Source organism: Arthrobacter sp. C152, from assembly GCF_054890965.1.
Window position 1 is genome coordinate 169764 of the sequence record NZ_JBTZSU010000003.1, and the last position, 56225, is coordinate 225988.

The window sequence follows — 56225 nt, forward strand, 5'->3', positions numbered from 1 at the left end:
GAGGTGGAGGGAATGTCCGACGCCGACCTGGCCGCCGCGGCGCGCACGGCCACCATCTTTGCCCGCGTCTCCCCGGAGCAAAAGGCCCGCATCATCACTCTGCTGCGGGAAAGCGGCGGCGCGGTGGGCTTCATGGGCGACGGCGTCAACGACGCCCTGGCACTGCACCAGGCGGACATCGGCATCTCCGTCGATACCGCAACGGACGTGGCGAAGGACGCGGCCGACGTCGTCCTCCTCGACAAGGACCTCGGCGTCCTGGCGGACGGGGTGATGGAGGGGCGGCGGATCTTCGCCAACACCATCAAGTACGTGCTGATGGGCACCTCCAGCAACTTCGGCAACATGTTCAGCGCCGCGGTTGCATCAGTGGTGCTGAGCTTCCTGCCCATGCTCCCCGGCCAGATCCTGCTGAACAACCTCCTGTACGACACCGGCCAGCTGGCCATCCCCGGTGACCGCGTGGACAGGGAACAGCTGCGGGCGCCCTCGCACTGGAACATCGCGTTCATCCGGCGGTTCATGCTGCTCTTCGGACCCATCAGTTCGCTGTTCGACTTCGCCACGTTCGCCCTGATGCTGTTCGTGTTCACCGCCGCGCCGGGGGAGTTCCGGGCCGGCTGGTTCATCGAATCCATCGCCACCCAGACGCTCATCATCTTCGCCATCCGCACCCGGCGCGTCCCGTTCCTGCGCAGCCGCCCATCGGCCGGGCTGCTCGCGGCGTCACTGGGCGTGGTGGCGCTGGGGGTGTTCCTGCCCCTCTCGCCGCTGGCCGGCCTGCTGGGCTTCGACCCGCTGCCGGTGCCGTTCTTCCTGGCCCTGCTGGGCATGGTGGTGGTCTACCTGGTCCTGGTGGAGCTGGCGAAGCAGTGGTTCTTCGCCCGCGCCCCGCAGCAGCTGCCCGCGGTGCCGCCGCCGGTCCAGCGCCGGCACGCCACCCACCACATCTCCCGCCGGGCGTTCCGCTTCAGCAGCCCGGCCCGGGTGCGCGGGGCGAAGGCGCTGCAGGTCAGGCGGGCGCGCCGGGTCCGGCGGGGCGGCGCGAAGTTGGGGGCAACCCGGCCGTAATCGCGGGGTACGCCCGCGATCCGGGTTGTTAGCATGGGAGTGAGAGACGCTGGGGGCTGTCACTTATACCGGATCAGGGCGAAGCAGCCCGCCCTGAATGATGCGGATTCTGAGGTGTTTTCTCGATGTGGCGTGAACCGATCAGGCGGCGGACCAGGGAGCTCCTGCGTGAGTTCGTAGACCGGGCAGATGACCTGGTCAGGGCGCAGGAACACGTGGAGGGGCTGCTTGGCGCGGTCGTGTCCATGGCGGAGGACCTGAGCCTGGAGGCGGTCCTGGACCGGGTGGTCCAATCGGCGTGCGAACTTGTCGGGGCGCGGTACGGGGCGCTGGGCGTCATCGGCGAGGACCAGAACCTCAGCCACTTCATTACCGTCGGCGTGGACGAGGACGGCGCCCGGCTCATCGGTGACCTTCCCACCGGCCACGGTGTCCTGGGGCATCTGATCCGCGAACCCAAACCGCTGCGCCTCCATGACCTGGGCGAGCACCCGATCGCCGTCGGATTCCCCGCGGAGCACCCGCCGATGCGGACCTTCCTGGGCGTCCCCGTCCGGGTACGGGATGAAGTGTTCGGGAACCTGTACCTGACGGAGAAAGTCGACGGCCAGGATTTCACGGCGGAGGATGAGGATTTCGCGGTGGCCCTCGCCAGCGCGGCGGGCGTGGCCATCCAGAACGCGCGGTTGTACGAAGACAGCAACCGCCGCCAACAGTGGCTGGAAGCGGGAATCGAAGTCAGCGACCGGTTGAAGGCCCAGCCGGGGTCCGATACCGAAAACCTGGACATGATCGCGGAACGGGCGCTGCACGCCTCCGGTTCGGCGTTGGCCGTGATCGCGTCCGTTGCCGGGGACGGCAGCCTGAGGTGCCGGACGTCGCTGGGAGAGCAGTCGGTGCCGGCCGGGCAGGAGCTGCCCGGGGGAGCCGCCCTGGCCGATGTGCTGGCGGCCGGCGGGTCCCGGATCTTCACGGACCCGCGCAAGGTCTTCGACCCGGAAACGGCGGAAAAGCTGGGGCCCGTCCTCGTGGCCGCCCTGGGCAGCGACAGTGACGGCCAGCGGGACAGCCTGCTGATCCTGGCCCGCCCCGGCGGCGGACCCCGCTACACGGACGTTGATGTTGAACAGAGCGCGGTGTTCGCTTCCCGGATCGGCCTGACCCTTGACCTGCTGAAGGCAAACCAGCTGCGGGAAGAACACGCGTTGTTCATTGACCGGGAACGGATCGCCACGGACCTGCACGACCTGGTCATCCAGCGGTTGTTCGCTGCCGGACTCAGCATCCAGAGCCTGCGCCGGTACACGTCGGACCCGGCGGCCCATGAACGCCGCATCGCCAATATCACCACGGAGCTGGACGATTGCATCCACCAGCTCCGCAACACCATCTACTCGCTGCAGGCCCGGGAACCGGACGGGGAGCTTCTCAGCGGCCGGGTCCTGCGGGCTGTCCAGGACGCTGCCAACGCTGCCGGCTTCCTCCCGAGGATCCAGCTCTCGGGTCCCGTTGATGACGCCGTCGGCGACGAGGTGGCCGAGCAGCTGCTGCCGGTGCTCTACGAGAGCGTCAGCAACGCCGTCCGGCATTCCGGGTCGGAGGACATCCAGGTCCTGCTCGCGGTGCACCAGGGCGAAGTGGTGCTCACCGTCCGCGACCACGGGCGGGGATTCAAGGATCCCGGTCGGGTGAGCGGGCTGGACAACATGAAGAGCCGCGCAGCCCGGCTCGGCGGCACCTGCGAGGTGGACAGCTCGCCGGGACACGGCACGACCGTGACCTGGACGGCGCCCACCCCTTAGTCCGCCGAACCCTGCCTGTCTTACGCGGACAGGTCCTGCCTCAGTGCAGCAGTTCCCAGGCGCGGGGAATCGGGGCGGGATTCAGATGGCCGCGGCGCCGGAAGCCCAGCTTGTGGAGCACTGAGGACACGCAACCGGCAACGGCCGCTTCGGCGAGCATCATTTCCTGCCCGATCTGCCTGTTGGTCAGGCCCGCGGCCATGAAGGCGAGGACCGCGCGCTCCGTCCGCGTCATGGCCTCCAGCCAGGGAGCGGCTGCCGACGCGTGGAGGCTTTGGGCGACCCGTTCCCTGACACCGGCCCCCATGACGGGGGTACCCGCGGCGGCGCTGCGGATGCGCGCGAGCAGTTCGTCGGTGTCTCCGACCCGTTTGAGCACATACCCCGAAGCCCCGGCCAGGACCGCCGCCCGCACCGCCTGTTGTTCATCCCAGCCCGTCAGGATCAGGCATTTCACGTCCGGGGCGGTTGAGCGGACCTCGCGGCAAACCTCGATGCCCGTACCGTCCGGGAGGCGGTCGTCAAGGACGGCAAGGTCGGGTTTCAGGCTGGAAATCAGGCTCGTGGCTTCCGCCGCCGACCCGCTTTCGCCGACGATGTCAAAGCCGTCGTGCTCAAGCATTTCCCTTAATCCCTGCCGCACCAGTTTGTGGTCATTGAGGATGAAGATCCGTGCCGGGGGCGAAGGGGACCGGTCCTGACCCTGGGGTGTTGCTGGTGTATCCATGAAGACGCTCTCATCGGCTCGCCTTCCCGGCCACCTCGTCTAATGCGGCTGCCCCATCCGGAAGGAACTCCCTACATCATCCAGCAATGTGCCACGTGCTGTCAGGGCCGAAAGTCCGGGGCGGGTTCGGATTCCGGTCAGGCAGCCCTCGGTTCGGGGTGAGCAGGAAGATTTCCAGGGACTGCAGTGCAGCGTCCGCGTCGTCGAAGGCCGGGTTGCGGTGCGGGTCCCCCGCAACCCGGGGGAAGGCGGGGGCTTTGTGCCCTGTTTCCGGATCGGGCGCCGGTCCTAGCCTGATTTAAGCAGCGCGGCACACGGCCGCCTGCCGGATCCGGGAGGCACACGGTGAAATCGGCAAACGCAAGCATCATCGCAGGCATAGTCCTCATGGCGCTGGGTGTGCTGTTGCTGCTGGACCGGCTCGGTGTCATGGACAGTGCCGCGTTCGTGGCACCGGTGGTATTCGCCGCCGTCGGGGTGCTGTTCCTGTCCCTCTTCGCCCGGCGCCGGGAGAACTGGTGGGCGGCCATTCCCGGTTCCGTGTTCCTGGGCCTCGCCGCGGTCATCACCGCCACGCAGCTGACCGATGGCGCCTGGGGCGCAGCCTTCCTGTTCCTCTTCATGGGCGCAGGATTCGCCGCGGTGTACCTGCGTGAGCGCACCAACTGGTGGGCCCTGATTCCGTCCGGCGTCATGTTTACCCTGGCCCTCATCGTGGCCCTCCCGCAGGCCCTGCAGGGCACACCCACGGCCGCCGTCCTCTTCCTGGGCCTGGCGGCCACGTTCGGGGCGCTGTCCCTGGTCCCGGTAAGGGACTCCGGCCAGGCCGGCCGCGCCGGCCAGCCCGGACAGCCCGGTGAGCCCGGACAGCCCGGTGAGCCCGCCGGGGACGTGCGGATGAGGTGGCCGCTGCTCCCGGCCGGGATCCTCGCGGTCATGGGCCTGATCTTCGTCGCCCAGTCCACGGCCCTGTTCATCCCCATGGACTTCGCCGTGCCCGCCGTCATGATCCTGGCGGGGATCACGCTGATGGTCTACGCCTACCTCACCCACCGCGACGGGCGGCAGAAAGCGCACGGCCCGGGCCACCAGCTGTAGGGCCGGCCAGCTTGGCAGACGGGCTGCCGCCGGGTGCCGGGCGGGTCACCTGGCAGCCAAATGGCCCGCCACGTACTCCGCGTCCGGCCCCACGCCGGCGAGGGTGGCGGAGATGTGCCGCGTCAGCCAGGGAAGCCCGACGGCGTACAGGCCCGGGTGCTCCGTGACCCCGGCCACGTGGCGGGGGTAGTTCCACTGGTCCAGGACCGGAAGGTCGAGCATGCTGAAGTCCAGCGCGTAGCCCGTGCACCAGATCACCGACGTGATGCCTTCCGCGTGAAGGTCCAGCCGGGCCCCGGACGTGGAGGGCAGCCAGTCATCCGCCGGAGGCTCTTCGGCTTCGGGGGCGTCGATCCCGGCCGCCCTGATCAGCGCGTCGGCCAGCACCTTGAGCCGCTGCCCGAACCCCGCCTCCACCATGGCCAGGCGCTGGGGGAGGTCGTCCGTGAAGACCACGGTGCCGCCGTCCGTTCCCTCGAACCTGCCATGCAGCCGGACGCCGCGCCGGCCCAGCCCGCGCAGGTGCACGCTGTGGCCGCCGCCGTTCCCGGACACCAGCGGGTTGCACATGAAGCGGCCGGCGGGGGAGGGCAGTTGGTCCACCTGCAGGGCGTTGATGCCGTACTCCGGTCCCCGGACGTTCACCTGCATGATCCAGTGGAAGATGTCCTGCCCGCGGTACCGCCGCGGTGCTTCGGGGCAGCTGGAGACGGACAGATGGACGGTGCGGCCGGCGTCGAGCAGGTCCTCGGCGATCTGCCCGCCCGACTGTCCGGTTCCCACCACCAGGACCGCGCCCTCCGGCAGTTGCACCGGGTTGCGGTAGGCGTCGCTGTGCAGCTGCAGCACATCAGGGGGGATGCCGACGGCGGACGGCGGGACCCGCGGGTTCTGGAACCCGCCGCTGGCCAGCACCACGTTCCGGGCCGTCCAGGTGCCCCGGCCCGTCTCCAGCGTGAAGCCCGCACCGGTGGGGGAGATGCGGGCGACGGCGGTGTCCAGTTCCACCGGCGCCGCGATGTCCCGTGCGTAGCGCCGGAAGTACTCGATGGTGGCGCTGCGCGGCTGGAACCCGTCCGGGTCCGCCCCGCGGTAGGGCGCCCCGGGCAGGTCCACCGAGAAGTTGGGGGTGTTCAGGTAGAACGAGTCCCACCGGTCCTGCCAGGCGCCACCGAGCGCGGGGCGGCGTTCCAGGAGCCGGTGCTCCACCCCGTGCTGCGTGAGCCAGTAGCTGGTGGCCAGGCCTGCCTGCCCGGCGCCGACCACCACCGTGTGGGTCTCCTGGCGGCCGGCCACGCCTACTTCGCCGCCGCCCGGTTTTCCGTTGGGGGAGCGCCGGCCCTGGCGGGGCGCGTCTTCGGCTCCTTCGCCGGCAGCGTGGCAACGTAGTCCAGCGCCTTCCCGGCCCATGCCCTGGCACGGGAGTCGTCGCCGTCGCCCTCTTCATTCCACACCTCGGGCAGGCCCGTGTACCCGCCCATGGGCCGCTCGGCGGGACCGAACGGCACGGTCCGTTCCGAGGACTCGAGCAGTTCCTTGTCCGCCGCGGACAGTTTCACGCCGATGGTGGACCCGAAGAGGCCGGCGAACATGTTCCCGTTGACGAACGCCCCGAGGTTGCCGAACATCGGTTTCACCACCACGTCCGGGCGGTCCGGAACCACGCGCCGGAAGCGCTCCTTCTCTTCCTCGGTGGCCTTGGGCATCTCCATGGCGTCATCTCCCGGTGGGGTTGGGTCGGCAGGACCTGGATGCAGGATATGCCCATTCGCGGTTGCGGTCGAGGGTGTGCCGGGGGCGCCGGTGGACTGCAAGAAAGATGCTCCTGAACAGGTCAAACGCCGGGAAGGAGTGCTATATATAGCTCAAGGCAACTAATTTTTGGCTGCCGTGCCGCGGGTAACGGATCCGGGTCCCGCCCGGAGGGTGGAGGCGAACGTGCTGAACAGGCCGGCCCCAAACCCCGCCGCCGGCAGGAAGTTCCTGGCCGCCGTCGCCCTGGCCGCGCTCGCCGCCCTCACCGCGTGCGGCGGCAGCACCAGTGAATCGGTGTCGACGGCGGTGAAGGACAGCTCCTCGGCCGTCGCCACCGCGCGCCTCGCCCTGCACCAGGACCTGGACGGCAAGCTGACGCGGGCCGCCACGTCCACCGCCGTCGATGACGGGCTCAAGGAAGTCCAGACCAGCCGCGACACGGTCCTGAAGCTCTCTGCCGCCACGCAGGAGGACCGCGACACGCAAACGCAGGCCCTGGACGTGCTGGAGCGGTGCGCGGCAGGTTTCGCCACCGCCCGTACCGCACTGTCCGCCACGGACGGCGGCGCCCCCTCCCTGGCGGACGGGGACCAGGCGCTCGCAGCCGCCCAGGACGCCCTGAAGCAGCTCGAAGACAAGGTGGGGTCGAAGTGAAGCGGATCCTCGGCGTCGCACTTGGCATCCTCACCGCCATCGGCGGGTTCGTGGACATCGGGGACCTGGTGACCAACGCCGTCGTCGGTTCCCGCTTTGGCCTGTCCCTGGTGTGGGTGGTGCTGCTCGGCGTGGTGGGCATCTGCCTGTTCGCCAACATGTCCGGCCGGGTGGCCGCCGCCTCCGGACGGGCCACGTTCGAGGTGATCCGGGAACGGCTGGGGGCCCGCGCCGGCCTGGCCAACCTCTCGGCGTCGTTCCTGATCAACCTCATGACCGTCACGGCGGAGATCGGCGGCGTGGCCCTGGCCCTGCAGCTGGCCAGCAGCGTGAACTATCTCCTCTGGATCCCCTTGGCGGCCGTGGCGGTGTGGCTGGTGATCTGGCGGGTCAAGTTCTCCATCATGGAAAACGTCACCGGCCTGCTGGGGCTGACGCTGATTGTGTTCGCCGTGGCACTGTTCCTGCTCAAGCCGGACTGGGGAATGCTCGCCGGGCAGGCCCTGCAGCCCGCAGTGCCCGGGGAGGAGACGGTGTGGACCTACAGCTACTACGCCATCGCCCTGTTCGGCGCCGCCATGACACCGTACGAAGTGTTCTTTTTCTCCTCCGGCGCCGTGGAGGAAGGCTGGAGCATCAAGGACCTGATCCAGTCCCGGATCAACGTGCTCGTGGGCTTCCCGCTCGGCGGCCTGCTGTCGGTCGCGATCGCCGGGTGCGCCGCCGTCGTGCTGCTGCCCGCGGGCATCGCAGTGACCTCGCTGTCGCAGGTGGTCCTGCCCGTGGCGGAAGGGGCGGGCAAGCTGGGACTGGCGTTCGTGCTCCTGGGGGTGGTTGCCGCGACGTTCGGCGCCGCCCTGGAGACCACCCTCTCCAGCGGCTACACCCTGGCCCAGTATTTCGGCTGGTCCTGGGGCAAGTTCCGCCGTCCCGCCCAGGCCGCACGGTTCCACCTGGCCATGATCGTCTGCCTGCTGGTGGGCATGGCGGTCCTGGCCACGGGTGTGGACCCCATCCTCGTGACCGAATACTCCGTCGTGTTTTCCGCCATTGCGCTGCCGCTGACCTACCTGCCCATCCTCATCGTGGCCAACGATCCGCAATACATGGGCCAACACGTCAACGGCAGGGCGGTGAATGTGCTGGGCATGGCCTACCTGGTGATCATCCTGGTGGCGTCCGTGGCGGCAATACCCCTCATGATCGTGACAGGAGCAGGCTCATGACCGCCCCAGCCCCGCTGGCCGCCGTTCCGCCCCTTGCCGGGCGCACCCTGGACGCCCAGCTGCACCTGATGGACCGGCAGGTTCTGGATAACGACGGCGTGCCGGTCACCACCGTGGACGACCTCGAACTGGGCGGGGCCGCCCCGGACCAGGAGATCCCGCCGGGCACGCCGGCCCCGGTCCTCACGGCCCTGCTGACCGGTCCCGTACTGGGCACGCGCATCTTTGGCGGCAGGCCGCCGTCGTCCCGGCTGATCCGCATTCCCTGGCACGACGTGGCCGAGGTGGACGTGGTCCTGAAACTGGGCGTCAGCGGCGGGCACCTGGACGCCGGCTGGGTGGAACGCTGGATCCGCGACAAAATTATTGCCCGCATCCCGGGAGGCCGCCGTGATCCTCGGTGACCTGCTGGGTACCGCCGTGCATGATGCCGACGGCGGGCGGCTGGGCCGGGTGGCCGACGCCCGGTTCGTCCTCGATGGTGCCCCGCACCAGCTGCTGTCGGAGCCGCGGCTGCTGGGGCTGGTGGTCAGCCCGCACAGCGTGGCGTCCTTCCTCGGCTATGAGCGGACCGGGCTCACCCAGCCCTGGCCGCTGGCCGGCCTGCTGCGCTGGCGGCACCGCGGCTCGTTCCTGGTGATGTGGGAGGACATCGCCATGATCGGTTCCCGGTCCGTCCGGCTCCGCCCCGGATTCACGCGGTACAGCACGGCGCTGGACGACGGCGGACAGGAGTAGCCTGCCGGGAGGTGTGGTACTGGGCGGCGGCAATCTCCTGTAGTGTGGAGCCTGTTGTTGTGTTTATGCAGTTGGTAGTTCAGGCAGTACGCGCGGTCGAAAGTCCGTGTTCTTCTGAAGTAGCGGTTTTTGAACACCCCACGCCGGAGGGCCCGAAAGTCGGGACTTTGCCTCCACCTTCACGAAGGACAAAATAATGGCTACTGGTACCGTCAAATGGTTTAACGCTGAAAAGGGCTTCGGCTTCATCTCCCCGGACGACTCCTCGCAGGACGTTTTCGCGCACTACTCCGCGATCAACTCCTCCGGCTTCCGCTCCCTCGAAGAGAACCAGAAGGTTTCCTTCGACACCGAGCAGGGCCCCAAGGGTCCCCAGGCCACCAACATCCAGGCTCTCTAATCTCGTAGAGTTCCGGGACCGTTAGGTTTCCCAAAGCAGGGCTTGCCGATTTTCGGCAGGCCCTGTTTTTGCTTAAGCGGCCCCGGACCGCATAACCGGGGCCGGGAACCGCTCGTGCGGTCCAGGGCCGCACTTCTGCAATTGCCGTCTCGACAAAATTCAGTTGAAGGAGCAATCTAAAGGTGCGTCCGCCTTTACGCGTCCTGACACCCCGCGCAAGCGACGGCGTGTGGAATTGAATCCAGCCCTGCGCGGCACCAGTTGGGGTGGTGCAGGTCCGGCATGTGTATGCCGGTTCCGGCTGCCAGCGTCCCGATGCGTGGCGGCCGGTATCTTTACTCCGAAACAATTCGTGGCCGCTTCGGCCCATCAGGCAATGAACGGTCACAGCCGTGCACCGGCCCGTGCGGCCGCGTGCGTCCGAGAAAGTATTGCTATGAAGCGATATCGGGGAATCGATAAGAGATTCAATAAACTCGCATTTGTTGTTGCATTTGCAGCAGCGCTCCTCACCTCCACGGCCGTGGCGGGCCCGGCGGTGGCCTCTGACGGGGGCCACCGGACCTGGACGGTACTGGCAGGCTCCGAGTCCCGCGACCAGGAGATCCAGGGGATGGCCTTCCTCCCGTCCGAGATCTTCATCAACGAGCGGGACACCATCACGTGGAAGGCCAATTCCGCTGAACCCCATACAGTGACATTCCTGGCCGCCGGCCAGTCGCTGCAACCGTTCAACCCGTTCAATGACGACGAGCTGCTGAAGCGCGGCGGGGACCGGTATGACGGACATTCCTATTACAACTCCGGACTCCTGGCCAATGTTGACATTCCGGGGTTCCCCGAGGCGACGAGTTACAGCCTGAAGTTCCCGCGGGAGGGCGACTTCACCTACTACTGCCTGCTCCATGGGATGGTGATGAAGGGTACCGTCCACGTCCGTGAGCAGGGCACGGCGTACCCCTACAGCCAGGCTGATTACGACAAGGCGTCAAGGGCGCAGGAGCGCTCCATCCTCCGGGACGGGCACCAGCTCGATGCCTCCCTGGCCAGCGAGGCCAGCAACCACAGGGTGATCGCGGGCGGTGACGACGGCGTCGCGATGGTCATGCGGTTCATCCGGGACTCGGTCACGGTGCACGTGGGTGACACGGTCGTCTTTGCCAATACAGGCATGGGCGCCCCGCACACTGTCACGTTCGGCACGGAGCCGGCGAACTTCTTTGCCCCCTCCGGAGACCCCTCGCATTTCAGCGGCGGAGACCTCAACTCGGGAATCCTCGAGCCTGGCGATGAGTTCGCTGTGACATTCAAGGCCACCGGAACCTTCAAGTACATCTGCGCACTCCATGACTACATGGGCATGGTGGGCGAGGTGCACGTCGTAGACTAAACGGCGAAACGCGCCCGCGGTCCGGCCTCAGTCGACAGGCCGGACCGCGGGCGTCCGCGTTAATGCAGCCCCATGGCCTCCCGGACCTCGTCCAGGATGTGGTGCATGGCCCGTTCCGCCGCCGCGGTATCGCCACCGGCCACCGCGGCGGCCACATCCTCGTGCGCCTGCAGGGCCTCGTTGCGCGGCTTGAACGGCATGAGCCCCTGCTGCGTGCGGCTGGTCAGCACCTCGGCCACCATGCCCTCGAGCGCGCGGAACATCTCGTTGCCGCAGCTTCGCAGCAACAGCTGGTGGAAGGCGATGTCCGCGGCCAGGAACGCCTGCAGGTCACCCGCTTCGCCCAGGCGCCGGAGGTCTGCCGCTAGGGACACGAGCTGCGCGCGTTCGGCAGCGCTGGCCCGGCGTGCCGCACCGGCCGCGGCAATGGGTTCGACGGCGATGCGCAGCTCCGTGAGGCTGCTGTACTGCAGTTCCCGCCGGTCAGAGGCAAGCCGCCACCGCACCAGTTTGGGGTCGAAGACGTTCCACAGCGCCGGATCCTGCACCACGATGCCCACCCGCCGCCGCGAATAGACGAGGTTCATCGACTCCAGGACCTTCATGGTGTCCCGGGCGACGGTGCGGGAAATCCCGTACTCGTGCTGCAGCCCCTCAAGGGTGAGCCGGCTGCCCGGTGCAAGGCCGCCCGAGGCAATGGCTATCCCCACGGCTTCAAGGACCCGGCCCTGCATCGCAGGCAACAACCCCTCGCCGTGCACTTCATCGCCGTCCTGGACTGTCGCCGTCGACATTCTCTCCCCGTTCCGTTACGCGCCGGTGCGCCCTCCCAGACTACCCGCTGTTACGTCAAAGGTATGACTTGTGACACCAAAAGATAGTATTTATTTGCCAAAAAGGTGCTACCTTATTGCGTGGCCCACATCGACACCGGGCCCACAGCGAGCTTCTTCGAAAGCCAACGACGTCTTCTCCGGAGGTATGACATGCAGTATCCAGCCACGCATCTTGTGGTCATGGGCGTTGCCGGTTCCGGCAAATCCACCCTGGCGGCGGCCCTTTCCCACCAGTTGGGCTGGGCCTGCGCGGAGGCGGATGAGTTCCACCCCGCCGCCAACATCGCCAAGATGTCCCAGGGCATTCCCCTCGAGGATGAGGACCGGTGGCCGTGGCTGCAGGAGATCCGCGACTGGATGACCGCCAAGGCAGCAGAGGGCCAGAGCACGGTGCTCACCTGCTCTGCCCTGAAGCAAAGCTACCGGGAACTGCTGGCGGGCGCCGAAGGCCGGGTGCTCTTCCTCCACCTCGACGGCGGCGCCGACCTGATCGGCCAGCGCATGCAGGGCCGCGAGGGCCACTTCATGCCGCCAACCCTGCTGCCCAGCCAGCTGGCCACCCTCGAGCCGCTCACCGCGCAGGAGCTCGGCGCCGGCAGCCTGCGCCTCGATATCTCGCGCACACCGGACGAGCTGGTTGCCGCCGTCGTCCGGGCCCTCAATCTCCCCATCCGCTGATTCCCCACCCGCCAGGCGCCCCGGGCGTCCTGGCCCCCTGATCCCCAACCCTGTTTCAAAGGAGAACCATGACCATCGAAGGATGGACCCAGACGCTGGGCGCAGGACCGCTGCTGCTCATCGCCGCGGCAGCGATTCTTGTGCTGCTGTTCCTCATCATCCGGCTGCGGGTGCATGCCCTCATCGCGCTGATCCTCATCAGCCTCGCCACCGCCTTCGCCACCGGCATCCCCGCCAACAAAGTGGTGCCGGTCCTGGTGGACGGCTTCGGCACCACCCTCGGCACCGTGGCGCTCCTGGTGGGTCTGGGCGCAATGCTCGGCCGCATCGTGGAAACCAGCGGCGGCGCCAAGGTCCTGGCCGACTACCTGATCGGCGTGTTCGGTGAAAAGCGCGCCCCCTTCGCGCTGGGCCTCGCCTCGCTGATTTTCGGCTTCCCCATCTTCTTCGACGCCGGCCTGGTGGTCATGCTGCCGGTGGTCTTCGCCGTCGCCCACCGGCTGGGCGGGGGAGTGCTGCGGTACGGCCTGCCCGCCGCCGGCGCTTTCTCCGTGATGCACATCTTCCTGCCGCCGCACCCCGGCCCGGTCTCCGCCGCCGCCTTCTTTGACGCGAACGTGGGCCTGGTCCTGATCGCCGGTCTGCTCACCGCCATCCCCACCTGGTACGTCACCGCCTACCTCTACGGCCTGTACACCGGCAAGAAGCTCGTCCTGCCTGTTCCCGAACTCCTCGGCCACGCGAGTGCCGAGGCTGAGGCGCACCCGCCGAAGTTCCGCACCATCATCGGGCTGCTCCTGCTGCCGCTGGTCCTGATCTTCCTCAACACGGGCCTGAACACCCTGGCGTCCTCCGGCGCGCTGGACGAAGCCGTCAAGAAGGAAGAGTGGTTCCAGGTCCTCCGCACCATCGGCGAAACCCCGGTGGCGCTGCTGATCGCTGTCCTCGCAGCACTGTTCGTGCTGGGCACCCGCCGTGGCCGCGACGCCGTCACCATGGAGAAGCTGCTCGAATCCTCCCTGGGGCCTGTCTGCTCCGTCATCCTCATCACCGGTGCCGGCGGCATGTTCGGCGGTGTGCTGCGGACCTCCGGCATCGGCAAGGCGTTGGCTGACGTGCTCGGCAATGTGGGCATCCCGCTGATCCTGGCCGGCTTCCTGATCTCCGCCATCCTGCGCATCGCCCAGGGTTCGGCCACCGTCGCCCTGACCACCACCGCAGGCCTCATCGCTCCCGCCGTTGCCGCGGGCGGATTGAACGGCATGCAGGTCGCGGCCATGGTCATCGCCGTCGCCGCCGGTTCCGTGGTGGTTTCCCACGTCAACGACTCCGGCTTCTGGCTGGTGGGGCGTTTCTTCGGGATGGACGTCAAGACCACCCTGAAAACCTGGACCGTGATGGAAACGTTACTCGGCGTCATGGGCTTCGCCATCGCCGGCATCATCTTCCTGGTGGCCGGCCTGGCGGGCTGACGCTGCCTACTTAGGGGAGAGCGGCGCGGCTGGTGGGAACACCGGCCGCCCCGCCGTCGTTGTCCCCAAAGTCACCGCAACCCAACCAAAGGAAACCCCGTGACCCCTCGCACCATCGTGATCACCGGCGCCAGCGACGGCATCGGAGCAGCAGCCGCACGGACGCTTGCGCAGGCGGGGGAGCAGGTGGTCGTCGTCGGCCGGTCCGCAGAGAAGACCCGCGCGTTGGCCACGGAGCTCGGCGCGGACCACCACGTGGCCGACTTCGCCGAACTCGTGCAGGTCCGCAACCTCGCGGCGAAACTGAAGGCAAACTATCCGCGGATCGACGTGCTGGCCAACAACGCCGGCGGCATGATGGGCAAACGGACCATCACCGTGGACGGCAACGAGCTGACTTTCCAGGTCAACCACCTGGCGCCCTTCCTGCTGACCAGCCTCCTGATGGACACGCTCGCCGCCAGCCAGGCGAAGATCATCAACACCGCCAGCCACGCCAACTTCCACGGCAAGCTGGACCTCTCCGACCTCAACGCCGAACACAGCTACAGGACCTACCGCGCCTACGGCACCGGCAAGCTCGCCAACATCCTCTTCACGTCCGAGCTGCACCGCCGCTTCCACGACCAGGGAATCACGACGGCGGCCTTCCACCCGGGCGTGGTCCGCACCAACTTCGCGGCCGACTCCACCAGCCCCTTCCGGCATGCCTACAAAACGCTGCTCAACCGCTTCATGCTCAGCCCGGACCAGGGCGCCGACACCATGCTCTGGCTCATCAACGGCACCCCCGGCTCGGACTGGATCTCCGGCGCCTACTACGCCAAGCGCTCCCTGCCCAAGGCCAACGCCCAGGCCTACGACGCCGAACTGGCAAGGGGCCTGTGGGAGAAGAGCGAACAGCTGGTCGCCGCCCTCGTCTAGCCTGGCTCCGAAGCTACCTTTCGCAGGCCACGCCGTCGTGGTCGTTGTCCAGGCCGTAGATATCCCGTCCAATGACCTGGATCGGCCCCTGCACGTACGCGGGCCCATTGCCGCTGCCGCCGGCGCAATCGACATCCGAGGCGATGGGAACGCAGCCGGAGTAGTTCGGATCGCAGCCCTGGGCGGTGCCTGGCACGGGCTGGGCAACGGGTGCCGGGATAGGAGCGGCTTTGGCGGCTGCCGCGGCCGCTGCCTGCGCTGCTGCCGCTTCCTGGGCGGCCTTCGCCTGCGCGGCCGCGTCTGCAGCCGCTTTGTCTGCAGCAGCTTTGTCGGCTGCAGCCTTCTCAGCAGCTGCCTTGTCCGCGGCCGCCTTATCGGCCGCAGCTTTGTCGGCCGCCGCCTTCGCGGCCGCGGCTGCGGCAATCTTGTCCGTTACCCGCTTGGACTCGGCGGACTCGAGCCACACCAGCTTCCCCGATTCGTCCCGGGTGCAGACATACGTGGCTCCAGCCGACACCTGCTGGCTGTTCAGGGAGCTGCAGGCAGTGTTGGCGATGGGCGTTGGTGAGGGTGTAGCCGATGTCGTCGTCCCTGCGGCAGCGGTCAGCGATGCCTGGGTCCCGCCGCAACCAGTCAGCAGGAGCACGACGGCGGCCGCCGCCCCGGCGACCAGTGCCTTGTTTGCACCCTTCCGCAGGGAGTCCGGTACAGAGAGCGGCGCGCGTCCAGTGGGGCGAGTTGATCCGGAAATGGAGTGTTTCGTGTTCATTTGTCCCCCAAAGGTGGTGCCTGATGCGAAGTGCACGGTCAGCGTATATTCGCCGGCGGGGGGAGAACCGGTTAAGCGCCAATCTTGATGGATTCCTCGGGAGACCTTGCAGCGGCAGGCTTTGTTCCTGTCCGGCGCCCTTGGTGCGTGACGTAAAGGCGTAACTTATGGGTGCGGCAGCCGCTGCAATCCGGGCGGATTCCTGCGATGGCGGCGCCGCAACAGCCTAAAAGTCACGCATTTCCGCTACGCCTCCTACCCCTGCCGCGCCAGGGCCTCACCAATGATCCGGGCCCCCTCGGGGTACGCCCCCGGGTTCGGGCCCGAGTAGTTGAGCCGGATGAAGGCGCCGGCGGGCTCGGCCGGGAACCACTCGGTGCCGGCGGCGATGATCACTCCGGCGTCCTCGCACTCGCGCGCCAGCCGGGGCAGGTCCGTTGCGTCCGGCAGGCGCAGCCACAGGTTCAGGCCGCCCCTGGGCAGGGCGTCCACGTGCGCCTGCGGGATATGCTCGCGGACGCTGGTGGCGAGCAGGTCGCGGCGGGACCGGAGCTGGTCGCGGAGGCTGCGCAGGTGTGTCTGCCAGCCGGGCTGCGTGACAATGTCCAGGGCGGCAGCCTGCAGGAGTCCGCTGACGTACATCGACTCGGCCGCCCTGTGGGCGAGGATCCGTTCCCTGGCCGGTCCGCGCGCGATGACGGCCGCGATCCGGATGGCCGTGGAGACGCTCTTGGTCAGCGAGCGGATGTAGACCACATGGCCCGCGTCGTCCTGCGTGGCCAGGGGAAGGGGGTCCGACGTGATGCCGAAGTCGTGGGCCCAGTCGTCCTCGACCAGGAATGCTCCGTGCCGCCGGACCACCTCCAGGATCTCCGCGCCGCGGCCGCGCGGCCACTGCGCGCCGGTGGGGTTCGCGTAGTTGGGCTGGGCATAAAAGGCACGGGCGCCGGAGTCCGCGAAGGCCCGGTCCACATCGGCCGGGTCTGGCCCCTCCGGGCCGCTGGGCACCGGCACGATCCGCACGCCCGTCTGGGCTGCCGCGAGGATCGCGCCCCAGTATGAGGGCGATTCCATCAGCAGCGGCTGCCCGGCTCCCACCAGGGCGCGGAAGATGGAACTGAGGCCGCTCTGGCTGCCGGGCAGCACGATCACGTCGTTGGGCGTCGGGGGAGTGACTCCCACGGGCGTTGCCTGCCCCAGCTCCTGCGCGAACCACTGCTGCAGTTCGGGCATCCCGGCGGCGGGGGGACGCGACAGTGCGGCGTCCCCGCGCGCGGCCCGGGCCAGTGCCGACCGTACCAGCCGCTCGGGAAGCAGTTCCCGGTCCGGGTATCCGGAGTGGAACCCGATGGCGTCAGAGGGCACGGTGCGCATGGTGCTTGACGACGGCGGCAGGGCGGACGACGGCGACCGCAGGGCTGCCGTCTGCCAGCCGTAGTCGGAGGGCCGTGCCGTCCGGACGGCACGGACGAACGTTCCCACGCCGGGGCGGCTTTCGATCAGTCCCTGGGCGGTGAGTGTTTGCAGGGCCCTCTGCACCGTTACCGGGCTTGCCTGGTGTTCGGCCACGAGGGAGCGGGTGGACGGCAGCCGGGCGCCGGGCGCCGCACTGGAAATCCACTGCCTGAGTGCCAGGACGATCCGCATACTGCTATCGTTGTTCATGAAAGTACATAGTAGCGCTACTGCAATTTTTCGCCCAGTGGTACCACCCCGGACTGCGGCCGGCATCTGGTGGGGACTGCTCGGCGTGGCCGCCTTCTCCTTCACCGTTCCCCTTACCCGGGTTGCGGTGGAAGGCCTGTCGCCGCTGTTCATCGGCTCCGCGCGGGCCGTCGTCGCCGCCGTCCTGGCCGCCGGAGCCCTCGCCGCCACCCGGCAGCGGCTGCCCCGGCCCCGCACCTGGGCGAGGCTGGCCCTGGTGGCCGGGGGCGTCGTCGCCGGCTTCCCGCTACTGACCTCTTACGCCCTGACCGCAGTCCCGGCCGGGCACGGAGCCGTGGTCATCGCCCTGCTGCCCGCGGCCACCGCCACCGCCGCCGTGCTGCGAACCCGCGAGCAGCCGCCGCCCGCCTTTTGGGCCGTCATGGTCGTCGGGTCGCTGGCAGCCCTCACGTTCGCGTTCCTCCAGTCCGGCGGGATCGGGCACCTGCACCGGGCCGACCTGCTGCTGCTCGGAGCCGTGGCATGCGCGGCCCTCGGATACGCAGAAGGGGGCCTGCTGGCCCGTGAACTCGGCTCCTGGCAGACGATCGCCTGGGCCCTGGTCCTTGCCCTGCCGCCGATGCTGGTCCTGATGCTGATTGCCGCGGCCGGCCAGCCGCCGTCGGCCACACCTGTACAGTGGGGCGCCTTCGCCTACCTCGCGGTGGTGAGCATGTTCCTGGGCTTTTTCGCCTGGTACCGCGGCCTGGCCATCGGACCCATCGCCCGCGTCAGCCAGATCCAGCTCATCCAGCCGGTCCTCAGCATCGGCTGGGCGGCGCTCCTGCTGGGCGAGGCCGTCACCTGGACCACCATCATCGGCGGCCTGGCCATCATCCTCTGCGCCGCGGCTGCTGTCCGCGTCCGCCTCAACCCAACGCCCTGACCACCCAGAAAGGACTCCCATGTACATCCCCGCCCATTTCGCCGCCGGTACCGACGCCATCCGGCACCTCCTCACCCGGCCCGGCGCCGCCAACCTGGTCACCGCAACGGACCAGGGACTGCTCGCCACCCTCCTGCCGTTCGCCTATGACCCCGCGGTGGGGGAGCACGGGGCGCTGCAGGCCCACATGGCGCGCAACAATCCGCACTGGTCCGCGGCCGCACACGGCGAGTCACTGGCCATCATCCAGGGTCCGGACGCCTATATCTCGCCATCCTGGTACCCCGCCAAGGCCGAGCACGGCCGCGTGGTCCCCACCTGGAACTACAGCACCGCCCACGTCTACGGCAGGTTGGTGGTCCATGACGACGCCGGCTGGCTGGCCGGGCATGTCCGGCGCCTGAGCGACCTGCATGAGGACGGCCGGGCGCACCCCTGGAGCGTGGACGATGCACCCGCGAAGTTCATCGCGGGTCAGCTGCGGGCCATCGTGGGCGTGGAGCTGGTGATCAGCCGCATCGAAGCGAAGGAAAAGCTGAGCCAGAACCGCTCCGCCGCCGACGCCGCCGGAGTCGTTGCGGGGCTGCGGGCCGGTGGGCAGGAAGCCAGCGCGGCCGCCGTCGAACGCGTCCGGCGTTGAGGCAGGAGGTCAGGCGGTCCGCTCGAGCAGGATCATCACCTCGTAGTGCGTGGTCTGCGGGAACATGTCCAGCACGCGGGCCCGCCGCGCGGTGTAGGAGGGGAGCGCAGCCAGGTCGCGGGCCAGGGACTGGGCGTTGCAGCTCGAGTAGACAACGTGCTGCACGTCCGAGGACTCCAGCCAGCCGCACAGCTCCTTGCCGATCCCGCGCCGCGGCGGGTTCACGATCACCAGGTCCGGGGACTGCGTCGCGGCGAGGGCGAACGCGGTGGCGTCCCCGGCCTCGAAATCCATGCCATCAAGTCCCGCTTCGTCACTGCTGAGCCGGGCGGAAGCGATGGCTTCGCTGCTGGCCTCGATGCCGGTGACGGTCCGGTCCGGTCCTGCGCTGTGCAGGGCGAAGCCGCCCACGCCGCAGTACAGGTCCCAGACGGACTCCGGAGCGAGTTCGTTGACCCACTCGCGCCCCTGCCGGTACAGTGCGGCGGCCATGTCGGTGTTGGTCTGGAAGAAGCTCTGCGGGCGGAGGTGCAGGTTGATGCCGTTGACCCGCATCTGGAGGGTGGACTGCTCCGTGAGCAGGATCTCCCGGTCGCCTTCCAGCACGGCTTTGTGTTCCGGGAGCAGGTTGACAGAGACCACCTTCACCTGCGGCAGGGCGGCCAGCAGGTCCGGGAGGTTCTTCCGGATGCGCGGCAGCAGCTGTTCCGAGCGCAGCACAAGGCGGAGCATGATGTCGCCGTCCGGCGACTCGGTGATAATGACGTGCTTGAGTTCGCCGCTGCGCTTGGGCACATCGTAGGGGGTGAGGCGGTTCCTGCGGATGAAGCCGGCCAGCACGGGGAAGACGGCGCGCAGGCCCGGGGAGCAGACGCCGCATTTGCGCAGGTCAATGCCGTGGCCGTCGGCATCCAGGATGCCGATGGTCGGGTTCTGCGCGGTCCCGCCGATCACCATCTTGGCCTTGTTGCGGAAGCCGGACTCCTGGCTCGCCACCGGCGCCAGCCATTGCAGGTCCCGGTGGTCGGCGAGGAGGGTCTGGCAGTGCAGCTGCTTGCCGGCGAGTTGCTCCCCGTAGGGCCTGCCCATGTGGGTGCAGGAGCGGCAGCGGCCGGCATCGAAGTAGGAACAGTGCATGACCGGACAAGTTTACCCGGTCGCCTTCCGGGCTCCCCTCCCAAGGTGCGACGGCGGCACGCGGCCGGGTGCCGCCGTCGCACCTTATGGCCGGGCACCGAAGTAACGCTGTGCAATATGTGCATGAAGAAATGCCTTTAATGATGGAAAGTTCGGCGCCCGTGCTAGTTTCGCTAGGTCATCGTGCTTTTGTTCGTCTGGAGACACCCGTGGAACCCACACCCCTCACGCTGGATCCCGCCCCGGCCAAGCCCCAGGTGGAGTCCGCACTCCGCCGTTCCATGGGGCCCCGGCACCTGGTGATGATCGCCATGGGCGGCGTCATCGGATCCGGACTGTTCGTCAGTTCCGGCTACACCATTTCGCAGGCCGGTCCGCTTGGGGCCGTGATTGCGTACCTGGTGGGCGCCTTCGTGGTGTACCTGGTGATGGCGTGCCTGGGCGAGCTGGCCATCGCCTACCCCGTGTCCGGCGCCTTCCACATCTACGCCGCCCGTTCCATCGGCCCTGCCACCGGCTTCGCCACCGCCTGGCTCTATTGGCTCTGCTGGGCTGTTGCCATCGGGTCCGAGTTCACCGCCTCCGGACTGCTGATGCAGCGCTGGTTCCCGGGCGTGGACGTGTGGGTCTGGTGCCTCGTCTTCACTGCCGTCCTATTTGGCCTCAATGCCGTGTCCTCCCGGTTCTTCGGCGAATCCGAGTTCTGGTTGGCGATCGTCAAGGTGGCCGCCATCATCGCCCTGATCGTCCTGGGCGGGGCCGCGCTGCTGGGATTCCACCCGCTCGCCAGCGGCGGGTACCCGCACCTCTTCGGAAACTTCGCCACAGAGTCCGGCCTGTTCCCCAACGGTTTCACCGGCGTCCTGGTCACCGTGCTCGCGGTCTTCTACGCCTTCTCCGGCTCCGAACTCATTGGCGTGGTGGCAGGCGAGACCAAGGACCCCGCCACCGCCATTCCCCGGGCGATGCGCTCCACCGTTATCCGGCTGCTCATCTTCTTTGTCGGGGCCATCACGGTCATCGCCGCCACCATTCCGTACAGCGAAGTGGGACTGGACGAAAGCCCGTTCGTGACGGTGTTCTCCGCCGCCGGCCTGCCCTTCGCCGCGGACATCATGAACTTCGTCATCATCACCGCGCTCCTGTCCGCGGGCAACAGCGGCCTGTTCTCCTGCGCCCGGATGCTCTACTCACTGGCCGATGAGGGCCACGCCCCCGCGGCCCTGAAGAAGGTCACGCGCCGCGGCATTCCCCTCACCGCGCTGGCGGTCAGCATGGTTGGCGGCGTGGCGTCGCTGATCAGCAGCGTGGTGGCCGCGGAAACTGTCTACCTGGTGCTGGTGTCCGTGGCAGGCTTTGCCGTGGTGGGGGTCTGGATGTCCATCACTGCCTCGCACTTCTTCCACCGCCGGGCCTTCATCCGCGCCGGCGGTGACGTGGCGGCGCTTCCGTACAGGGCGCCCCTGTTCCCGCTCGTGCCCATCCTGGCGTTCGCGCTCTGCCTGGTCTCCCTCGTCGGCATCGCCCTGGACCCGGCGCAGGCACCGGCCCTGTATTTCGGTGTTCCCTTCGTCGCCGCCTGCTACGCCTACTTCCACGTCCGGCACGGGCGCAAGGCCGTCCCGGCGAAGCAGCCGCCGTCGTCGTCTGTTTCCTGATACCCGGCGCCGACTTCGCCCGCAGCCGCCGTGGAACAATGGGGCGTGGTGTTGGCCGGGAAGGGGTGCATGGGCGTGGATTCTTCATCCGTCGAGGCGTCGTCCCTGGCACAGGGCCTCCGGATCGTGCGGCTGGTGGCCGACCGCGAGAAGCGGGGGCGGCAGTTGCTGGGGGTGTCCCAGCTCGCCGCGGAACTGGGCATGGAACAAAGCCGGGTGTCCCGGCTGGCGCAGGAACTGTGCGACCTCGGGCTCCTGGAACGCGCTGACCGGGGACCCTTCCGCGCCGGCCCGCGCTTCTTCGGCCTCGCTGCCTCGCTCAATACCGGGTGGGTCCGCCAGGGCAGGGCCGAGCTTGAGGGGCTCGTGGCCGCCCTGGGGCTGCGGGCCAGGCTCTCGGTCCGGGACGGCTTCCGCGTGGTCCTGCTCCGGCATTCGAGCAATGACTCGATGCCCGGCAGCTTCGTTGCCCCCGGCATGGTCACGCCCGCCTGGTGCACCGGTGCCGGCAGGGCGCTGCTGTGGGACTTTGACCGGGCCGCGCTGGACAGCCTGCTGGCGGACGTGAACTTCATTGGCATCGGCGGCCCGGGTGCCGCCCACTCCACCAACGGCATCTGGGAGCTCATGGAACGGGACCGGGGCACGGGATTCATTGCCGCTGACGAGGAGTTCGAGCACGGGGTGCTGGAGCTTGCGGTGCCGGTGCGGGCCGCCGAAGGGCCCGTCATTGCCGCGCTCAGTGTGCTCGGGAGCCGTGCCGGGGTATCGCCGGGTCCAGCGGCGGAGGCCCTCCGACGCTCGGCCGAACGTTTGGGCGCCCTGGCGGCTCAGGCCTGGGGCGAATAGCCCAGCCTGGACTCCAGCCACCGGCCCCGCGCGATGAGCGCCGCGGCGCACGATTCCCGGCGCGGCTGCAGCCTGTCCTTGATTCCGACAATCTGGAGTGCCGCGGCCACCTCGCCTTTGAAGTCCCTGACGGGGACGGCCAGGGAGTAGAGCCCGGGCTCGGCTTCCTCATCCACGATCGAATAGCCGCGGATCCTCGCCGCTTCCCGCCGGGCCAGGAACTCCTCAACGCTGTCGGGGGTATTCGGGCCGTGGCGGACGAAGGCGGCATTCGAGAAGACGGTGCTTACTTCTGCTTCCGAGGCTTCCCACAGGACTGCCTGGCCGGCGTCGCTGCAGTACGCGGGGTAGGGCCGGCCCAGCCAGGAGCCCACCAGGTTGCTGCCGGCGGGGACGCTCTCGCCGATGGTCACCGTACTGTCACCCTGCCGCACCCCCAGAAAGCAGGCCTCACCGGTCTCGGCGGACAGGGCGTCCAGGGCGGCGGCGCCGTCGGTCTGCAGCCGGTTGGCGGTGATGAGCTGGGCGTCCGTGAGGAACTGCCAGTCCAGGCCGTAGGTGCGGCCGCTGCGGGCAAGGAAGCCTTCCTGCCCGGCGGTGCGCAGGCTCCGCGAAACCTGGCTGCGGTCCTTTTCCAGGTCCGCCGCGATCTCAGCCACGGAGCCGCCCGGACGACCGGCAGCGTGGCGGGCGCCAACGGCCAGGACGGCCATGAGTCCGCGGCCCATACTGGAGGTCTTCGGCATGGCTTCGAGTCTAGCGAGCCAAGCGTAGGCCCGGCGTTCCGGGTATTCCGCAGGGTCACCGTACGGCCGGATCGCCGGAACGGTGCGGGGACGCCGGAGCGCTCCGGCTTCCCGGGCACTCTTCCGGCGACTCCGCCGCATGGCACCGTTCCAAGCGCGGGCAAGTGGGACGTAACAGTCACTTTGAGCATGAAGAGATGCTTATAGTGATCAGATGCTTCCCACTCTCTCGCTGTCCGCCGTACTTGCCTCAGGTAAAGCCATCATTTCCGACGGCGCCCTCGCCACGGAACTGGAGGCGCGCGGCTGCGACCTGAATGACCCCCTCTGGTCAGCAAAGGTCCTGCTGGAGCAGCCCGGCCTGATCCGGGATGTGCACAGCGACTACTTCGCCGCCGGCGCCACCATCGCCACCACCGCCAGCTACCAGGCCACGCCCCAGGGTTTTGCGGCCCGTGGGATGAGCGGGCCAGAGGCCCTGGAACTTGTGGGGCTGTCCGTGCGCCTGGCGCAGGAAGCACGGAACCTGCACCTCGCCCGCCGGCCGGACGCGGGGCCGCTGCTGGTAGCCGGATCCGTCGGCCCGTACGGCGCGTTCCTCTCTGACGGGTCGGAGTACCGCGGGGACTATGTGCTGACCGACGGGGAGTTCCGGGACTTCCACGCTCCCCGCATCGAGGCCCTGGCGCAGGCCGGCGTCGATGTCCTGGCGTGTGAAACGCTGCCCTCCTTCGCCGAAGCGGAGGCGCTGGTGGCACTCACCGGGGAACTCGGCGTCGACACCTGGCTCTCCTTTTCGCTGCGCGACGGCGGCCACATCAGCGACGGCACTCCACTCGCGGACGTGGCGCGGCTCGTTGACGGGCAGCCCCATGTCGCTGCGGTGGGCGTGAACTGCGTGCCGCTGCACCTCGTCACCCCGGCGCTCTCGGCCCTGGGCCTGCACACGGACAAGCCGCTGCTGGCCTACCCGAACTCCGGCGAGGCCTATGACCCAGGCACCAAGACCTGGCGGGCCGGCGATGCCGGCGCGGCGGATGCACCATCGGGCCTCGCCGACGGGATCCATACCTGGCGGGAGCACGCTGCGCGCATCATCGGAGGCTGCTGCCGGACCAGCCCCGGTGACATCGCCGCCGTCGCCGCCGTCGCACGAGCCCCGCGGCCGCCGGCCGGCTGATTGCGGGCCCGAATACCTTCCGGCTGGGAACACGGCAGTCTCCCGGATGTTAATCCCAGTGGAGAGACGAACCATGGACAACAGAACTTACCTAGCACTCGTAGTACCGGCAAGCACCGCCGAAGCCATCCGCATCGAGCAGGTGGAAGCGAACCGTGAAGGCCTGGAGGCCCTGGTGGGCGGACCGCTTGAATCCGTGATCCGCGGCGACTGGCACGTGTACCTGAACGCCGAGAGTGTCACCAGGCTGCTCCCGGTGAATTTCCGGGCCGGGCAGCTGCTGCATGAATGCGGCCTGGACCTGGACGGGATCCGCGGCACTGCGGTCTTCCTGGGCCGCGGGGAACACGGGACCGAAGCGGACCTCCCGGACCACCTCGCCCGGCTGGCGGAGGAACTTTTCGGGGCGCCGCTGGCCGCCTAAAGGCCGCACGGACAGCCGCGCCCCGAAACGGGATGTCAGCCAACGGCAGCGCAGACGTCCGTCACAGTGCCCGAACCGGTAAACATGCCGCCAACTTCGCGGCCCTTCTTATCCAGCGTCCAGCTCACAGTCCCGGTGGTGAAGTAGAGCCCGGCAGGATGGCCGTTTGCCTTGGGAACCGTGATGAGGTTCGGTCCAGTCGCTGTCACAAACTGGCCGCCATCGGCGAGGTTCTGGACCATCGTCACCCCGGTGACGACATAGCTGGCCGAACCGCCCGGACCTGTGACGGTGACTCCCAGGTCGGGGGCGGTCAGGAACTGGCGGTCGCCGGGGAGGTTGATGACGCCGATCTTCCCGGCGGCCTGCAGCTCGGCTGTGAAGCCAGGGCAGGCCGCTGTGAAGGAAACATCAATCGGCTCGGGGACGGCACCGGCCGCCGAGGCTGCCGGTGTCGACGCGGCCAGCGCGCCTACGGCAAGGCCCGTCGCCGCCAGTCCACGCGTAACGCTGTTCGTCTTCATTGGATTTCCTTTCGCTGTGTGCGGTGGGTGCACCAAGAATCGCGTTTCGCGCTTAAGCCGTCCTTAATTGGCTCTTCGTCCCTCGCCGGATGCGGCGTTGTGGCGAGGTTACTCGCCGCGCAGCCCGTAGGTGCTCAGCACGTTGCCCTTGCTGGTCCGCGACTGGTCCTGCAGCACCAGGCGGGTCAGCGGGTCGCCGTCCTGGAACAGTCGGCGGCCACTGCCGGCAATCACCGGATGGGTCATCAGCGTCAGCGAATCCAGCAAACCGGCGAACAGCAGCTGCCGCACCACGGAGATACTGCCACACACAGCGATCTCGCCGCCGTCGCGCTCCTTCAGCCCGGCCACGAACTCCTCAAGCGGCGCGTCCATCAGCTGCGAGTTTTGCCATTCCAGCGGCCCGGACAGCGAACGCGACGCCACGAACTTTTCCACCGGGTTGATGAAGCCGGCGAAGTCCTCATCCGTGGAGGCCGTGGGCCAGTAGCCCGCCCACTCCTGGTAGCTGACGCGGCCCAGCACCACGGTATCCACGGTGTTGATCATTGTGGTCAGGCCCTGTCCCAGCTCCTCGTCGAAGCTGTCGAACTGGAAGTTGAAGGGATCGGACACCACGCCGTCCACGGAATGGAACAGGCCGGCGGTCACCTTGCGCATGGGAGTCTCCAAGAGTCGAGCGGACAGGGTTTACGGTATGCGCCTACGCTATGCGCGCAGTCCCATTCCGGGAAGGCTTTCGGCACGTTAAATCCCGTGTCCCGGCCCCGGATAAGGCACGACGGCGGGTGCCCACGTTATGTTCATCACTCGCCGTGGCGTCTTGCACAGTTTCGCCCGGGCCGGGCTTCATACTTGTCATTGAACGGCTCTCGCCGTCCCCCGGCCAGGCAGGAGGATCATGGAAACCCTCAAAAAGATCGTGACAAACCAGTACTTTCCCGCCGGAGCCGTCCTTACCGCCGTGCTGCTGTTCTGGGTGGTGGGCATGCTCGGCGGCCTGTCGCTCCTGAACAACAGCCAGCCGCCGCTGACCACCCTGACCTGGATGCTGTTCGTCTACTCGGCCGCGGTGCTCACCCCGCTGGCCGGCCTGTGGGCGGTAGTCGACCTGCTCCGCCGCTGGAGGCGTGACCGCGGTGCCACCTCCGCACCCGCCACCCACGCTGAACCTGCCGCAGCCGCTGCCGTACCGGCGTCGGACCCTGCCCTGCCGGCTCTCGCTGGTGCGCAACCTGCCCAGCCGAAGGCACCGGCCCAGCCGTCCAATGCCGCCCTCACCACTGCGGGACGCCTGCCCGGCCAGAAACGTCCCGGGCAGAAGAAAGCCGGCGGAAACAAAGCCGCGTAGCGCTTACCGGGCCAGCATCACCCGGTTCCGCCCGGCGGCCTTCGCCGCATACAGGGCTGCGTCGGCTTCGCTCAACAGGGTCTCGGCACCCACGGCGTGCCCGGCGCAGAACGCCGAAATCCCGGCGCTGAGCCGCAGCTGCCCGGAAGGATCGCCACTGTGGGGTATGGCAAGGCCCCCTACCGCGCTGAACGCCCGCTCCATGGTGGCCTTTGCCCCGGCGGCGTCCTGGCGGGGAAGCAGCAGGAGGAATTCCTCGCCCCCGAACCTGTAAACCCCGTCGGTCTTGCGCACCTGCGCCGCCAGCGCTGATGCCACCGCCCGCAGAGCCAGGTCCCCTGCCTGGTGGCCGTAAAGGTCGTTGTAGCTCTTGAAGTTGTCCACGTCGCACATCGCCACGCTGTACTCCTCGCCATAGCGGGCGCTGCGGGCGTGCAGTTGCTCCAGGTCCTCGGAGAGCTTCAACCGGTTGTGCAGCCCGGTTAGGGGGTCGGTCCGCGCCTGCTCGGAGAGGACTTTGCGGTAGTGTGCGAGGTCAGCGTGCAGAGTGGTGATCCGCAGCGCCACCAGGAGCCTTGCCTGCAGGACGAACGGGTCCAGCGGCTTGGTGACGTAGTCGTCAGCCCCTGCCTCAAGCCCGGACAGGACGTCGTCCCGCGACCCCTGCGAGGTCAGCAGCACGATGTACGTGTACAGCTCAGCCTCTTCTGCCCGGATGGCACGGCAAAGCTCCATCCCGTCCATCCCGGGCATCATCCGGTCGGTGACCACCACGTCCGGCCGGTGCGCCTGGAACAGCGCCCAGGCCTCGTCGCCATCCGCAGCGGCCATGCAGTCATGCCCCGAGCGTTCGACGGCGGCCCTGGCCACCAGGAGCGACCCCGGATCGTCGTCCGCCACCAGTACTTTCATTGGTCCCCCTCCGTTACGGCCACCAATTCGGCGTCCAACCGTCCCAGCTCAGCTTCAAGAAGCCCGATGAGCCCGGCCGCGTTGCCGGGGTCCCCGCTGCGGCCCAGTTCTTCCAGGTCGGCACAGAGGGAAGCCACTGTGACTGCGCCGATGTTGGCCGCGGACCCCTTCAAGGCATGCGCGGCGTACGTCAGGGCGTGCCGGTCGCCGGCCGGTGCTGCCCGCAGCGCCGCCAGGCGCACCTGGCTGTCCCGCCGGAACGCCTCCACAGTCGCCATCAGCAGCGCGCCGCCATCGCCCTGGCCAAGCTCCCGCAGGACCGCGAGCCGGTCCGGGTCCAGTGCTCTCTGCCGGTCCTCGGCAACCGCCGGGCCGCCCGTGACGGCCAGCGGCTGCGGACGTTGCGCGGGAACCCAGCGGTTGAGCGCCGCTTCCAGGTCCGCCGCATCCACCGGTTTCGACAGGTAATCGTCCATCCCGGCGGCCAGGCACCGTTCCCGGTCACCGTCCAGGGCTCCGGCGGTCATGGCAATGATGGGCAGCCGGGTAGCCCCGCCCCGCCCGCGGATCTCGCGGGTCGCCTCGAAACCGTCCATCACGGGCATATGGCAATCCATCAGGACGGCTGAATACCTCGTTGCGGCCGTGGCAGCGACTGCCTCGGCGCCGTTGAACACCACGTCCACGTCGTAGCCGAACTTGCCCACAGTGGCGCGGGCTACCAGCTGGTTCACTTCGTTGTCCTCCACCACGAGGATCCGGCCGCGGTGCCCACTGTGGGATTCCGGCTGCTCCGCCAGGGCGGGGACCGCACCGCTCCCTGGTCCTGCACTGCTCGTTGCTCCTGTGTCGCTCCGTGGTCGGGGCGCCGCCGCACTCGTGGCCATCAGGCGGACCAGCCGGTTGTAGAACTCCGAGCTGCGCACAGGTTTCATCAGCCACTCGCGCACCCCGGCGGCGGCAATGTCGGCCGCATTCACCTGCATGGTGGACGTGAGCATGATCAACTCCATGTCGGCCAGTTCGGGGTCGGCCTTGATGCGCCGGGCGAGCTCGAGGCCGTCGGTACCAGGCATGCAGAAATCCAGGACCGCGAGGTGGAAGGGTGTACCGTACCGGCGCGCGGCGAGGGCGAGTTCCATCGCAGCGGCAGCGTCCGGTACGGACTCTGGCTGCAGGCGCCAGCCGCGGAGCTGAGATTCGAGCACCAGGCGGTTGGTGGCATTGTCGTCCACCACCAGGGCGCGAAGGCCAGTGAGGAAGCCCGCGGCCGGCACCGGGTCGGTGGACGGCGGCGCCACCGGCAGCGGCAACTGGAACCAGAACGTGCTGCCCCGGCCCGGCGCGCTGTCCAGTCCGATCGCACCATTCATCACGGCAGTCAGGCGGCGGCAGATGGCCAGGCCCAACCCGGTCCCGCCGTAGCGGCGGGTAGTGGAAGCATCCGCCTGGGAGAAGGACTCAAACAGTTTCCCGTGGTGCTCGGCCCCGATGCCAATCCCGGTGTCGCGGACCTCGAAGTGGACTGCCGCGGTGCTTCCCTGGGAAGCGCCGGGGTCCGTCGTCGTGACCCGGATGGACACCTCCCCGGAGGCGGTGAACTTGACGGCGTTCGAGGCGAGGTTGAGCAATATCTGCCGGATCCTGCCGGAGTCGCCCTGCAGCCGGGCAGGGACGTCCGGCTCGCAGTAGGCGATCAGCTCCAGGTTCTTGGTGAGCGCCGGCTCCGCCAGCAGACCGGCAACTTCCTCTACCAGGACCCGGGGGTCGAAGGGGCGGATGTCCAAGTCAACCTTTCCGGCCTCGAGCTTGGAGAAGTCCAGGATGTCGTTGATAAGGGCCAGCAGCGACTCCCCGGCGCCCTTGACCCCTTGGGCATACTGGCGTTGCGTTTCATCAAGCCCGGTTTCAAGAAGCAGCCCGGTCAGGCCCACCACGCCGTTCATCGGGGTGCGGATCTCGTGGCTCATCGTGGCCAGGAATTCGGATTTCAGCCGGCTGGACTCCATCGCCGCTTCCCGGGCCGCCTCGAGTTCCCTGGTGCGGACCGCCACCTCATTTTCAAGCCCGCCGGTCAGGCTGATGTTCTCGAAAACAATCAGCACCTGCCTGACCAGCACGGACACCAGCACCGCGGCACCCGCCACAAGCAGGAACGGATCCAGCTCCTGCAGGTGGGGCCCTGCGAACAGGAGCACGGCCACAAGGAGGGGAACGTATGGAAGCAGCTCCAGCGCCAGTGTGTACCCCTTCCGGTCCGGCCCCGGGTGCTCCGCGTACGGCGCGGTGTTTTGTGCGTCCCGGGGGCCAGGCGCTGCGGCAATCAGGAGGAACGCGGCAATCCAGCCCAAGGCGAGGGGCGACCCGGTGGTTCCGGTCACGCCGTCGAACGTCATGCGCACGTAAACACTGTCTGTCACCGCCAGCACCACCATTCCGCCGCCGAAACACAGCCAGGGCAGGCGCTCGCCCGGCTGGCGGCGCATGGCCAGGACCAGCACCAGGGAGGTGATCACCAGGTCCACTACGGGGTAGGCCATGCCCGTGAGGCGGGTCAGGAGGTCACCCACGGAGTTGAAAGCCGGGCCGAGCGCCGTGTACCAGCTCACCACCAACACCGAACCGGCGATGACGACGGCGTCCATCACGGCCCGGACCAGCGCCACGGGGGTGCCGGCACGCCGTTTGAACGAAAACAGCGCAGCGACGGCGGGCACCGAATAGCCAACGAACAAGGCATCCGCGATGGAAGGGAACGGGTAAACATGGTCGTTAAACAGGCCGGAGAACGCGTAAATTGCCATGCCGGCTGCCCAGACGGACGAAGCCACGGCCATGAGAGCCCACGCCCTGGCATTGGGCCCGCCGCGGGCTGCAGCACGGGCACAGCTGAGCGCGGCCGCCAGGGACGCCGCCAGGATAAGGAAATCGCCGGTAACGAGGGCAACGGGAGTGCCGTTGTTCGCTGCAAAGAACAGTCCCAGAACGGCCAGCAGCAGGGCCGCCGGCACGGCCCGCCGCCGCAGCTGCAATGTGGCGGTGCGGGCAGGACCGCGTTGCAGGAAACCAGACCGAGACATGCTTCCCCCTTTGGTGCGCCCGAAGCCCCGAAAAAGCACGGACGGGGCCCGCCGGGAGACCACGGCGGAGGTGCGCCCATATGATATCGCGCGCACCTCAAGAAAAGGTGGGCTTGTCAGCGGTCCTTAAGCGCGTTCAGCGTCTCTTCCGCGTGGTCCAGGGCCTGCGCGAGCCGGTCTCCGGGCTCCGGCAGCGAGAACAGGAACCCCTGCAGCGAATCGCACTCCAGCGCCGTGAGGTAGTCCGCCTGCGCCGGGGTCTCGATCCCCTCCGCCGTCACGGTCAGGCCCAGGCTGTGGGCCATGTTGATCATGGAGCTGAGGATGGGCAGCCGTTCGTTGCCCGTGCGCACCATCGACACGAACGTCTTATCGATCTTGACGGTGTCCACGGGCAGGTCCTGGAGGCGGCCGAGCGATGAATACCCCGTGCCAAAATCATCCAGCGCCACGCGGGCGCCCGCGTCCCGCAGCGTGCTGAGCTGGCTGATCAAGCTGCCGTCGGCGTCGAAGAAGACGCTTTCCGTCACTTCGAGGACCAGCTGGTAGGGGGCAACTCCGCTCGCGTCCGCAAGCCGCAGGACCGTCCCGGCAAAATCAGGGTCCTGCAACTGGACGCCGGATACATTGACCGCCAGGGACCGCGACGGGTCCTCGCCCAGCCATTCCGCCAGCTGCACCATGCCGGACGCCATCACCTCGGCACCGATCTCGCTGATCAGTCCGGTGCGCTCGGCGAGCGGGATAAAGACCGACGGCGGCACCCGCTCGCCGCCGCGGTCCCACCGGGCCAGCGCCTCCAGCTGGATCACCTGGCCCCTGCGGTGCGAGACGATGGGCTGGAAATCAACGGTGATCTCGCCCCGCTGGACGGCAAGCTGCAGCCCGCTTTCCATATGGGTGCGCTGCACCAGCGCCTGCATCATGTCCGGGTGGAACCGCAGGAACCGGTTCTTCCCGGCCGCCTTCGCCGCGTACATCGCGATGTCCGCGTGCCGGAGCAGTTCCGACGGGCCCACACTGTCCTGGCCCAGGGACGCCAGGCCCAGGCTGAGGCTGGGCCGGAGCACGGTGCCGCCGATGGTCACGGGTACGTGCAGGCAGCGCACTATGCACTCGGCGATGTCTTCCACATCGGGGCAGGCGGTCAGCAGCACCACGAACTCGTCGCCACCCAGCCGCGCCACCACGTCCGCCGTCGGGACGCAGCCGCGGAGCCGCCGGGCCACTTCGATGAGCATGTCGTCGCCTGCCTGGTGGCCGAGGATGTCGTTGACTTCCTTGAAATCGTCGAGGTCCAGGAGCAGCACGTCCACACTCTTCAGCCGCGGCTCCTGGAGTGAGCCCGCCAGGGCGTCGTTGAACACGGCCCTGTTCGCCAGCCCCGTGAGCGGGTCCTGGAAGGCCATGGCCCGCAGCTTTTCGGCCTGGGCAGCGAGGTCCAGCATGGCCTGGTGGGCCTGCTCCTGGGCCTTCCGGCGTGGCGTCACGTCACGGAAGCTCCAGACCCTGCCCACAATGTTCTCGCCCACGCGCTGCGGCCGTGAGTAGCGTTCAAAGGTCCGGCCGTCCCTGAAGTCCACTACGTCGTGGCTTTCGGCGGCGGGATCGTTCTGGACTTCCCCGAGCCGTGCCAGGAAGGTGGCAGGGTCAGCCACCTGCTCCACGATGAGCCGCATGGCAGGTTCCTCGCTGTCCGCTTCCATGAGTTCGGGAGGGATGCCCCACATGGTGAGGAACTGGTCGTTGAATCCTGCCACCCTGCCGTCGTTGCTGATCACCAGGATGCCGTCCGCGGTGGATTCCAGTGTGGCGGTCAGGAGGGACATCGCTTCGCGGAGGTTGGTGTCGGCTGCTTTGCGGTGCGCGGTGCTGCGCGCCGACAGCAGGAGCCGCGGACCGGCCTGGCCGTGGGCGGGTGCCTCATCCGGTGCGGGCTGGGGGAGCAGGGCGGCGGCCACCTCGGCCGAGAACTGCGTTCCGTCGCGGTGCAGCCCGGTGATCTCCCGCGGCTGGGGCAACTCCCGTGGCTGGTCCAGCAGCAGCCGGAACAGCTCTTCCACCTCGCCGCGCGACGCGTCGGCGAGCAGGGAGCGGTGGTCGAGTCCCGTGAGCGACCCCTGGCTGAAGCCGAAGAGCCGTGCTGCCGCGGCGTTGGCTGCCATGATGGTGCCGGAAGCGTCCAGCGCTAAAAGGGCATCGGGACTCGCGTCCACGATTGTGCCAAACGATTGCTGTGCCACATGGTCGCTACGGCCGTGAAAACCGGTCATTGGAACACCCCCTCGCCATCATAATTGGCATCTGCGCAAAGTGGGGGAGTCAAAGCGGGAAGTACTGCCGAAGATGGTTGAAGAGGGTCGTCCGGGGTGGGCCCAGCGCATGAAAAAGCGCCGTCCTCCGTTGGAGTCCGGCGCTTTTCGCTAATGCGTCTGGGGTGCTACACCCGGCGCCCGCTGCGGTTGGTGACTGCCCCGTAGATGAGCAGTACGACAATCGAGCCGAGGATGGCCAGCAACCAGGTCCTGAGATCGAAGAATTCGGCCAGTCCGCCGCCAAAGATCAGCGATCCGATCCAGCCGCCAAGAATGGCCCCTACAACGCCGAGGACCATGGTTATCACCCAGCCGCCACCCTGGCGTCCCGGGAGGATTGCCTTTGCGATAGCGCCGGCTATCAGGCCCAAAATGAGAAATCCGAGAATGCCCATGTTGTCACTCCTTGTCAGTAAGTTGTGCCGGGTCCCCCTACTCCGGTTCCCTCATTCAATCAGCATGCTTACTTACCTGCAAGGGTTTGAATATCACAGGATGACTATCGCTTTGGCGGAAATTCCCCGTCTTTCGGTGAGAACAAAACAGGCTGCCTAGTATTGGGTATCCGCGATCCTCGACCAAGGAGCCCCGGCATGCCCAGCCACGCCCACCGCCCGCGAGCCGTATTCCTGGACATCGACGGCACGTACGCCGACCACGGACTGGCTCCGCGGGCGCACGTGGACGCCGTCCGGACCGCGCGGGCGCGGGGCCACCTCGTCTTCGTCTGCACGGGCCGGCCGCTGTCCATGGTCCCGGACCATATCCTGGAAGCAGGCTTTGACGGCACCATCACCGGCGCCGGCGCCCGGGTGGAAATGGACGGGGAGGTGCTCAAGGACACCCGGTTCGAGCCCGGAACGGCCCGGCTTATCGTGGAGACCCTGGACGCCCACAATGCCGCCTATATCCTTGAGGCTCCCGAGGCCCTCCACGCCCGCGCCGGCATGGACCAGCGACTCCGCCAGGTTCTCGCCCCGGTTTTCGCCGGACGCGCCGCGCACGACGGCGTCCTGGTGACCGACGTCGACCCGGTGGAGGACATCCTGGGCCCGGTGCAGTACAGCGATGACCTGCGAGGAACGTCCTTCGCGAAGATTTCCTGCTTTGACGCACCGGTGCCGCTGGCCGGGCTCATGGACGCCCTGGGACCGTCCGTGGGGCTGATTCCCAGCTCACTGTCCGCGTTGGGCGACGGCGCCGGCGAGATCTTCATGGCGGGGACCCACAAAGCCGTCGGCATCCAGGTGGTGGCTGACCGGCTTGGCCTGGACCGTGCGGACATCGTTGCTATCGGCGACAGCGCCAACGACATTGAAATGCTCGAGTATGCCGGCATTGGCATCGCGGTGGAGGGCGGCCACCCGGCAGCCCTCGCCGCTGCCGACAGGGTCACCGCCGGACCGGCCGGGAACGGGGTTGCCCTGGCGTTCGCCGGGCTGGGACTGCTGGACTGAGGTCCCGGCAGCCGGGGCTGCCGGGACCCGGGGCCTACTGTGCCCGCTCGATCAGTTTCATGACGCCGGTCAGCGCCGCCGCGTAGGAAGGGTCGGTGGCGTAGCCGGCGGCCGCCACGGCGCGGGCGAACGCGTAGGGGTCGTCCGTGTGCCCGAAGGCGGGCCGGTACCGGCTGTTGTTCCGCAGGAACCTGCCGTGATCGGCGAAGGACTCCTCCGCCGTCGCGTAGGCGCGGAACCAGTCCATCACCACGTAGTCATACCTTCCGTCCGGCCGCGGGGTCACCGAAATCACCTCGGGGAACTTCCCGTTCGGGTGGCTGAGCACCTCCCTGGTCCTGAGCAGCTGCCGCTGTGGTTCGGGGATGTTGGCCTTGGCTTTGATGCCGAAGAAGTTGAACCGCGGTGCCTTCTTGCCCCACCCCGATTCCAGTGCGGCCTGTCCCAGCGTTACCAGCCAGGGCACCCCATGGCTCTGCTGGCCCCGCTGCGCTTCCGGGGCATAACGGCGGACGAACTCACGGACGTGGACCGGCACCTGTCCGGCCGGCCGGGATGGGGCAGGCGCGGGCGGTGCCGGCGCGGTGCCGCCGCCCAGTCCGGGAACCGGTCCCTGGAACAGCGGGCTCGGGTTGCGTGCCCCCTCCCAGCTGAGGTCCACGTGGATGTGGTCGGTGTGTTGGTTGGCCTGCTTGTACGGCCGCCAGCCCTGTGCCCGCAGCGCCCAGCTCCACTGGTTGTGGTTCCAGATGATATAGGCCACCTGCAGTTCCACGGCGTTGCTTTGCATCCACGCGATGTAGGCGTCCGCCTGCGCCTTTTCCGCCGGCCGGTCAACGCGCGCGTAGAGGTCGATGGACCGGCCCTCGCCGTGCAGCGAGGGGGTCCCGGACTCGGTCTTGCGGCAGTTGAACGTGCCGGCCTGGCGTCCGGTCAGGCGCCGCCACTGGTCCGCCATGGCCCGCGCGCCGGGCTGCTCGCCGGTGGCACAGCGCACGAACGTCCCGCGCACCACGCGTCCCGCGGCCCGGTCGGAGGTCTGCGGGGCGGGGCTGGGAGCAGGGTCCGCCTTCCGCGCTGCCCGGTGCGCGTTGAGGGCAGCCAGCGCGGTGGCCGCGGCGGCGCCTGACAGGTAGGTCCAGGCCGTCCAGGTTCCCCGGACATCGATGTGCGCGAACGTTGCGCCGATTCCGACGCCGATGCCGTCGCCCAGGACGTCCACCGCGGCCTTGGCGATGTCCAGACCGGACATCCCGGCCACGGTGACGTCGGCCGCCTGCCCGCTGCAGTGCCGGCTCAACGTGGGCTTTTTCGGCGGCCGCGCGTTGCTGTAAACGGCGACGTTCCGCTCCCAGGACCGGTAGCCGGAGGTGATCCGCACGGGCCGGCCCACCCGGTCCCGCAGTTTCTGCAGCGCGGCCACCAGGGCGGGAGAGATGCGGGCCTTTTCGGCGTACTGGTTGCCGCTGAACACCAGTTCCCCGACGGTGAAGTTGGGGGAGAGCTTCCGGCTGCGTACTGCCGCTCCCGTCTCAAACAGCGGCAGCCCGGTGCCGTGGGGGTCCCAGTGTTCCTCGCCCTTGCCGGTGCGGCCCGAGGCCGGGCTCAGCGAGGCCCCGGACGGAAAGACTTCGTCCTCGCCGATGTCCTGGGCTTCGGCTTCCGCCGCGGCCAGTTCCCACTCGCCGGTTTCGGCCTCCGAGGCTTCGCCGGCCTCCGCCGGCATTCCGTCCAGTCCAGCTTCATCCCCGCCGGCTTCGTCCCCGCTGGCTTCAGTTGCGGCGGGCAGGGGTGCGGAGGGTTCGACGGCGGCCTCCGCCCCGGGCGTTGCGGGGCCGGCTTCGGTTTCGGCAAACCGGAAGCCGGTTCCGGCAAAGAACAGGTCCTCCTCGTCCTCGGCCTCCTTCGCCGTGGTGCCGGGCAGGGGCGATGCCGCGTCAGAGAGGAGGCGCCAGCCGAAGCGCCGGGGGATGTCGTTGTGCGGCACATGGGTGGATTCCACCCGGAAGGATGCCGGCGCGCCGGCGGTCTTCAAGGCCCTGGCTACCCGCTCACTGTTCCGGGCGGTCGGCTCACCCGGCCGGTACACCACCCGCAGGGCGCCGCTGCCGCCGGCCACCCGCCGTCGTGCCCATTCAATCAGCGCGGCAGGGTCCGAGTAGAGCGCATCGAAGGAATGGACTTCATCGGGATCGGTGTGCCGCAGGATGGCCATCAGGGGAGCCCCGCCGCCGGAGTGCGCGGTGAGGATCAGCCGGCCCGGCGAGGCGCTGCAACCGGTCTCCCGGTTGAACGCCGCCAGCGCGGTGGCTACCAGGTTCTGCAGCGCACCGGGCTTGGTCAGTTCCGGGAAGGAATAGCCGGAGCCGCTGGCGCCGCCGAAGTAGTGGCCGCGGGGGAGCACCGCCAGGGTGGGGGCGGTGCGGCCGGGCGTGCCGGGCTGTCCTGGATCGGCGAAGTCCAGGCCGCTGGCGGGTTCCTTGTCCCGGACGATGTTCATCTTGCCCCGTTTGCCGGAGTAGCCGTGCAGGTGGACCACTACGTCGACCTTCTGGACGCCGGCGGGCATGGCGTTCCATTTCAGCAGGAGGTCCGGGCTGGTCCCCCGGTGCGCCCGCAGCTGGGGCAGGTGGTCCACCACCAGTCTTCCGGCGGCAAGCCCGGGGGCCTCGCCGGCCTCCGCCGGAGCCCCGGCTTCGATGCCGGACGGCAGTTCCGCTTCCAGCGCTCCGGTGGCCAGGTCCTCCTGCACCTCCCACGTGGAGGCCTCTGCTTCCTGCAGGTCCGCCGCTTCAGCCCACGCCTGGTAGGCGGAGTCCTCCTGCGGGCCCCAGGCCAGGTTGTCATACTCCTCGCTCGACCCCGCCGTGTCCTCCCCGCCCAGCCGGGTGCCGTCGTCGGACAATGCTTCCGTCACGGCCGGCTCCTCCGCCTCCCACAGCGCCTCGGTGGGCGCAGGCTGGTCCAGGTCCTCCTGCGGGTGGTCCTGCGGCTGCTCCCCGGCACCGCCGCCGAAGGAAAAGACGTCCTGCTTGACGGGCCAGGCCGGTTGCTCCTGGTGCGCGGTGCCGTTGCCGTTGACGGCGAACAGCTGTGCCACTGCATAGTCCTCCATGGCGTGGTCCCCCGTCCTAGACCCTGGCCTGGGTGCCGTTGCTGGACGGCGGGGCGAAGACTGGCGCGGCGGCCGTCGGCGTCGGTTCCGGCAGCCGCAGCGGCTGGGCCGGGCGTTTGGTGTCCGGGCTGACGGACACCACGGTGGGATCCTTGATCCGGGTGCCCGTGGCGGACTGCCACAGGTCGATGATGCGGATCATCGCGTCGGCGATCACGGGGTTCATGACACCGTTGGAGTGGTACAGCATCTCCGCGTCCGCCTCGTCGTTAAAGGCACCGTTCTCGATGAACCACATCAGGGGCGAGAGCAGCCCTGCGAGCTCGAACAGCTCCCGGCTCTCGCGCGGCGGGTTGATGCCCACGCGGGCGCCGATCGCTGCCAGCCGGTCCGCCGGGTTTCCATTAACCCCGGCCTCGGCCTTGAGGTCCTTCACCACGGAGGTCTCGTATTCCACGGTCAGGTGGAACCAGCTGAGCATGGTCACGTACGCGAATTCCTCCTGCGCCAGCATTCCGCCCCGGCGGCGCATGGTGAGCATCTCGGACAGCGACTGGCAGAGGTAGGCGATGTAGCTGCGGTCGGTGGCGTTCGGGCCGCCGGAGTTCCGGTCGTTGAGGATGCCCTGCCACACCTGCCGGAGCATCTCTTCCCAGATGTCGAAGAACCGCGAGTTGGTGCCGGCGCCGACGTCCTTCTTCCATGGTTGGCCCTCCAGCGGGGCGCCCAGCGGCGGGTGGGAAAGGTCCCTGCCGAACATCCGCCAGTACGCGTTCCGGCGGTTCACCCGGGCGTCGGGGCGCAGCTGGCTGCTGACGCCGAGGATGTGGAACGCGGGCGGGTCGCGGAAGAACAGTTCCTCAGTATTGCGGGCCCAGACCAGCGTGGCGATCGACGGCGGGGCGAGCGTTTCGCCCACCTTGTAGCGCCGGACCACTTCGCCCAGGATTTCCACCAGGCCGGTGTTTTCCAGCAGGAACGCGTAGATAAAGTGGTCCCAGGGCAGCGCCGTGGTGGTGCCCAGCAGCGGCGGGACCTTGTAGCCGGGCGGGACGGCGGTGCCCTGGCTGATCGCGCTGGGCAGCTCGGTCAACAGTCCGGGCGGCATCTTCAACCCGTTGATCACCGCCTGGTTGCCGGTGGGCGCGGTCAGCGGTGTGGGCAGGTACTTGACCAGGCCGTTGACGGCGAACACTTCTTCCAGCCACCGGCTGAGCTGGACGGGACTGTGGGCAAACACCACGTCCGGGCTGGGCGTGGCCGCCGGGTTCACCAGGGTCGGGTCGACAACCAGCCGGGCTAGGGTACGGAACATTGTGAGGCCTCCAAATGCTTGCTGAATTTCAGCCCCGGTAGGGGATTCCGATGGCGATGGGTTGGTCGTGCGAATCGAGCAGCTCCACGGCCTGCACCTGGTCCGAGGCGATTTCCAGGCTGTTGTCCACCAGGTTCTCCACCCGGTCCCCGCCCGTGGTTCCGTCCAGGAACCGCACCAGGACGGTCTCCGCCATGGGCGGCAGCGCGGCAACGAACCGCATCAGGTAGCGCGTGCGGCCACGGTCGTCCACCCGTTCAATCTCCGGGGCGGGGATGAGGGAATAATCGCGGTCGGCGCCGGTGCGTTTCCTGCTCCCCAGCACGTTGCTCAGGGCGTGGAACTGCAGCCCCAGGCGCAGCTGCCCGGGCCGTGCACTGCCGGGGGCCGGGCTGTAGTGCTCCCGGTGCCGTGACCCGGCCTGCTTGTCGATCCGGTCCAGCAGCATGGCGTCGCTGGCCTGCCGTGCCCGCTGTTCCTCCACCACCTGCCGGACCAGGACGTAGTCAGCCTCGCGCAGGGCTGCCTGCTCGGCGAAAAGGCCCCGCTGCTCCGCCAGCACTTCCCCGACGATGCGCGACATTTGTTCCCCCAGGGCCGTGGCGACGGCCAGGGTCAGGTCGGCGGCGTCCGCCTGGCCCGTTTTACCGGCGGCTGTTCCGCCGTTGCCTGTCTTGGACGCCGAACCCCGGGCGGCCGCCCGGGCCGCGCCCGTCTCCTCCTGTGCCATGACGATCGTCCTTTCCTTGCTGCTGATCTCTTGGGGGTGGTCAGGCTGCGGCGGCCATGGCGCCGCCGATCCTTCGGAGCCAAAGTTCGACGCCGTCGTCGGACCCTGTGGGTGTCTCGCCGTTGAGCACGGTCCAGGCCAGCACGCGCATCGCCTCCAGGCGCTGCAGGTAGCTGGAGGTATAGAGGGACGCGCCTGCCCGTTCGGCCAGGCGGGCGAGTTCCGCGGGCGCCACCTTCCGCGGGTCCGCGATCGATGCCAGCGGCACGCCGCCGAAGGCGCGCATGGGGGTGCGGGTGCACGCGTCCACGAGCGCAGGCAGCTGCGCAAGGCTGGCCCGGCTGATTTCCTGGACGTCCCGGGGAGCCCGCCCGAGTGGGTTGCGGACCATCCAGGTCCGGGCGATGGCGTCCCACGGCCCCGGACCGAACCAGGACCGGCACAGCCCGGCATTGAAGAGCACCCGCACCCAGCCGAACGGGTGCGGGTCGCCCAGGGGCATGCGGAACACCTTGCTGCTGGGGCCGTCCACCACCGTGGCCAGGGCGGGCAGCGGTGCATAGCCCAGCAGAACGAAGGCGTACACGTCGGCGGCGACCTCACTGGCCCAGCCCCTCCAGCTTTCTGCGGCCAGGACGGACACGGGAGCCAGCCGCTCGTACAGCGCCGCTCCAAGTTCGGCCGTCCAGCCCGTCATGTGGGCCACCTGGTGGCCGGTCTCGTGGATCAGCGAGGTGGGCCGCCACAGGTTGTGCCGGGTGATCTTGATGGCAGCGACGGGGGAAATCGACGCGTCCCACAGCCGGGCGCCGGCGCGGAGGATGGAGGCGCCGATGCCTTTGTCCAGGTAGGTCAGGACCGGGGGCGTGGTCAGTCCCAGCGGCCGGAGGACCCGGTCCATGCTGTCCACCGCCAGCGCGTCCAAGCCCCGCAGCACGCCGCCCAGGCGTGGGCTGGTGCGGGTGTTGACGGCGTCGCCGTAAAAGTCAAGGACGGTTTCCACCTGTTCGTAGCGGCGGCGCAGCCGCAGCATGTCGGCGCGGACAGCGGCGAGGTCCGCGGGGCCGGACGCGGTGGCCAGCCGGGCATTAAGGACCCCCGCCTCGGCGGCGACCTCGGTGGCCAGGGCACGCAGGCTGGAGCGGATCCCCAGGCCCATGTAGCTTTCCAGGGCCTGCCACGCGGCCGCCGAGGCCAGGACTTCCAGGTCCGTCAGTGCGGTGCCGGCACGGTGCCAGTGCCGCACCTCAAGGAACAGGGAGTCCTTCTCAGCGGCAAAGTCATTGGCCATGGGACTTCCATCCTGCGTGCACGGCCACTTCCGGCGGCTGCACTGTTCCATGCAGGCTGTCCCGTGTGAGGTCGTGGAAGGTGAAGGAGAGGGTGACGCCGCTGGCGGTGTCGGCGACGGCGGCAGCCAGCTGCGCCGCCCGCTGGGCCAGGAACCTGGACAGTGCCGCGGCCAGCGCCCGGACCACGGCGTCGGCCGGTGCGGCGGCGTCGGCGGGGCCCCTGGCCAGTCCATGGCGCACCATCCTCGTCGCCAGGATGTATCCCAACCGGGGCTGATACAGCTGGCGCAGGGCCGCGAGCACCGAGGGCAAGTCACGCCGGGCCGAGGGGGAGGGCGGCTGCAGGAGCGCCAGGACCTGCTGCGCCTGCCGCTCCGAGAGACGCAGCTGGACGGTCAGGCGCCGCCGCGACGGCTCCATCACCACGTGCAGCCGGCGGGCCAGCCGTTTCCCGCGGGGTATCCGGGCCAGTGCCGAGGCCCTGATGCGGAAGTACCGTCGCCCCACCTCAGGCCGTGCCCTGCCAAAGACCCTCCCCGGACCCTGTGCGGCACCGGCGTTGCGTCCGAGTCCGGGCTCGCGCAGCAGCAGCCCGGCGATATCCGGCGTAAGGAGCTGGAAGTCGCTGCTTTCGGCTGGGAGCGCCTCATCGGTTGACTCGTCCTGGGTCAGGTGCCCGAACTGCGTTCCCGGGATCGCCTCATACAGGTCCACCTCGGCCTCCACGGGCCACCGGCGCACGCCGCGGTCCAGCAGATGCCCTTCCAGGGTGCCGCCGTCGGACCAGCGGATGGCGCGGGCGGCCTGCCGGGTGATGGGGACGGCGAACACGCGGGTGTACTTGCGGAAGCGGTACCGGGGCTTGGCGGTGCGCGGCATCAGGACCCAGACGCCGCCTTCGCCGGCTGTTTCGCGTTCCGGGAGGTCCTGGTGCAGGACCCGGTCCGGCAGGTAGGCGGCCGCCGCTTCCACGAAGGCTTCCTGCACCGCCGAGGCCAGCTGCAGCTGGTCCTCGAAGACGGCTTCGGGCAGTTCCAGGAGCCGCAGCGCGGCCCCCTCCACGGTGGACGCCACCGCCTCGGCGGCCAGTTCCCGGTCCGAGCCTGCCCCGGTTTCGAAACCAAAGACCTTCAGGCCCAGGTCCGCGACGGGCGTGGCCAGCATCCGGGCCGGCCCTTCGCCGATCAGCCCCTTGGCAAGGTTGGCCAGGATGTCGGCGATGAACTTCACCACACGCTGCCGGCCGATGATCGAGATGCCCAGTTTGATGAGCGGCTGGACGGCCATGACGGCGGGCAGGAACTGTTCGATCTCGGCGGACGGGCTGCTGCCGTCCGGCAGGGCCGCGAGCCGTTCGGTGAACTTTGCGCGCGCGGTGTCGAGGGCTGCCACGGAGTCGCCTGACTCATACTCCTGCGGCTGCAGGAAATTCTCCCCGAGTTCCTCCTCCGCCTCCGGGGCGTACAGCAGCGAGGTGACTTCCAGCTCGAAGAGTTCGGCCACGCCTTCGGCGGAGGCGTGGTCCTCGGCCTCGGCTTCCGCGACGCCGAGCTTCGCGGCGAGTTGGCGGGCAAGGGGCCGGACACTGGCCGGCAGCCGGTTCATGGCGGCGCTGATGACGCGCTTGAGCAGGGGCCGGACCAGGCCTTTGAGCTTGCCCAGCAGCAGGTTCACGGGGAGCACCTTGCCAACGGCGGCGATGCCCTTTTTGACCAGCCCGACGGCGCCGCTCACCAGCTTCTTTCCGGCCCGCAGGAGGCCGCCCAGGAAGTTTTCGTAGCCGGGGAGGGCGTAAGGGGCTTCGTTGCCGGCGGCCTCCAGCAGCTGTTCGAACTCCTGCGCCGGCATGCCGTAGATGTCCGGCCCCACCAGCCGCTCGGCGAAGCCGTCGAGGGCGCGTTCCGCGGCGGCCGCCACCGGTTCGATCCAGTCCTCCAGGGAGGCACGCGCGTCCGCTTCCGCGGGCAGCGAGGACCAGTTCCGCTGCTCGGCGAGCTGGTGTGCGGCTGCGTCGTCGATCAGCTGGTCCAGGGAATCAATGAAGTCTTCGTCCTCCAGCTCGGCGAAGAATGCGGCCGCGTCCCCCCGTTCCGGGGTGAAGGCCTCGGCGATGAAGCGGGCGGGGAAGGGCGAGTTCAGGGTTGCCTCTGGCGCTTCGGCCTGGAAATTGGCCGCTGCGGCGGGAGGTTCGGCCAGGGACAGGCCGGAGAAGAGTGCCTCGCTGGTGAAGCCGGACTGCACGTCCATGACAGCCTCCTTACAGGATGGGACTCCAGAGTGAAGGGGTGGCGTATGTTCCACCGTCAATCGTCTGTAGTAATTTCCGCCGCGGTGTCGGAACCCGGCGGCTGGAGCTCGGAAATCAGTATTTCCAGGAGCGCGGCCAGGTTCGCAGTGCCCAAAACGACCCAATTCCGGCGCGTCCCGTCGGTGGTCAAAACCCGGATAATCAACCCTTGTGGGTTACGCCAGGCCCGCAGTACGATCACGGAGTATTCGGCAGTCATGGCGGAAATGATCCCCAGGAATGCCTTACCGGGCATCAACATTGCGTAGTGATGTTGATCATCGCCACGAATAATTCGTGGCAGGTCTCAGTTGCTTGTCTGCGTCTGACGTGAACGTGGGGTCCTTCAATGACGTCTGCACCCTCCCGCCCGGCACCGGGCACCGTTCTCCAGCCAAGGCTCTTCCTCCTTAACGGTTTTTCACTGTTCCTGGGGGAGGACCGTGTCCGGCTTCCGCTGCACGCCCAGCGGGTCCTGGCGTTCCTTGCGCTGGCCCGGCAGGACGGCCTCAAGTGTTCCCGCGATGCGGTGGTGGGCAGGCTGTGGGCCGACTCCACCATGGACCATGCCCATGGCAGCCTCCGCACGGCGCTGTGGCGGATCAGGTCGGCGCACGCGGAACTTGTCTCCGCAGGCCGGAATGAACTGGCGCTCGGTGCTGACGTGTCGGTGGACGTCCAGGAATGCCGGAACCAGGCCGGCCGGCTGCTGTCGCAGGCGGCGGAGCTTGCCGCCGCGGACATCAACAGCTCCCCGCTGACCGGCGAACTCCTCCCGGCCTGGGACGAGGACTGGCTCCTCGTGGAGCGCGAGCGGCTGCGCCAGCTCCAGCTCCATGCGCTCGAAGCGCTCGCGGTCAGGCTGCGGAAGCTCGGCCGTTACCCGGAAGCCATCGACGCCGCCCTCCGGGCCAAGGCCATCGAGCCGCTGCGCGAGTCGGTCCACGCGGTCCTGATTGACGTCTGCCTGGACGAGGGAAACATCGCTGCGGCCCACGAATACCTGCGCCAGTACCGGACCCTGCTGGACGCTGAGCTGGGGCTCCGGCCGTCCCCGCAGATCCTGGCCCGCTTCCGCCGGCCTGCCCTGGGGCACCACCTGCAAGTCCTGCCCGTCAGCCAGGCAGCCCCAATCAGCCAGGCAGCCCCGATCAGCCAGCCGGCGCCGGCGCTGTGAGCTGCAATGCGCCGCCACAGGTTCCGAGGCCGCGCACCACCCAGCCTTCACCCTGCCAGGCGGGCGCGTCCAGGACGTTGCGGGCGTCCAGCACCACCCGGCGCCGGACCAGCGACCCGGCAACGGCGGGGCACAGCCTGCGGTACTCGTCCCACTCCGTCAGGATCAGGACCAGTTCGGCGCCTTCCAGTGCACGCGTCGTGGAGGTCTCGAAGCGGAGGCGCGGGTAGCGCCGCCAGGCGTGGTTCACCGCCTTGGGGTCCGTCACGGTCACGTGCGCCCCGGCGGCAGCGAGCCGGTCGGCAACGTCCAGCGCGGGCGAGTCACGGATGTCATCGGTTTCGGGTTTGAACGAGGCGCCGAGCACGGTGAGGGAACGCCCCGCCAGTGTGCCGCCGCACAGGTCCGCCGCCAGGGCGACCGTGCGCTGCCGCTGGCCCAGGTTCACGGAATCCACCAGGCCCATCCAGTCCTCCACGGCGGGTACGCCAAGGGCGGCGGCCTGGGTGCGGAAGCTGCGGATGTCCTTGGGCAGGCAGCCGCCGCCAAAGCCCAGGCCGGCATGCAGGTAGCGGCTGCCGATCCTCGGGTCCAGCCCCATCGCTTCACTGAGTTCGGCCACGTCGGCGCCCGCGGCGTCGCACAGTTCGGCGACCGCATTGATGAAGCTGACCTTGGTGGCCAGGTACGCGTTTGCCGCCGACTTGATCAGTTCGGCCGTGGCGAAGTTGCAGACCAGCCGCGGGATTCCGGCGGCCAGCAGGGGTTCGTAGACAGCGTCCAGGACTGCCGTCACGCCCCGCGGCGCGCCCGTGGCGGGGTTGAAGGCGGCGGCCCGTCCGCCGTTGACGCCGTACACCAGCCGGTCCGGCACCAGCGAATCCTTGACCGCGGTGCCTTGCCGCAGGAACTCGGGGTTCCAGCCCAGCAGCACGTCCGGCCGCGCGGCCAGGACGCCGCCGAGCATGTCCACGGTGCCAACGGGCACCGTGGACTTACCCACGACGACGGCGCCCGCGGCCAGGTGCGGCAGCAGGGCAACCGCGGCGGAGACCAGGAAGGTGAGGTCGGCGGCGTCGGACGTCTTGTCCTGCGGGGTGCCCACGCAGAGGAAGTGAACCTGGGCGCCCGCGGCGTCAGCGGCGTCGGTGGAGAACCGCAGCCTGCCCGTGGCCAGGCCGTGCTGCAGGAGTTCATCCAGCCCTGGTTCGTGGAACGGTGCGGCGCCGGAGGCCAGTTGCTCCACCTTATGGGGGTCGACGTCGATGCCCACCACGGTGTGCCCCATGGATGCCAGGGTGGCGGCGTGGACCGCGCCGAGGTAGCCGCAGCCGATGACGGAAATGATCACAGCGTTGCTCCCTTGGTGTTGCTTTGGTGTGCCGGCACCGCTCCGCCGGAGATGACCTCGTCGTAGTGGCGGACCAGTTCGCCGCAGAGGGCCGGCCAGGTCCTGTCCTGGACCGAGGCGTGTGCAGCGGCCGCAAAAGCCCGGCGCTTGGCGTCGTCGCCCACCAGGTCCTGCACCCTCGACCGCATGCCGGCAAGGTCCCCGGGTTCATACAGCCAGCCGGTCCGCGAATTCTCCACCAGGTCCAGGGGGCCGCCGCGGCCGGTGGCCACCACGGGAACGCCCGATGCCATGGCCTCCTGGATGGTCTGGCAAAAGGTCTCGAACTCGCCCGGGTGGACGAACAGGTCGAAAGACGCCACCGCCCGGGCCAGCTCGTCACCTCCCAGGAACCCCGTGAAGACGGCGTCCGGGAGGGCCTCCGCCAGGGCGCCGCGCTGGGGTCCGTCGCCCACCACCACCAGCCGTGTGTCCGGCAGCCCCGCGAGGGCGGCAAGGTCTTCCACCTGTTTCTCCACGGCGAGCCTGCCCACATAGCCGATGATCCGCTGCCCGCCGGGAGCCACCCCGGCCCGCCAGCCGTCGTCGCGCTTGTCCGGAGAAAACCGCGCCGTGTCCACCCCACGCCTCCACATCCTGACCCGCGGGATGCCCCGGCCACGCAACTGGTTCAGCGCGAACGTGGAGGGCACCAGGGTGCGGGTGGCCAGCAGGTGGATGTTCTCCACGCGGTTCCAGGCCCAGTTCTCCAGGAAGGGCACCCCGTACCTGGCGGCGTAGCTGGGGACCTCGGTCTGGTAGACGGCCACGGTGGGGATGCCCAGCTGGTGGGCGGCCTGCGCCGCCCGCCAGCCCAGGACGAACGGTGAAGCAAGGTGGACGACATCCGGTGCGTAGTCGGCAAGGATTCTCTTGACCCGGTACACACCGCCCATCGCCACCCGGACATTCGTGTACCCCGCCAGCGGGACGGCCGGAAGCCGGTGGATCTGTGCGCCGTTGACGTGCCCCGGCGCGTCGCCGTCGTGGGCGGACGGGGCGATGACCAGGACATCGTCGCCCCGGTCCTGGAGGTGGTCCAGCACCCTCAGGATGGAGTGCGTGACTCCGTTCATCAGCGGCAGGAATGATTCGGCAACAATCGCGATCCTCACCCCTCAACCGTGGGCGCCGTCCTTGACATGGCGGGGGAGAAAGCGTGACCCGAAGGGAAAGGCTGGGTGAACAGCTGTTCCGGGGGTTTCAAAAAAATTACTAAGTAGGCTTGGCATCTGATGCTAAGCATGCTTACGGTAGTGGTGCAGCCAGCGCAGAGCCTCAAGCAGCCGGGGCGGAAGCCGGACGCCGGGAAACCTCCGTCCGTGCCATCCATTGCTGGCAGACCCAGTGCAAAGACAGATCCAAGGAGAGTCATGCTCAACAGGGAAAATCTTGAAGACCTGCTCAACCGCGGCGGCCACGTTGTCGGATCCGACGGCGCGAAGATCGGTTCGATCGGGCAGCTGTACGCCGACGACGACACCGGCGAGCCCACATGGGTCACGGTCAAGACGGGCCTCTTTGGCACCTCCGAGTCTTTCGTGCCGGTGGAAGGGGCACACCACCAGGGTGAGGACCTCGTGGTTCCGTACACCAAGGAACACGTCAAGGATGCTCCCCGGGTTGATGCCGACGGACACCTCACACCCGAGGAAGAGGACCGCCTGTACACCTACTACGACCGCGGTGCCCGGACCTACACCGAGGCGCAGACCGGCACCGAGCGGGACGTCGACCTGCAGGGCGACGCCGACCTCAACGCCGGTACTCCGACGGCGGGCCTGGGCGCGGGCCGGGACACCTACGACCGTGATGAGGCTGTAGGCGGAACCGTCGGCCACGACACCTCCGGCCCCACTACCGATGACGCCATGACGCGTTCCGAGGAGCGGCTGCACGTTGGCAAGGAACGCGAAACCACCGGCCGGGCACGGCTCCGGAAGTCCGTCACCACCGAGAACGTCACCAGGACCATCCCGGTGGAACGCGAGGAAGTCCGCGTAGAACGTGAACCGATCACCGATGCGAACCGCGGTGAGGCCCTCAGGGGGCCGGACATCAGCGAAGAGGAACACGAGGTGGTCCTCCACGAGGAACGCCCGGTCGTCGAAAAGGAAGCCGTTCCGGTGGAACGGGTCCGGCTGGACAAGGACGTCGTCCGCGACGACGTTACGGTCAACGAAGAGGTCCGCAAGGAAAACATCGAAACGGACGGCGACGCCCGCCGCTGATCCGGCACAGTAGCCCCAACGCGCCCTGCGGGGCGGAACGGCGCCGGGAGTCCCCTCGGGATTCCCGGCGCCGCTGTGCTGTGCCATTGTGCCGTGCGTCATTGAGCCCTGCGTCAAGGGGTTCGCCGTGCCGGCACAAAAATGCTGGTGCAGCCGCGGCTACAGCGGCGGCTGCACCAGCCAGTAGGACGAATATCTTCAGAACTTACGGTTCATCTCTCATTCGCGGCTCCTGTTTTCCCGGTTTACGGTGGCCGGGTCCGTTGCTGGCCTTCCCCGAATGCGGCGGCCAGCAGAGATCACAATTCACCCACTGCGGGGCGGGGATAGTCCAGATACCAATTTTACGGCCGGGCCCTGGAAAAAGCGCCGGCATGCTCCGCACTGATTGTGCATCGGTATCCGTGGGGAGCCTGTCGTTCGCAGGCCGGAAGCGCCCGCCGTGACACCATGGAAGGCGATGAAACTGCGCGCTGATCAGACCGGAGACCGTGGCCTTCCAATGCCCTTGTGGCTGCAGGGCGCCCTTGAGACTGCGCAGGCGGCCATCATTTCCGCGCTGGTGGTGGTGGCGCCGGTCGTTGCGGTGTGGGCCACTGCCGGATTCCGGAACAGCCAGTTCGAGGTCCTCGCCCGCCTGGCCGGCCAGTCCTGGCTGTTGGTCCACGGTGTGCCGCTGGAGCTTGCCGGAGCAGGGCCGGCGTCGGCTTCCCACGGCGGCACCGATCTCCTCAGCCTGATTCCCCTCGGCCTGACGCTGATCCCGTTCCTCCTGGCCTGGCGTGCCGGCCGGCGGCTGGCGCGGGCTTCCTACACGGACCAGTTGTGGCAGGCGCTGCTCGGGTCGTGGGCGGTGTACGCCGCGTTCGGTGCCGCCACCGCTTTTGTCTGCCGGACCGCGGACGTCGGCATCAACCTGGCGTATGCCATGCTGGTCCCGCTGATCCCGTACGGGCTGGGCATGGTGGTTGGCGCCCGCAGGGAGGCTGGTTCCTGGAGCCGGCTCATCGGCGTGGACGCGGTGGACTGGATCTCGCGCACCAGCCAGCACTCACGCTGGGCCGGTTCGTATTTCGCATCGGCCGCGAAGGCCGGATTCGTGGCCGTGGTTTCCGCGCTGGCCCTGGCCGCGGTGCTGCTGGCTGTTGACCTGTTCATCCACTGGAACCTGGTGGTGGCAGTCTATGAAGCGCTCGACGCCGGCCCGGTGGGAGGTGCCGCCCTCACCATTGCCCAGCTTGGGTTCCTGCCCAACCTTGTGGTGTTTGCCCTGGCGTGGACGTCCGGCGCGGGGTTTGCCATGGGGGCAGGCTCCCAGGTGGGTCCGCTGGGCACGGCCGTGGGGCCGCTGCCGTCCGTCCCGGTGCTGGCGGCCATTCCTTCCGGGGCCCTGGACTACGCCTTCGTGGCACTGATCGTGCCCGTGCTGGCCGGAGTCTTTGCCGGCTGGTGGTTCCTGCGGGAAGGCGAAAACCACTTCGACGAGTGGCTCGCCATCAAGGTCCGCGCGCGCTGGTTCACGGCCACCGTGTCCACCCTGGTCCTCGGCGCCCTGGTAGGGGTGGCGGCTGGTCTGCTGGTCATCTGCCTGGCCTGGGTGGCCAGGGGATCGGCCGGTATCGGCCGACTGACGGACATTGGACCCGACCCGCTGTGGATGGCCCTGTGGGTGGCAGCCGAGGTGGGGGCCGGCGTCGTGATTGGCTACGCGGCGGGGCCGTGGCTGGAACGCGAGAACGCTGGGGCCGCACCGCAGGATGTGGAGCTGGTCCGTTAGGAGCAGCTCCGCAGGGGCTACGGCACCCTGGCGGGGAGTACGTCCTGGAACTGCACCATGCACGCGTGGGTGGCGCGGTCGGTCAGGGCCCGGCCCACGCAGGCCTGGTACTCGCGCACCTGGTCAAAAAACACCAAGGTGCTGACGATCAGCAGGACCATGACGGCGGCCACCACCAGGCCGGAGATGGTGCCGAACAGCACCAGCTTGGATTCCTTTAGCCTGACGGCCCTGGCCAGCAGGACCACGCCGAGGACAATGCCGGCGCCGGCCAGGACCGTGGTCAGCCACAGGTAGTTGACGTCCAGCTGGTACACGAAAAACGCGCCGATCACGGAGACGACGAACATCCGGAACAAGGTGTGCGTCTTGGCCAGGGAAGCTTTGGCCGCCTCGCTCAGCTGCGGCGGCGCCTGCTGCTGGCCGCCCCGCCCCGGTGTGCTGTTCATGTTTTCCAGCGTACGCGAGCGTGCACCTAAGCTGGACCAATGCGTATCGTCGTCCTCGTTTCCGGAACCGGCTCCAACCTCCAGGCCGTCATCGACGCCGTCAAGGCGGGCCAGCTCGACGTCGACATCGCGGCGGTGGGCGCGGACCGCGAAGGCACGTTCGGCGTCGAACGTTCCGCTGCTGCCGGCATCCCCACCTTCGTCGTGGACTTCAAGGCCTATCCCGACCGGGCCGACTGGAACGCGGCGCTGATCGAAGCCGTGGCCGCCTACAAGCCTGACGTGGTGGTTTCCTCCGGCTTCATGCGGATCGTCAGCCCGGAGTTCATCGATGCGTTCAACGGCCGGTACCTGAACACGCACCCCGCGCTGCTCCCCGCGTTCCCCGGAGCCCACGGCGTGCGGGACGCCCTGGCCTACGGGGTGAAGGTGACCGGCTGCACTGTCCACTGGGCCGACGCCGGGGTGGACACCGGGCCCATCATCGCCCAGGAGGCAGTGGCCATCGAGGACGCCGACACCGAGGAAACCCTGCACGAGCGCATCAAGGTGGTGGAACGCCGGCTCCTGGTGTCCACCCTGGCCGCCCTCGCCGCCGACCCATCCTCCCCACCCAACTGACTCGCAGTTGTTGTCGTTTTGAGCACCCAGAACGACAACAACTGCCAGTCAGATGTCCCAGGCCGTTCCCGGCCTGTGGATAACGCCATTTGGGCATCCTAAATTTGCAACGATGTTGCCGTGAAGACCCCGAGTCCGCTCCCAGCCCATCTCCTGAGCCTGCCGTTTACCTTTCGCGAAGCGGTCGACGCCGGCATAAGCCTCAGGAGACTGCGTCACCACGCGCTATCCGCACCCAGCCGCGGCATCAGGATTCCGGATTTGGCCGCCCTGGCAGGTCCGGAGGACACACCCAGGCCGGAGGTTGTACGGCCGTTCACTACGATTACGGAATTCTCCGCTGCGTCGCATGCCACTGCATTCAGGTTCTGGCAATTTCCGGCTTATTTGCCCGGTGAAAATGACCCTCGTATCCATATTTCCCGCCCTGACACAATGGCGATACCGCGACGCAAGGGCGTCATTGGTCATGTGGGGCAGTTCTTCGATGACGAGGTTGTCTGCGTGGATGGGCTGCTGGTGACGAGCAGGCCACGTACCTGGCTGGACAACGCGAGAAGGATGAGCGTTGAGGAATTAACCGTAGTGGCGGACCACCTTGTGAGGATACCGAGAGCTGCATTTGAGTCCCGACTGGAGCCGCACTGCAGCCTTGAGGAGTTGGCTCAGATGCTTGACCGGCACAAAGGCACGCCCGGCATCAGGAAGGCCCGTTTGGCGCTGGACCAGGCGCGCGTGGGTTCCGACTCTGCGCCCGAGACGCGCCTGAGGCTGGCTCTGGAGAATGCAGGCCTTCCAAAACCGCAATTAAACCTGCCGACGCAGCTGTGTGCCGGCGTCGTGCGTCAGCCGGACTTGAGCTACCCGGAACGCCGGGTTGCGGTGGAATACGACGGCGAATCGCATTCCATAGCGGGCCAGGTGGTCAAAGATATTGCCCGGGAGGAAGACTTCAACCGTGCAGGCTGGCTACTCGTCAGGATTTCCAGGCGACACATGGACAACGGTGCCAGGCATGCCGTCTCGAAAGTAAGGGCTGCGCTGCAAAGCAGGGGCTGGTCACAGTGAGAAGCAGTGCCCAGCGGAGTCACCGGCAGCGCGCCAGATTCCAAGTTAAAGCGGCATGTGGTGTCGGAGCTTCCGGAGCTTCCGAACGGTACGGACTCTCTTCACGGCGACTCGCCAGGAATCCACATCTCTGGGCGGATGCTTCATGCGGGATGCCGACGGCAGCCCGGTGGTGTTTCGTGCTCGCCGTTGCCATACGAGCAGCCAAACGCCAGTCGCAATTGTCGTCAAAACGTATAGCCAGTTTTGAAGCGCATTTGGACTGAATTGAAGAAGCCTCAAAACTTCATCATCGAACGCCACCAGCGCAATGACCGCTAGGAGAATCACCACCGATACCGCATGTGAAATGAATCTGACGCGGGCCTCCGCGGTTTCCAAAAGATCCTGCGTGTGAAGCCTAAACGCCAGATGTAATCCGGCGACAGCTTCCATCTGATCCCTTCGCGCCCTGCCTTCGGCCTCCCAAGCGGCCGTGCACTTCTGTTCGAGGTCCTTGACTTTGGCTTCCTGGAGGCCGATGAAAGCTCTCCTGGCTGCAAGTTCTGCCTCCCGGCGCTCTTGTGCGACTGCGTTGCGCGCATCCCTCTTCCGCTGCCACCGGTCGAGGTCCAGAACGTTATCGATCGCTTCAGCCGCGGCTGTCGGCGTGGTGAAGGACAGCATGGCGGCCCGATCGGCCAATGAGATGTTGGCGTCATGCCCCACAGCCGTTGCGACAGGGACCGGCGACCTCTGGATTGCCAGGGCTAAGTCCGCACGTTGGTAGCCGCGGAGCCTGCTCCAATGCCCGCCACCCTGAACCAAAAGGACCAGATCCAGATCCAGACGCCCGGCCTCTTGAAGGTGCGCGTCGAATGCACCTATGTGCGAACCGGCGGTCCAGGAAAGGGAACGGTAAATGACCTCCGGAGTGGATCGTGAGCTATGAGACAGCCGGCGCTTCAGATCTCCAATTCCTTGCGCATTGGCAGGGCCCAGAACCATAATCCGTTCTGGCTTGAAACCAATATCTTGAAATGCCTTCTTGGGATTGTCATGGACAAATCGATTGCTGAGGCGACGGCTATCAACACCCGCCGTGCGAAGCGAAGCGATTGCCCTTTTGTGCTCAAGATAGAGTTCGCCGCGGCGGGCGAAGCCAGGTTCGATGTCGCTAACCCTTAGTCCGACCGTACCTTCGGAGTTGAACCACAGCGTCCCTCTAATGGTGAGCACCATTCCTTCCAACATTGCTTGTTCCAATGAAGAACCACTGATCCTGAGCCTCGCATCAAGCCTCTGAGCTGCGTCTGCCCAGACGACGCATGGCAGGTACTCCACCCCTTTTGGAGAGACGGATACGAGGTCAAAATTCCACCTGTTTTCTGACGTGCGTGGAGCTACGCATTCACCCTGCACAGCCAGGTCAACCCCTCGAACCCGATCACTTACCCAGCCACGGACTTCGCTGACAGACCTTTGAGTTGAACTTGGTTCTCGTGGCGTCTGGTACGGACTCATGCGGCTTCCCCCTTGGCTTGGCCGGGATCGGTCTCCGGCGTTCGTGCCGGAGTTTAGCGGCAGCCTCGGACACCCACGAGTCAAGCATCCAGTCGTTGGGAGGAAGAACCGGAGAAGCGGGTCCGGGCAGCGGCGTCCTACTCGAGGCGGCGCTGCCGGGTTTCGGGGGAGAAGAACGCCATCCAGACGACGGCCGCCAGCACCAGGGCCCCTGCCAGGGCGAAGGACGTGGCCAGCCCCAGCTCCGGCCAGAAGTAGTTGGCGAAGATGAGCGGACCGAACCCGGCCCCCAGCCGCGAGAACGTGGACGCCCAGCCGAATCCGGTGCCCCGCAGCTCCGTGGGATAAAGCTCGGACACGTACGCATAGAGCACGGGAATGGCCACCTGCACCACGAATCCGAAAACGAGCAGCCAGAACACTGCCGCCGTCGGGATGTCCACCACGATCGCTACGATCACCAGCGTCAGCGCGGACAGCGGGCCGGTGATGGCCAGGATCCATTTGCGGCCCACTCGCTCCACCAGCAGGGCTGCCACCACGACGCCCAGGAAGCCGACGGCGGCCATGGACGCGGTGGTCACGAACGCCTTGTATTCGGCGAACCCGGCTCCAATCAGGATCCGCGGCATCCACGTCAGGGACAGGTAGTACACCAGCAGGATGCTGAAGAAGAGTGACCAGGCGGCAGCGGTGATCTTCCAGTTGAACTGCCAAACCGAGCGCAGTTGCGTCCAGGCGCTGCCCGCCGAAAGCCGCGGCACATGCCTGGCGTCCGGCAGGCTGTAGGCGCGTGGCTCAGCACCGGTGGCGGCCACCAGCCCGTCGATGATCCGGGCCGCTTCCTCGCGCCGGCCCTTGCGGATCAGGAACAGCGGCGATTCCGGGACGCTGCGCCGGACCCAGAAGACCAGCAGCGCCGGCAGCACCATGACCAGCATGGTCAGCCGCCAGTCACCGTACAGGGCCACCAGCCCGGCGGAGACGAATCCTGCCAGGGCGGCGCCGATGGGCCACCAGCCGTCCATCGCCGTCAGCACTCTTCCGCGCTGCTTCCGGGGCGTGAACTCGCCCACCAGGGCGTAGTCCACCGGGATGCAGCCACCCAGCCCGAAGCCGGCCATGAACCGGAAGACGCAGAACCAGGCAAAGTCCGGGGCGAACGCACCCAGCACCGTGAACAGGGAGAACAGCAGCAGCGTGGCAGTGAACGCCTTCTTGCGCCCCACGGTATCCGCGATGGTGCCCCAGACAAAGGCGCCCAGCGCCATGCCGATCAGGTTAGCGGTGCCCACCCAGGCCGCATCGCCGGGAGTCAGCGCCCAGTGCTTGGACAGCAGCGGGATCAGGATGCCGTTAAGGGTCACATCCCACGCATCGAACATGAACCCCAGGCCCCCGACCAGGAAGATCCTGCCCTGGACTTTCCACCGCCAGGGCAGTTCCTGGACCACCTGTTCGCCGCTGGGCACAGTGGTGTAAGTATTCATCGCCGCCTCCTCCTCAAAACTCTAGCCCGGTCCCCGGTGTTCACACTCGGGCGGACACGCCTGCCGAAGCTGCGCTTCGCGATAAACTGGCCGTATCCCCACCAACCGCGGCACTGGTCCGCGAGATAAGACGGAGACATTTGTGAGCTTCACGCAGCATGAGCGCGTATCCATTGACCGTGTACCCATCCGCCGGGCCCTGATCTCGGTTTACGACAAGACCGGCCTGGAGGAGCTCGCCAAGGGCCTGCACGAGGCGGGCGTGAAGCTGGTCTCCACCGGCTCCACGGCCAAGAAGATCGCCGCCGCGGGCATCCCCGTGCAGGAGGTCGAGGAAGTCACCGGTTCCCCGGAGATGCTGGACGGCCGCGTGAAGACGCTGCACCCGCGCGTCCACGGCGGCATCCTCGCCGACCGCCGCGTGCCGGCCCACATGGAAACCCTTGCCAGCATGGACATCGAGCCCTTTGACCTGGTGGTGGTGAACCTCTACCCGTTCGTGGAGACCGTCAGGTCCGGCGCCGCGCAGGATGACGTCGTCGAGCAGATCGACATCGGAGGCCCTGCCATGGTGCGCTCCGCAGCCAAGAACCACGCCGCCGTCGCCATCGTGGTGGACCCCACCTTCTACGGCCAGGTGGTTGAAGCCGCCGCCGCGGGTGGCTTCGATCTCAAGACCCGCCGCCGCCTCGCCGCGAAGGCCTTCGCCCACACCGCGTCCTACGACAACGCTGTTGCCACCTGGACCGCGAGCCAGTTCCTCGACGAGGACGGCGACGGCGTCATCGACTGGCCCGCCTACGCAGGCCTGTCCCTCGAGCGCTCCGAAGTGCTGCGCTACGGCGAGAACCCGCACCAGCAGGCCGCCCTCTACGTTGACAACGCCGCGCCCGTGGGCATCGCCCAGGCAGACCAGCTCCACGGCAAGGCCATGAGCTACAACAACTTCGTTGACGCCGACGCCGCCCTGCGCGCCGCCTTCGACTTCAGCGAGCCCGCCGTCGCCATCATCAAGCACGCCAACCCTTGCGGCGTGGCCGTCGGTTCCGCGGACGCCGCCGATCCCATCGCCGACGCCCACGCCAAGGCACACGCCTGCGACCCCGTCTCCGCTTTCGGCGGCGTCATCGCCGCCAACCGCCCCGTGACCGCGGGCATGGCGAACACCGTCAAGGACATCTTCACCGAGGTCGTCATCGCGCCCGGCTTCGAACCCGAGGCCGTGGAGATCCTCTCCAAGAAGAAGAACATCCGCCTCCTCGCCCTGCCCGAAGGCTACGGACGCTATCCCACGGAGTTCCGCCAGGTCTCCGGCGGCATGCTGGTCCAGGTCAGCGACAAGGTGGACGCCGACGGCGACAACCCCGCCAACTGGAC

51 protein-coding genes (2 of these 51 cut by a window edge) are annotated in these 56225 nt (G+C 68.0%); 26 read left to right on the forward strand and 25 right to left on the reverse strand.

Annotated features, from left to right (window positions below; all coding sequences use genetic code 11):
• Together mgtA and ACYSM9_RS03495 are read left to right on the forward strand one after the other, a co-directional pair.
• Positions 1 to 1071 carry the 3' end of a magnesium-translocating P-type ATPase gene (gene mgtA, locus ACYSM9_RS03490; protein ID WP_461855612.1) on the forward strand. It extends 1653 nt beyond the left edge of the window, so the window shows 1071 of its 2724 coding nt (coding positions 1654-2724); its start codon lies off the left edge, out of view; it ends in the stop codon at positions 1069 to 1071.
• Between the two features lie 125 nt (positions 1072 to 1196).
• Positions 1197 to 2873 carry a GAF domain-containing sensor histidine kinase gene (locus ACYSM9_RS03495; protein WP_461855613.1) on the forward strand — a complete coding sequence of 559 codons (1677 nt, stop codon included), beginning with the start codon at positions 1197 to 1199 and terminating at the stop codon, positions 2871 to 2873.
• Positions 2874 to 2913: 40 nt separating this feature from the next.
• On the opposite strand, the gene ACYSM9_RS03500 is transcribed toward ACYSM9_RS03495, so the two are convergent.
• On the reverse strand, positions 2914 to 3600 hold the full coding sequence (locus ACYSM9_RS03500; protein WP_461855614.1) for a response regulator: 687 nt from the start codon (positions 3598 to 3600) through the stop codon (positions 2914 to 2916).
• A gap of 345 nt (positions 3601 to 3945) precedes the next feature.
• On the opposite strand from ACYSM9_RS03500, the gene ACYSM9_RS03505 reads away from it, so the two are divergent.
• Positions 3946 to 4698, forward strand: a complete 753-nt coding sequence (locus ACYSM9_RS03505) for a collagen-like triple helix repeat-containing protein (RefSeq protein ID WP_461855615.1) — start codon at positions 3946 to 3948, stop codon at positions 4696 to 4698.
• A 45-nt stretch (positions 4699 to 4743) separates the two neighbouring features.
• Here ACYSM9_RS03505 and ACYSM9_RS03510 read toward each other — a convergent pair whose 3' ends face one another.
• Both ACYSM9_RS03510 and ACYSM9_RS03515 read right to left on the reverse strand, forming a co-directional pair.
• Entirely contained in the window at positions 4744 to 5994 is a 1251-nt protein-coding gene (locus tag ACYSM9_RS03510) for a flavin-containing monooxygenase (RefSeq protein ID WP_461855616.1), read from the reverse strand.
• Between the two features lie 2 nt (positions 5995 to 5996).
• A complete protein-coding gene (locus ACYSM9_RS03515) occupies positions 5997 to 6410 on the reverse strand; it encodes a TfoX/Sxy family protein (RefSeq protein ID WP_461855617.1) in 414 nt (137 codons plus the stop codon).
• Positions 6411 to 6636: 226 nt separating this feature from the next.
• Here ACYSM9_RS03515 and ACYSM9_RS03520 point away from each other — a divergent pair, with 226 nt between their 5' ends.
• From ACYSM9_RS03520 to ACYSM9_RS03545, 6 genes are all read left to right on the forward strand, one after another.
• Positions 6637 to 7107 carry a hypothetical protein gene (locus tag ACYSM9_RS03520; RefSeq protein WP_461855618.1) on the forward strand — a complete coding sequence of 157 codons (471 nt, stop codon included), beginning with the start codon at positions 6637 to 6639 and terminating at the stop codon, positions 7105 to 7107.
• Positions 7104 to 8333 (forward strand): Nramp family divalent metal transporter, encoded by a 1230-nt coding sequence (locus ACYSM9_RS03525; RefSeq protein ID WP_461855619.1) that lies wholly within the window; start codon positions 7104 to 7106, stop codon positions 8331 to 8333. The genes ACYSM9_RS03520 and ACYSM9_RS03525 overlap by 4 nt, the downstream gene beginning before the upstream one ends.
• Positions 8330 to 8737 carry a hypothetical protein gene (locus tag ACYSM9_RS03530; RefSeq protein WP_461855620.1) on the forward strand — a complete coding sequence of 136 codons (408 nt, stop codon included), beginning with the start codon at positions 8330 to 8332 and terminating at the stop codon, positions 8735 to 8737. Before ACYSM9_RS03525 ends, ACYSM9_RS03530 begins: the two co-directional genes overlap by 4 nt.
• Positions 8724 to 9071: a PRC-barrel domain-containing protein gene (locus ACYSM9_RS03535; protein ID WP_461855621.1), complete on the forward strand. Its 348-nt coding sequence runs from the start codon at positions 8724 to 8726 to the stop codon at positions 9069 to 9071. The genes ACYSM9_RS03530 and ACYSM9_RS03535 overlap by 14 nt, the downstream gene beginning before the upstream one ends.
• Before the next feature lie 196 nt (positions 9072 to 9267).
• Entirely contained in the window at positions 9268 to 9471 is a 204-nt protein-coding gene (locus tag ACYSM9_RS03540; RefSeq protein WP_015936345.1) for a cold-shock protein, read from the forward strand.
• 538 nt (positions 9472 to 10009) lie between these two features.
• The gene (locus tag ACYSM9_RS03545; protein ID WP_461855622.1) at positions 10010 to 10861 is read left to right on the forward strand and encodes a plastocyanin/azurin family copper-binding protein; all 852 of its coding nucleotides are present in this window, start codon (positions 10010 to 10012) and stop codon (positions 10859 to 10861) included.
• Positions 10862 to 10920: 59 nt separating this feature from the next.
• Here the strand turns inward: ACYSM9_RS03545 and ACYSM9_RS03550 are convergent, their stop codons facing one another.
• A complete protein-coding gene (locus tag ACYSM9_RS03550) occupies positions 10921 to 11655 on the reverse strand; it encodes a FadR/GntR family transcriptional regulator (protein ID WP_461855623.1) in 735 nt (244 codons plus the stop codon).
• A 192-nt stretch (positions 11656 to 11847) separates the two neighbouring features.
• Between ACYSM9_RS03550 and ACYSM9_RS03555 the strand changes: the two genes are divergently transcribed.
• The 3 genes from ACYSM9_RS03555 to ACYSM9_RS03565 all read left to right on the forward strand — a co-directional run bounded on the left by ACYSM9_RS03555 (position 11848) and on the right by ACYSM9_RS03565 (position 14771).
• Positions 11848 to 12375, forward strand: a complete 528-nt coding sequence (locus ACYSM9_RS03555) for a gluconokinase (protein WP_461855624.1) — start codon at positions 11848 to 11850, stop codon at positions 12373 to 12375.
• A gap of 68 nt (positions 12376 to 12443) precedes the next feature.
• Positions 12444 to 13847, forward strand: coding sequence for a GntP family permease (locus ACYSM9_RS03560; RefSeq protein WP_461855625.1), 1404 nt, complete (start codon positions 12444 to 12446; stop codon positions 13845 to 13847).
• Between the two features lie 99 nt (positions 13848 to 13946).
• Complete coding sequence (locus tag ACYSM9_RS03565; protein WP_461855626.1) at positions 13947 to 14771, forward strand: SDR family NAD(P)-dependent oxidoreductase; 825 nt, start codon at positions 13947 to 13949, stop codon at positions 14769 to 14771.
• 13 nt (positions 14772 to 14784) lie between these two features.
• On the opposite strand, the gene ACYSM9_RS03570 is transcribed toward ACYSM9_RS03565, so the two are convergent.
• Together ACYSM9_RS03570 and ACYSM9_RS03575 are read right to left on the reverse strand one after the other, a co-directional pair.
• Complete coding sequence (locus ACYSM9_RS03570; RefSeq protein WP_461855627.1) at positions 14785 to 15540, reverse strand: hypothetical protein; 756 nt, start codon at positions 15538 to 15540, stop codon at positions 14785 to 14787.
• A gap of 255 nt (positions 15541 to 15795) precedes the next feature.
• Entirely contained in the window at positions 15796 to 17205 is a 1410-nt protein-coding gene (locus ACYSM9_RS03575; RefSeq protein WP_461855628.1) for an aminotransferase-like domain-containing protein, read from the reverse strand.
• Here ACYSM9_RS03575 and ACYSM9_RS03580 point away from each other — a divergent pair.
• Together ACYSM9_RS03580 and ACYSM9_RS03585 are read left to right on the forward strand one after the other, a co-directional pair.
• Positions 17204 to 18130: a DMT family transporter gene (locus tag ACYSM9_RS03580; protein WP_461855629.1), complete on the forward strand. Its 927-nt coding sequence runs from the start codon at positions 17204 to 17206 to the stop codon at positions 18128 to 18130. The genes ACYSM9_RS03575 and ACYSM9_RS03580 overlap by 2 nt on opposite strands.
• Positions 18131 to 18149: 19 nt before the next feature.
• Positions 18150 to 18770 (forward strand): FMN-binding negative transcriptional regulator, encoded by a 621-nt coding sequence (locus ACYSM9_RS03585; RefSeq protein WP_461855630.1) that lies wholly within the window; start codon positions 18150 to 18152, stop codon positions 18768 to 18770.
• A 9-nt stretch (positions 18771 to 18779) separates the two neighbouring features.
• Here ACYSM9_RS03585 and rlmC read toward each other — a convergent pair whose 3' ends face one another.
• Positions 18780 to 19907 (reverse strand): 23S rRNA (uracil(747)-C(5))-methyltransferase RlmC, encoded by a 1128-nt coding sequence (rlmC, locus tag ACYSM9_RS03590; protein ID WP_461855631.1) that lies wholly within the window; start codon positions 19905 to 19907, stop codon positions 18780 to 18782.
• Between the two features lie 209 nt (positions 19908 to 20116).
• Here rlmC and ACYSM9_RS03595 point away from each other — a divergent pair, with 209 nt between their 5' ends.
• Positions 20117 to 21565, forward strand: a complete 1449-nt coding sequence (locus ACYSM9_RS03595) for an amino acid permease (RefSeq protein ID WP_461855632.1) — start codon at positions 20117 to 20119, stop codon at positions 21563 to 21565.
• A gap of 75 nt (positions 21566 to 21640) precedes the next feature.
• Positions 21641 to 22414 (forward strand): IclR family transcriptional regulator, encoded by a 774-nt coding sequence (locus tag ACYSM9_RS03600; protein WP_461855633.1) that lies wholly within the window; start codon positions 21641 to 21643, stop codon positions 22412 to 22414.
• Here the strand turns inward: ACYSM9_RS03600 and ACYSM9_RS03605 are convergent.
• Entirely contained in the window at positions 22396 to 23142 is a 747-nt protein-coding gene (locus tag ACYSM9_RS03605; protein WP_461855634.1) for an IclR family transcriptional regulator, read from the reverse strand. The two genes, ACYSM9_RS03600 and ACYSM9_RS03605, sit on opposite strands and share 19 nt — an antisense overlap.
• Positions 23143 to 23374: 232 nt before the next feature.
• On the opposite strand from ACYSM9_RS03605, the gene mmuM reads away from it, so the two are divergent.
• Positions 23375 to 24340 carry a homocysteine S-methyltransferase gene (gene mmuM / locus ACYSM9_RS03610; protein ID WP_461855635.1) on the forward strand — a complete coding sequence of 322 codons (966 nt, stop codon included), beginning with the start codon at positions 23375 to 23377 and terminating at the stop codon, positions 24338 to 24340.
• Between the two features lie 73 nt (positions 24341 to 24413).
• Positions 24414 to 24764: a DUF3846 domain-containing protein gene (locus ACYSM9_RS03615; protein ID WP_461855636.1), complete on the forward strand. Its 351-nt coding sequence runs from the start codon at positions 24414 to 24416 to the stop codon at positions 24762 to 24764.
• A gap of 35 nt (positions 24765 to 24799) precedes the next feature.
• Here the strand turns inward: ACYSM9_RS03615 and ACYSM9_RS03620 are convergent, their stop codons facing one another.
• Both ACYSM9_RS03620 and ACYSM9_RS03625 read right to left on the reverse strand, forming a co-directional pair.
• Positions 24800 to 25288: a hypothetical protein gene (locus ACYSM9_RS03620; protein WP_461855637.1), complete on the reverse strand. Its 489-nt coding sequence runs from the start codon at positions 25286 to 25288 to the stop codon at positions 24800 to 24802.
• Positions 25289 to 25396: 108 nt separating this feature from the next.
• Positions 25397 to 25948: a dihydrofolate reductase family protein gene (locus ACYSM9_RS03625; protein ID WP_461855638.1), complete on the reverse strand. Its 552-nt coding sequence runs from the start codon at positions 25946 to 25948 to the stop codon at positions 25397 to 25399.
• Positions 25949 to 26189: 241 nt separating this feature from the next.
• Between ACYSM9_RS03625 and ACYSM9_RS03630 the strand changes: the two genes are divergently transcribed.
• Positions 26190 to 26639: a hypothetical protein gene (locus ACYSM9_RS03630; RefSeq protein ID WP_461855639.1), complete on the forward strand. Its 450-nt coding sequence runs from the start codon at positions 26190 to 26192 to the stop codon at positions 26637 to 26639.
• Positions 26640 to 26642: 3 nt separating this feature from the next.
• Here ACYSM9_RS03630 and ACYSM9_RS03635 read toward each other — a convergent pair whose 3' ends face one another.
• The 4 genes from ACYSM9_RS03635 to ACYSM9_RS03650 form a co-directional block, all read right to left on the reverse strand.
• The gene (locus tag ACYSM9_RS03635; RefSeq protein ID WP_461855640.1) at positions 26643 to 27551 is read right to left on the reverse strand and encodes a GGDEF domain-containing response regulator; all 909 of its coding nucleotides are present in this window, start codon (positions 27549 to 27551) and stop codon (positions 26643 to 26645) included.
• Positions 27548 to 30631, reverse strand: a complete 3084-nt coding sequence (locus ACYSM9_RS03640; RefSeq protein ID WP_461855641.1) for a response regulator — start codon at positions 30629 to 30631, stop codon at positions 27548 to 27550. Before ACYSM9_RS03640 ends, ACYSM9_RS03635 begins: the two co-directional genes overlap by 4 nt.
• A 116-nt stretch (positions 30632 to 30747) precedes the next feature.
• A complete protein-coding gene (locus tag ACYSM9_RS03645) occupies positions 30748 to 32847 on the reverse strand; it encodes a putative bifunctional diguanylate cyclase/phosphodiesterase (RefSeq protein WP_461855642.1) in 2100 nt (699 codons plus the stop codon).
• A 224-nt stretch (positions 32848 to 33071) separates the two neighbouring features.
• Positions 33072 to 33341, reverse strand: a complete 270-nt coding sequence (locus ACYSM9_RS03650; RefSeq protein WP_454484233.1) for a GlsB/YeaQ/YmgE family stress response membrane protein — start codon at positions 33339 to 33341, stop codon at positions 33072 to 33074.
• Between the two features lie 198 nt (positions 33342 to 33539).
• Between ACYSM9_RS03650 and ACYSM9_RS03655 the strand changes: the two genes are divergently transcribed.
• Positions 33540 to 34403 (forward strand): HAD hydrolase family protein, encoded by an 864-nt coding sequence (locus tag ACYSM9_RS03655; RefSeq protein ID WP_461855643.1) that lies wholly within the window; start codon positions 33540 to 33542, stop codon positions 34401 to 34403.
• Positions 34404 to 34437: 34 nt separating this feature from the next.
• Here the strand turns inward: ACYSM9_RS03655 and ACYSM9_RS03660 are convergent, their stop codons facing one another.
• Genes ACYSM9_RS03660 through ACYSM9_RS03685 form a run of 6 tightly spaced genes read right to left on the reverse strand, consistent with a single transcriptional unit; the run spans position 34438 to position 43362 of the window.
• Positions 34438 to 37518, reverse strand: a complete 3081-nt coding sequence (locus ACYSM9_RS03660; RefSeq protein WP_461855644.1) for a glucosaminidase domain-containing protein — start codon at positions 37516 to 37518, stop codon at positions 34438 to 34440.
• Between the two features lie 16 nt (positions 37519 to 37534).
• Positions 37535 to 38833: a hypothetical protein gene (locus ACYSM9_RS03665; protein WP_461855645.1), complete on the reverse strand. Its 1299-nt coding sequence runs from the start codon at positions 38831 to 38833 to the stop codon at positions 37535 to 37537.
• A gap of 28 nt (positions 38834 to 38861) precedes the next feature.
• Positions 38862 to 39563: a hypothetical protein gene (locus tag ACYSM9_RS03670; protein WP_461855646.1), complete on the reverse strand. Its 702-nt coding sequence runs from the start codon at positions 39561 to 39563 to the stop codon at positions 38862 to 38864.
• A 40-nt stretch (positions 39564 to 39603) separates the two neighbouring features.
• On the reverse strand, positions 39604 to 40854 hold the full coding sequence (locus ACYSM9_RS03675) for a hypothetical protein (protein ID WP_461855647.1): 1251 nt from the start codon (positions 40852 to 40854) through the stop codon (positions 39604 to 39606).
• Positions 40844 to 43102, reverse strand: coding sequence for a hypothetical protein (locus tag ACYSM9_RS03680; RefSeq protein WP_461855648.1), 2259 nt, complete (start codon positions 43100 to 43102; stop codon positions 40844 to 40846). The genes ACYSM9_RS03675 and ACYSM9_RS03680 overlap by 11 nt, the downstream gene beginning before the upstream one ends.
• Positions 43103 to 43158: 56 nt before the next feature.
• Positions 43159 to 43362, reverse strand: coding sequence for a hypothetical protein (locus ACYSM9_RS03685; RefSeq protein ID WP_461855649.1), 204 nt, complete (start codon positions 43360 to 43362; stop codon positions 43159 to 43161).
• Positions 43363 to 43491: 129 nt separating this feature from the next.
• On the opposite strand from ACYSM9_RS03685, the gene ACYSM9_RS03690 reads away from it, so the two are divergent.
• Entirely contained in the window at positions 43492 to 44319 is an 828-nt protein-coding gene (locus ACYSM9_RS03690) for an AfsR/SARP family transcriptional regulator (protein ID WP_461855650.1), read from the forward strand.
• Here ACYSM9_RS03690 and ACYSM9_RS03695 read toward each other — a convergent pair.
• Complete coding sequence (locus ACYSM9_RS03695) at positions 44294 to 45670, reverse strand: UDP-glucose dehydrogenase family protein (RefSeq protein ID WP_461855651.1); 1377 nt, start codon at positions 45668 to 45670, stop codon at positions 44294 to 44296. The two genes, ACYSM9_RS03690 and ACYSM9_RS03695, sit on opposite strands and share 26 nt — an antisense overlap.
• A complete protein-coding gene (locus tag ACYSM9_RS03700; protein WP_461855652.1) occupies positions 45667 to 46824 on the reverse strand; it encodes a glycosyltransferase family 4 protein in 1158 nt (385 codons plus the stop codon). The genes ACYSM9_RS03695 and ACYSM9_RS03700 overlap by 4 nt, the downstream gene beginning before the upstream one ends.
• Positions 46825 to 47082: 258 nt before the next feature.
• Between ACYSM9_RS03700 and ACYSM9_RS03705 the strand changes: the two genes are divergently transcribed.
• The gene (locus ACYSM9_RS03705; protein ID WP_461855654.1) at positions 47083 to 47940 is read left to right on the forward strand and encodes a PRC and DUF2382 domain-containing protein; all 858 of its coding nucleotides are present in this window, start codon (positions 47083 to 47085) and stop codon (positions 47938 to 47940) included.
• Between the two features lie 460 nt (positions 47941 to 48400).
• Positions 48401 to 49717 (forward strand): cell division protein PerM, encoded by a 1317-nt coding sequence (locus tag ACYSM9_RS03710; protein ID WP_461855655.1) that lies wholly within the window; start codon positions 48401 to 48403, stop codon positions 49715 to 49717.
• A gap of 17 nt (positions 49718 to 49734) precedes the next feature.
• Here the strand turns inward: ACYSM9_RS03710 and ACYSM9_RS03715 are convergent, their stop codons facing one another.
• Positions 49735 to 50166 (reverse strand): hypothetical protein, encoded by a 432-nt coding sequence (locus ACYSM9_RS03715; RefSeq protein ID WP_461855656.1) that lies wholly within the window; start codon positions 50164 to 50166, stop codon positions 49735 to 49737.
• A gap of 39 nt (positions 50167 to 50205) precedes the next feature.
• Here ACYSM9_RS03715 and purN point away from each other — a divergent pair, with 39 nt between their 5' ends.
• On the forward strand, positions 50206 to 50787 hold the full coding sequence (purN, locus tag ACYSM9_RS03720; RefSeq protein ID WP_461855657.1) for a phosphoribosylglycinamide formyltransferase: 582 nt from the start codon (positions 50206 to 50208) through the stop codon (positions 50785 to 50787).
• A gap of 120 nt (positions 50788 to 50907) precedes the next feature.
• A complete protein-coding gene (locus tag ACYSM9_RS03725; RefSeq protein ID WP_461855658.1) occupies positions 50908 to 51855 on the forward strand; it encodes an endonuclease domain-containing protein in 948 nt (315 codons plus the stop codon).
• 45 nt (positions 51856 to 51900) lie between these two features.
• Here the strand turns inward: ACYSM9_RS03725 and ACYSM9_RS03730 are convergent, their stop codons facing one another.
• On the reverse strand, positions 51901 to 53076 hold the full coding sequence (locus tag ACYSM9_RS03730; RefSeq protein ID WP_461855659.1) for an exodeoxyribonuclease VII large subunit: 1176 nt from the start codon (positions 53074 to 53076) through the stop codon (positions 51901 to 51903).
• Between the two features lie 419 nt (positions 53077 to 53495).
• Positions 53496 to 54848 carry an MFS transporter gene (locus ACYSM9_RS03735; protein ID WP_461855660.1) on the reverse strand — a complete coding sequence of 451 codons (1353 nt, stop codon included), beginning with the start codon at positions 54846 to 54848 and terminating at the stop codon, positions 53496 to 53498.
• 142 nt (positions 54849 to 54990) lie between these two features.
• Between ACYSM9_RS03735 and purH the strand changes: the two genes are divergently transcribed.
• Positions 54991 to 56225, forward strand: partial view of a bifunctional phosphoribosylaminoimidazolecarboxamide formyltransferase/IMP cyclohydrolase gene (gene purH / locus ACYSM9_RS03740; RefSeq protein ID WP_461855661.1) — the 5' portion only. The gene runs 451 nt beyond the window's last position; the window shows 1235 of its 1686 coding nt (coding positions 1-1235); its start codon is at positions 54991 to 54993; its stop codon lies off the right edge, out of view.

What these genes read in the sequence shown, in the direction of transcription:
- ACYSM9_RS03495 (WP_461855613.1), top strand. Translation starts at nt 1,197, where the DNA reads ATGTGGCGTGAACCGATCAGGCGGCGGACCAGGGAGCTCCTGCGTGAG.
- ACYSM9_RS03500 (WP_461855614.1), bottom strand. Translation starts at nt 3,600, where the DNA reads ATGGATACACCAGCAACACCCCAGGGTCAGGACCGGTCCCCTTCGCCC.
- ACYSM9_RS03515 (WP_461855617.1), bottom strand. Translation starts at nt 6,410, where the DNA reads ATGGAGATGCCCAAGGCCACCGAGGAAGAGAAGGAGCGCTTCCGGCGC.
- ACYSM9_RS03530 (WP_461855620.1), top strand. Translation starts at nt 8,330, where the DNA reads ATGACCGCCCCAGCCCCGCTGGCCGCCGTTCCGCCCCTTGCCGGGCGC.
- ACYSM9_RS03540 (WP_015936345.1), top strand. Translation starts at nt 9,268, where the DNA reads ATGGCTACTGGTACCGTCAAATGGTTTAACGCTGAAAAGGGCTTCGGC.
- ACYSM9_RS03550 (WP_461855623.1), bottom strand. Translation starts at nt 11,655, where the DNA reads ATGTCGACGGCGACAGTCCAGGACGGCGATGAAGTGCACGGCGAGGGG.
- ACYSM9_RS03555 (WP_461855624.1), top strand. Translation starts at nt 11,848, where the DNA reads ATGCAGTATCCAGCCACGCATCTTGTGGTCATGGGCGTTGCCGGTTCC.
- ACYSM9_RS03560 (WP_461855625.1), top strand. Translation starts at nt 12,444, where the DNA reads ATGACCATCGAAGGATGGACCCAGACGCTGGGCGCAGGACCGCTGCTG.
- ACYSM9_RS03570 (WP_461855627.1), bottom strand. Translation starts at nt 15,540, where the DNA reads ATGAACACGAAACACTCCATTTCCGGATCAACTCGCCCCACTGGACGC.
- ACYSM9_RS03580 (WP_461855629.1), top strand. Translation starts at nt 17,204, where the DNA reads ATGAAAGTACATAGTAGCGCTACTGCAATTTTTCGCCCAGTGGTACCA.
- ACYSM9_RS03575 (WP_461855628.1), bottom strand. Translation starts at nt 17,205, where the DNA reads ATGAACAACGATAGCAGTATGCGGATCGTCCTGGCACTCAGGCAGTGG.
- ACYSM9_RS03585 (WP_461855630.1), top strand. Translation starts at nt 18,150, where the DNA reads ATGTACATCCCCGCCCATTTCGCCGCCGGTACCGACGCCATCCGGCAC.
- rlmC (WP_461855631.1), bottom strand. Translation starts at nt 19,907, where the DNA reads ATGCACTGTTCCTACTTCGATGCCGGCCGCTGCCGCTCCTGCACCCAC.
- ACYSM9_RS03605 (WP_461855634.1), bottom strand. Translation starts at nt 23,142, where the DNA reads ATGGGCCGCGGACTCATGGCCGTCCTGGCCGTTGGCGCCCGCCACGCT.
- mmuM (WP_461855635.1), top strand. Translation starts at nt 23,375, where the DNA reads ATGCTTCCCACTCTCTCGCTGTCCGCCGTACTTGCCTCAGGTAAAGCC.
- ACYSM9_RS03615 (WP_461855636.1), top strand. Translation starts at nt 24,414, where the DNA reads ATGGACAACAGAACTTACCTAGCACTCGTAGTACCGGCAAGCACCGCC.
- ACYSM9_RS03620 (WP_461855637.1), bottom strand. Translation starts at nt 25,288, where the DNA reads ATGAAGACGAACAGCGTTACGCGTGGACTGGCGGCGACGGGCCTTGCC.
- ACYSM9_RS03625 (WP_461855638.1), bottom strand. Translation starts at nt 25,948, where the DNA reads ATGCGCAAGGTGACCGCCGGCCTGTTCCATTCCGTGGACGGCGTGGTG.
- ACYSM9_RS03630 (WP_461855639.1), top strand. Translation starts at nt 26,190, where the DNA reads ATGGAAACCCTCAAAAAGATCGTGACAAACCAGTACTTTCCCGCCGGA.
- ACYSM9_RS03635 (WP_461855640.1), bottom strand. Translation starts at nt 27,551, where the DNA reads ATGAAAGTACTGGTGGCGGACGACGATCCGGGGTCGCTCCTGGTGGCC.
- ACYSM9_RS03640 (WP_461855641.1), bottom strand. Translation starts at nt 30,631, where the DNA reads ATGTCTCGGTCTGGTTTCCTGCAACGCGGTCCTGCCCGCACCGCCACA.
- ACYSM9_RS03650 (WP_454484233.1), bottom strand. Translation starts at nt 33,341, where the DNA reads ATGGGCATTCTCGGATTTCTCATTTTGGGCCTGATAGCCGGCGCTATC.
- ACYSM9_RS03655 (WP_461855643.1), top strand. Translation starts at nt 33,540, where the DNA reads ATGCCCAGCCACGCCCACCGCCCGCGAGCCGTATTCCTGGACATCGAC.
- ACYSM9_RS03660 (WP_461855644.1), bottom strand. Translation starts at nt 37,518, where the DNA reads ATGGAGGACTATGCAGTGGCACAGCTGTTCGCCGTCAACGGCAACGGC.
- ACYSM9_RS03665 (WP_461855645.1), bottom strand. Translation starts at nt 38,833, where the DNA reads ATGTTCCGTACCCTAGCCCGGCTGGTTGTCGACCCGACCCTGGTGAAC.
- ACYSM9_RS03670 (WP_461855646.1), bottom strand. Translation starts at nt 39,563, where the DNA reads ATGGCACAGGAGGAGACGGGCGCGGCCCGGGCGGCCGCCCGGGGTTCG.
- ACYSM9_RS03675 (WP_461855647.1), bottom strand. Translation starts at nt 40,854, where the DNA reads ATGGCCAATGACTTTGCCGCTGAGAAGGACTCCCTGTTCCTTGAGGTG.
- ACYSM9_RS03680 (WP_461855648.1), bottom strand. Translation starts at nt 43,102, where the DNA reads ATGGACGTGCAGTCCGGCTTCACCAGCGAGGCACTCTTCTCCGGCCTG.
- ACYSM9_RS03685 (WP_461855649.1), bottom strand. Translation starts at nt 43,362, where the DNA reads ATGACTGCCGAATACTCCGTGATCGTACTGCGGGCCTGGCGTAACCCA.
- ACYSM9_RS03690 (WP_461855650.1), top strand. Translation starts at nt 43,492, where the DNA reads ATGACGTCTGCACCCTCCCGCCCGGCACCGGGCACCGTTCTCCAGCCA.
- ACYSM9_RS03705 (WP_461855654.1), top strand. Translation starts at nt 47,083, where the DNA reads ATGCTCAACAGGGAAAATCTTGAAGACCTGCTCAACCGCGGCGGCCAC.
- ACYSM9_RS03710 (WP_461855655.1), top strand. Translation starts at nt 48,401, where the DNA reads ATGAAACTGCGCGCTGATCAGACCGGAGACCGTGGCCTTCCAATGCCC.
- ACYSM9_RS03715 (WP_461855656.1), bottom strand. Translation starts at nt 50,166, where the DNA reads ATGAACAGCACACCGGGGCGGGGCGGCCAGCAGCAGGCGCCGCCGCAG.
- purN (WP_461855657.1), top strand. Translation starts at nt 50,206, where the DNA reads ATGCGTATCGTCGTCCTCGTTTCCGGAACCGGCTCCAACCTCCAGGCC.
- ACYSM9_RS03730 (WP_461855659.1), bottom strand. Translation starts at nt 53,076, where the DNA reads ATGGTGCTCACCATTAGAGGGACGCTGTGGTTCAACTCCGAAGGTACG.
- ACYSM9_RS03735 (WP_461855660.1), bottom strand. Translation starts at nt 54,848, where the DNA reads ATGAATACTTACACCACTGTGCCCAGCGGCGAACAGGTGGTCCAGGAA.